This window comes from Aurantimonas marina (assembly GCF_017183135.1).
GTDB lineage: Bacteria > Pseudomonadota > Alphaproteobacteria > Rhizobiales > Rhizobiaceae > Aurantimonas > Aurantimonas marina.
Window position 1 is genome coordinate 55,797 of record NZ_JADDXW010000011.1, and the last position, 56,614, is coordinate 112,410.

Genomic DNA, 56,614 nt, shown 5'->3' on the forward strand with positions numbered 1-56,614 from the left:
CGAAGGAGATACCAGCCTCCGTCAGGGCCGCGCCGATCCGGGTCACATCGGTCCGGTCGAGGCCGGAATACAGCGTCTCCATGTCGGGACGTGACAGATAGTAGCTGCCGAGGCCGACGAGCGCGATGACGAGAAACCCAACGAGACCAAGAGCCGATAGCTTTCTCGGACCGAGCGAAGAGAGATTGCTGAAAAGCTGCTGAGCTTGTCCGTTTATGGCGAGCGCCATGAAGTAACCCTACGATTGTCCGGTGGCACGGTATGCGATGGCCGGACCATGCCGACCGAAGCTTGCGCGAGGCCACGGTTAACGAAAGGTTAACGTCCCGCCCGACAGTTATACCAACCTGCGGTGATAGGGACCGCAGGTTGGTACTAAGTCAGCGCTGCCGCAGGACTCGGCAAACGAAAACGGGCCCGGCCTTGAAGGCCGGACCCGTTCAGATGTCCTGCTATCTATTTCCGGCGGAGGTTTACCGGAAGAGTGAGAGCAGCGACTGGCTGGAGGAGTTGGCGATCGACAGCGCCTGGACACCGAGCTGCTGCTGCGTCTGCAGCGCCTTGAGACGGGTCGACTCTTCGGTCATGTCCGCGTCGACGAGCGTGCCAACACCCTTGTCGATGGTGTCCATGAGCTTGGAAACGAAGTTCGTCTGCATCTCGATGCGGTTCTGGACGGCGCCGAGGCTGGATGCCGCGGTGGTGACCTGCGACAGCGCCTCGTCGACGACCTTGATATAGGCCTGGACCTGTCCAGACGTCACGCCACCCACCGAGATGTCGATGTCGTTGACTGCCGTCGAGAAGGTGCCGGTGGCGCCAGCAACGGTGTCAGCCGCTGCCAGACCGAGATCAGCCACAGCCGGCGGGGTGGTGCCGGAAGCGGTCGCCGCGCTGACCGTGAAACTCTCGAGCGAGTTGAAGCTCACCGCGCCAGCGGTGATTGTCACGTCGATGCCCTGAATGCCGGCGTCCTTCAAAGCCTGCGTGTAGACCGCCGTCAGATCGCCATCAGACTTGATCGTGCTGCTGGCAAGGCCGGCGTCGGTCAGCGTCTGCTGGGTAATTTCCACCGTACGGCCAGCGGCACCATTCTGCGAGATGCTGAAGGAGACCTTGTTGTCGGCACCGAATGCGACCGCGGCGGTCTCGACCGTCGACGTACCGGTCGCAGCGGCGAACTGATCGATATCGATCGTCTTGTCGAGAATGCCGGCATCGGCGGAGAAAAGGCGGATGTTGGCGATGTCGACCTTGATCGAACCGACTGACAGGCTGCCGTTGGCATCACGCGACAGCGAGGAAACGATTTCCTTCTGCGTCGTTGCGGCCGTATCGCTCAGCCAATTCTGACCGGAGAAGGATGCCGAGTCCGAGATCGTCTTCAGCTGTTCCTGCAGCGCGGTGATTTCCGACTGAACCTTGGCCTTGTCGACGCCTTCGCCGGTTGCCGTGGTCAGCTTGGCCTTGATCTCGTTGAGCACGTCCTTGGCGGCGGTGAGGCCGGTATAGGCCGTATCAACGGTCGCCGCGCCGATGCCGAGCGAATCGGACACCGCCGACATGGCTTGGTTGTCGGACCGCATGGTGGTGGCGATCGACCAGTAGGCCGCGTTGTCCTTGGCCTCACCGACGCGATAGCCGGTGGAGATGCGGGCCTGGGTCTGGTCGAGCGAGGAGTTGATCATCTGGAGGCTCTGGAGAGCCGTCATGGCGGAAGCGTTGGTGTTGATGCTGGTCATAATAGGGTGTCTTCCCGTTACGCGAATACAAAATTGGGATGAGACAGTCCGGGTTGGCCGGGATAGCGAGTCGGCATCATGCCTGTGATCTGGGTTTCCGTCCGATCACTTCGCTATGCCTCCGATATAACGGGCGATTTCCTTCCAGCTTCTTAAAGCAACACGATCTCTTCTGCTTCGAGTCTAACACGCTCGCCTTATGGTTAATCAATAGGAATGATGTATAGTTAATGAAACCTAACACCAGCGGACGTGGAATCCGACATAGTACCAACCCGGAGCGACAAAGCGATCGAACCATGCCGCGAACGGAAAAGGCCGCCCCTTGCGGAGCGGCCTTTCGGGCAGTGATAGAGCTGTGAGAGGGGCGGTTCAGCCCTGGAACAGCTGCAGAATCGCCTGGCTGGAGGTGTTGGCGATCGACAGCGCCTGGACACCGAGCTGCTGCTGGGTCTGCAGCGCCTTGAGACGGGTCGACTCCTCGGTCATGTCCGCGTCGACGAGGGCGCCGACGCCCTTGGAGATCGTGTCCATAAGCTTGGAGACGAAGTCCGTCTGCATCTCCACCCGGTTCTGAACGGCGCCGAGGCTGGATGCCGCGGTGGTGACCTGCGACAGCGCCTCGTCGACGACCCGGATATAGGCCTGGACCTGTCCCGACGTGACGCCAGCCACCGAGATGTCGATGGCGTCGACCGCCGTCGAGAAGGTGCCGGTGGCAGCGGCGTTGGTATCGACAGCCGCCAGACCAAGGGAGGCCACGGCCGGCGGGGTCGTGCCGGCAGCGGTCGCGGCGCTGACCGTGAAGCTCTCAAGCGAGTTGAAGCTTAGGGCGCCTGCGGTAATCGTCACATCGATGCCCTGGATGCCGGCATCCTGGAGCGCCTGCTTGTAGACGGCCGACAGGTCGCCGTCGGACTTGATCGTGCTGCCGGCAAGGCCGGCCGCCGTCAAGGTTGCCTGGGTGATTTCGACCGTGCGGCCGGCGGCGCCGTTCTGCGAGATGCTGAACGAGATCCTGTTGTCGGCACCGAAGGTGACCGCGCCGCCCTCGACCGTCGAAGTACCGGTTGCCGCAGCGAACTGATCGATATCGATCGTCTTGTCGAGGATGCCCGCATTGGCGGCGAAGAGACGGATATTGACGATGTCGACCTTGATCGAACCGACGGCGAGCTTGCCACTGGCATCGCGAGACAGCGACGAAACGATTTCCTTCTGCGTGGTCGCAGCCGTATTGCTCAGCCAGTTCTGGCCGGAGAACGACGCCGAATCGGAAATCGTCTTCAGCTGTTCCTGCAGCGCAGTAATTTCTGACTGAACCTTGGACCTGTCGACGCCATCACTCGTCGCGGTTGTCAGCTTGGCCTTGATCTCGTTGAGAACGTCCTTGGCAGCGGCCAAGCCGGTGTAGGCGGTGTCGACGGTGGCCGCGCCGATGCCGAGCGAATCGGACACCGCTGACATGGCCTGGTTGTCGGATCGCATGCCGGTAGCAATCGACCAATATGCTGCGTTGTCCTTGGCCTCCGCGACGCGCAGACCTGTCGAGATCCGATTTTGGACGCTGTCCATCGCCATGTTCGTCTGCTGCAGCGTCTGCAGGGCCGTCATCGCAGCGACGTTGGTGTTGATACTCGTCATTACATTACCCTTAATGGCGCAGTCGCCCTTCATGGGCTTTTTGCTGAATCAAGGTCCGCGTCATCATGTTCGGCACCGTCGAGGGTTAACCTAGGTTCTTAACGTTAACCAATTGTGAAAAAGCGGTCCGACCGGGCGCATCCGGCGGGTTCGGCGCGTTTAGAAAAACGAGCGAACCAACGATCCGACAAGCATGTTCCAACCGTCGATGAGGATGAAGAACAGGATCTTGAAGGGCAGCGAGATGATCGTCGGTGGCAGCATCATCATGCCCATCGACATGGTCAGCGTGGCGACAATCATGTCGATCACCAGGAACGGCAGCACGATGAGAAAGCCGATCTCGAAGCCGCGGCGCAACTCAGAAATCATGAAGGCCGGAATCAGAATCCGTAATGCGACGTCGCGCTCGTCGGCGGCCCCCTGCTCTGCCGGTTCGACCCGCGTGCGGCTGGTCGCGTCGGCAATGTCTCCGAACAGTGCCAAATCCGCCGGCCGCACCTGGGTCAGCATGAAGTCCTTGAACGGATCGGTGATCCGATAGAATGCGTCCTCCTCGCTGATCGAATTGCTCAACAATGGTTGCAGCCCGTCATTCCAGGCCCGGTCGAAGGTCGGCGCCATGACGAAGAAGGTCATGAACAGCGACAGCGAAATCAGGATGAGGTTCGCCGGTGTCGTCTGCAGGCCAATGCCGGCGCGAAGGATCGATAGCGCGATGACGATGCGCGTGAAGGATGTGACCATAACCAGTAGGCCTGGCGCGATCGACAGAATCGTGACGATGCCGAACAGTTGCACGATACGCCCCGATGCGCTCGAATCCCCGGCAGGGATCAGAGCTGCCAGCCCGGACAAATCGGGCGTTTGGGCAAAAGCGGGCGTGACCACGAGAACGGCCAGGAAAACGATGAACAATCTCATTCGGCGACCATGGTCTGGATGAGATAGTCGATGACCGCCGGCGAGCGCAGACGGGCCCGTTCGCGCAGATCTTCGCGCAGATGGAGCAGTCCGCGCGTTCCTTCGATCTGGGCAAGTTGGACCGAGCGCAGAAACGCCAGCGTATCCGACTCGATCTCGGCGGCGAGAACTTCCGGGTTGACGCTGCCATCATCTTTCAGGACCAGCGCAGCCTCGATGCGAAGCCAGGTCCGCGGGGGAGCATAGATGTTGGTGAGGACCGGCTTCAGCGGAATCAGGCGGAGCGGCGTCTCCTCGTGCTCGGCCAGCGCCAGGTCCATGTCGCCCCTGTCGTCGGCCTGGCCGGCCGTCTCGACCGGCGTCTCAGCAGCCTCGGGCTCTTGCGCCGACGATCCCCCGGCTTTGCCGAGCGTGCTGCCGAGGAAGGCTCCGCCGCCGCCGGCGACGAGAGTCAGGATCACCACCGCCACAGCGGTCGGAATCAGGCCGTCGCCCCTCATGGCGTTTTCCTGCCTTCGCCCGAGGTGCCGATCTCGGTCATGCGACGAACCCTCTCCACTCACGCGTCGGCGGCAGCGCCCTCATGGCGTTGCCTTTGCCGACAACCGAGCGATATCGGGTCTGGCTGTCGCGAGACTTGCGGAGGCCACGGCCGCCCGTTGCGGCAACGGAACCGTCCCGTACCGGCTGGGCCGAACGACTCAGTAAGGCGCGACGATATCGTAGATCTGCTGGCCCCAGCCAGGCTGCTGAACTTCGGTGATCCGTCCACGTCCGCCGTAGGAAATTCGCGCCTCGGCGATCTTGTCATATTCGATGGTGTTGTTCGGCAGGATGTCGCGCGGTCGGATGATGCCGGCGATGGACAAGACCCTGACCTCGAAATTGACCCGCATTTCCTGTTGGCCGCTGATGAACAAATTGCCGTTCGGCAATTTCTGGCCGACGACGGCGGCGACCGAAAGATCGATGTCCTCGGACCGCTTGATCTTGCCCTTGCCGGCCATGTCGGACTTGCCGTTAGCGCCCAGTGTCGCTCCTACAGTTGGCAGTGTATACTCGCCGAAACTGCCGGACAGATCGAGGCCGTTGTCGATACCGGACTTGCGTGAACGCTCCGAATTGTTGTCGAGCGACGCCTGGTCTCGGATGCGGATCTTCACCGTGACGATATCGCCGACGCCGAGCGCACGCGGATCCTGGTAGAAGTCGGCGCGCTCGTCACTCCACAACGAATGCGGCGTGCGCGGTCCGGCCGCCGGGAACGCGGCGGGCTGGGCGACGATGGGTGGATTCTCGTAGAGCCCGGCGCCGACCGGCGACAGGGCCGGCTCGCGAAACGCGTCCTCGCGCGTGGTGGAGCAGCCTGCCAGGACGGCGAGCGCAATCATTGCAAGGGCTCTCACGATTTGCTCTCCGCGACCTGCTTCTCTTCCACCGAACCGCCGGCAGAAGTCTTTTCGACAATTCGGTTGGCGATTTCGGCGGCGGTCGCAGGCGGCATTGCACTGAGGATGTCGCTCGCCTGGCGCGCTTTCAGCCGCGCGATCACGGAAGCGGCGGCGTCGAGTTCGAGCTTGGCGAGTTGGGCCGCCGCGGCGTCAGGCTTCATCTTCGCGTAGATGTCGACGATGATCGTGGATGCGCTGTCGAGGAAGCGGTTCCGCTCCTCCAACCATTCCTGATAATCCTTGCGCTTCGCCTCGAGCGCGTCGATCTGCTTGCCGATCTCGGTTTCGAGTTCGGTCAGTTGTTTCTGCTCCAAAGCGTAGCGCGCGTCCTGGGCCTTGTCAGCGATGTTGAGACAATAGGCTTCGACCTCGCTTGCGGGCTTGCGCCGAGCGACCTCACCGCTTTCCCCGATAATCCGGATTTCCTGGGGCGGGATGTCGGGCGCTCCGGCCGCGTGCGCGAAGCCGATCGGCGCCAGCGTGGGGGCGAAAGCGACGAGCCAGGCGGCGCGTCGTCCCGTTCGCATGAAAGTCTGAATCATCATTGCACCACGAGTTCGGCCTGTAGGGCACCGGCCGTCTTGATCCCCTGCAGGATCGCGATGATCCCCGTTGGCTTCAGTCCGATACCGTTGAGACCGCGAACCACGGACTCCAGATCGGCGCCCCCCACCAGGGCGAAGGATCCACCGTCCTGCTGGGCATTGACGATGGTTTCGGAGGTCACCACGGTCTGGCCCTTTGAGAAGGGCTCAGGCTGCGAGACGGCCGGCAGTTCGCTGACCCTGACGGTCAGATTGCCATGGGTCAGCGCAACGGTGGATATCTGCACGTCTCTGCCGATGACAACCGTGCCGGTCCGCTCGTCGATGACGACCCGGGCCGCCTGATCGGGCGCGATCCTGAGATCACCGATTTCGGCAATAAATCGGGTGCTCGACACCTTTGCGGGCCGCTTGAGATGGATCGTGCGGAAGTCCTCTTCCTGCGCGACGGCCGCCCCCCAGCGATTGACGGCATAGTTGTTGACGATGTCGACGACGCGGATCGCGGTCTTGAAATCCGGATTGAACAGCTCGATCGCCAGTCGGCCGTCATCGTTGAAGGCGCCAGGCACCTCTCGCTCGACAAGTGCGCCGTTCGCAATCCGGCCGGTGGTCGGCACGCCCTGGGTCAGGCTCTCGCTCTCGCCCTGAGTGGAAAAGCCGCTCACCGCTAGCGGGCCTTGCGCGACCGCGTAGATCTCACCGTCAGCGCCATACAGCGGCGTCATCACCAGCGTACCGCCCATCAGAGACGAGGCATCGCCGAGCGAGGACACGGTGACATCGATGCGCGAGCCGGTGCCGATGAAAGCCGGCAGTTCAGCGGTCACGGTAACCGCAGCGACATTCTTGCTGCGCGAGGACTGGGACCGGATATTGACGCCCATCCGATCGAGCATGGACTGCATTGACTGCTCGGTGAATGGCGCATTGCGCATGGAATCGCCGGTCCCCTGAAGGCCGATCACGAGGCCGTAACCGACGAGCTGGTTGGCCCGCACGCCGCGAATATTGACGATGTCCTTGATGCGGACGGTGCCGGCCGCGTCGGCCGGATTGCCGCGGACAGGCTGGAGCTTTGCCACAGCTTGGCCGCCGGCGCCGCTATAGTCAGCCGCCGACGCGGCCTGAAGGCTCGCGGCGATGAGGAGGACCCCGAGGAGCAGCCGCACGATCATCCGCGGATCCGGACGCTGCCGTTGGCTTCGACGATGCCCGAGACGATGACGCCACTGTCGGCATTGCGGACACGTACGACCTCGCCTTCAGCGGCCGAACGCAGCGCCGTGCCGAGCCCTGTGATGACCAGTCCTCCTTCGCGGAAGACCAGCGTCACGGCCGCGCCCGCCCGCACCAGGTCGGGCGTCTTGAGATCCGACAGAAGGATCGGCTTGCCCGGCAAAAGGGTGCGACGCGCCACCTGCCCCGCAAGCATTTCGTCCTCGATGACGTAGAGCGGAAGCTTCTCGTCCTTGACGATATAGGCCTTGTAGGCAACGCCCCGGTCGGCAACGCTCTGGCCCGGATAGACGACGGCCGCCGGAACCGGGAGTTCGAGTTCGGCCGCCAGACTTTGGACTGGGACCAGGAGTGCCGCGAGACCGGCGGCCGCCGCGAGGCTGAATGGCAGAGGCCGGGGAATGGTTGCGACGCCGCTCATGGACTAACGGAGTCCCTTGGTGACGACGCTTGCCATCTCGTCGGCCGCTGAAATCACCTTCGAGTTCATTTCGTAAGCCCGCTGGGCGGAAATGAGCTGCGATATCTCCTTGACGGGATCGACGTTGGAATCCTCCAGGTAGCCCTGATGAACCACGGCCATGCCCGGATCCCCCGGAACGCCGGCGGTCGGCCCTCCCGATGCGATGGTCTCCTTGAACAGGTTGCCGCCCTGTGCCGCCAACCCGGCATCGTTTGCGAAAGTTGCGATCGTCAACTGGCCGATCTCCTGCGCATCGGCCTGGCCGTCGACCTGGGCGAAAACCTGGCCGCTCTGATTGACGATCACTTCTGTCGCGTTCTGCGGCACGGTGATGGCCGGCTCGACGCGGTAGCCGTCAAGTGTGACAAGCTGACCCTCGCCATTGGTATTGAAGGCGCCGTCGCGGGTGTAGAGAATTTCCCCACCCGGACCTTCCACCTGAAACCACCCCAGGCCGTTCAAGGCCAGATCGAGCTTGTTGCCGGTCTGGTTAAGCGTACCCTGAAGGTTGATGTTGCGGATCGCCGCCAAGCGCACGCCGAGTCCCAGCTGAGCGCCTTCCGGCACTACGCCCTGGCCGCCCCGCGCGGGGACGCCCTGCATACGCTCCACCTGGTAGAGCAGATCAGTGAACTCAGCGCGGGCGCGCTTGAAACCGGTCGTGTTGATGTTCGCAATGTTATTGGCGATGACTTCAACATTGGTCTGCTGGGCGTTCATGCCGGTGGCGGCGATCGCAAGGGCTCGCATCGGGTGGCTCCTTCAGGAAGATAGATCGGCATTCCAGTTCCTGGATCGCCGGAAAAGCAATATTCGAAGGGCGAATAAGAGGGCCGCGCCGCTTCAGATCGCCATGCGGGACAATTCGAGATAGGCGCTAACCGCCTTGTCGCGGATGGAAACAGCCGTCTGGAGTGTGCGTTCGGCGGCCATGACGGATTCGACCACGGACTGCGTCGTCGCCTCGCCATTAATCCCTTTGATCGACGTCGCTTCGGCGGATTTGACCGTGGCGACGGCATCGCTGGCGATTTGCGACAGAACTGCGCTGAAGTCCGCTCCGGCGGCTGCCTGAGCGGGTCCTGCCGGGGAGAATGCACTGCCGACCGCGCTGGTCCCGATGCTCGGAAAGGTGGCTCCAATCGAAGGGATCATGGTCAACTCCTCAGAAGATCGATGGTCATGTTGATAATTTCCCGCGCCTGCTTCACCACTTGGATGTTGGCTTCGTAGGAACGGTTCGCCTCGCGCATGTCGGCCATTTCGACCAGCATCCGCACGTTCGGCATCTTTACGTAACCCTCGGCGTTGGCCGCCGGATTACCGGGGTCGTGCTCGAGGACAAAGGGAGTTTCATCCGTCCCGATTCCCGCGACGCGGACCATATCGGCACCGGTGATCCGATCCATTTCTCCCTGAAAGGTGACCGTCTTGCGCTGATACGGGTCACTGCCGGGCGTCGACCCGGTGGTTTGGGCATTGGCAATATTTTCGGAGACCACGCGCATGCGCGTGGATTGCGCCTGAAGGCCGCTGGCCGCGATCTTGAGTGGGGAAAGAAGCGGATCGGACATGCGGATTATCCCTTCACGGACATGACGAGCAGGCGATGAAATGCCTTCACGACCGACGTATCGAGAGAATACGCCCGAGAAATCTCGCCGGCCTTGAGCATCTCCTGCTCGAGGCTCACGGAATTGCCGGAATGGGTGACGTCCCAAGGCGTCTCGGTGACGACATCCTGGCTGTCACCGGTGCCGCCGAGCGAGGCCATATGCATGTTGCTAGAGCTCGCGAGATCGAGGCGTGTCGAAGCCAGAACCTCGCTGAAGGACGCCAGATCCTTGGCCTGGTAGCCAGGCGTATTCGCATTGGCGACGTTCTCGGCCACCAGCGTCTGGCGCGTGGCCAGCCACGCGGTGCGCTGCGAAGCGATTCCAAAAAGATAGACCTGTTCCATGACATCTCGCGCCAATGCTCTTGAGAGTCATGGTCTAGGGGGGAGCGCTTGTCCGAAGCTTGCCCTTGCGGTGATAACCGTTTGGGAAGGAACGGACGTGACGGCATTAAAAGGCCTCAGCGGCCAAAGGGGTCGCCGCCACAGAGGGTTTGCATCCGATGATGCGGAGACCATCTTCCGACGCGATCGCGGCAACCGACGAGTCGGTCGTGTCACGAATCCGGTGGGGAGCTAGGCTCTTGCAAATGCGCATCGAGGATCGCCTGGCGCAACTCCTCGGTGCCCCCGTCGGTCATCTCATCGGCGTCGTCGAAGGCGATGTAGGTGATATCCACGGCCGCCGCCGAGGCCCCCAGCTCAAGCTGGAAATGGGCTGTCACGCCGGCATGTTTGAACTCGAGGGCAAGCGAGATGATCGGCACGCCCCCCCAGTTGAGACGCACGTCGCCGGAATTAGCAAAGCGCAGCACACCCGGCTTCAGATACAGCTCCGCCGAGGACGTCACGATATCCGCAATGTTGCCGTAACGTTCGAGGCGCAGAAAGGCGATGTAGTCGACTACGTCCACCAGACGAAGTTCGGCGACGACTTCCTTGATGCCGTCGGCAAGCGCCCGCTCGCGCGACAGCGTGTTGTGTTTGCGGATATCGAGCATGGCTACGCGGTAGCGACTCCCACCTTCGAGCCCGTTCGGGAGTGAAGGAAATAGATAAGTTCCGCGATCGCCTTGAAGAATTGCGGCGGAATCATCTGATCGATCTCGACATGATCGTACATTGACCTTGCCAATAGCTTGTCTTCGATAACCGGCACGTCATTGGCCTCGGCGATTTCCCGGATCTTCAGGGCAATCAGGTCAGTGCCCTTGGCAACCACCATCGGCGCGCCACCCTCCTCACGAACGTATCGCAGCGCGATCGCGTAATGGGTCGGGTTGGCGATCACGAGCGTCGCGAAGGGCACGTCCGTCATCATGCGCCGTCGCACCCGGTCGCGGGCGATCTGACGCTGCCGACCCTTGACCATCGGATCGCCCTCGGCCTGCTTGTTTTCGTCCTTGATCTCCTGCTTCGACATCCTGAGGTCGCGCCGCCAGTGGATGCGGCTCATGGCGAGATCGGCGGCGACGAGCACGATCGTCGCGATCGAGACGCCGGAGAGAAGCGTCATCGCCAGTTCGAGAATGAGTTCTGGCACCAGCACCGGATCTGCGAACATGGTGCGCATCATCGTCGGGAAACCCGACATGAGCAGCGTGCCGACGACTACGCCGATGGTGAGAAACTTGAACACAGACTTGCCGAACTCCGTCAGCCCACGCAGACCAAAAATCCGCTTGAACCCGGCCGACAGCGAAATATGAGACGCCTTCGGCCGGATTCGTTCGAAATTGATCTGCGGTGCGTTTTGGAGAACCGACGAGACAACCCCTCCGATGACGAAGAAGACGGCCGCGGGCAGAACGAACCGGGCACCTTCGAGAGCCAGCATATGGAGGACGTGTAGGGCATCGGCACTCGTATTCAGATCCCATTGCAGGGGGTTTTCGAACGTCGTCTTGAGTACGAGAAGCAGATGGCCCGCACCATCGCGGACCTGAAACGCGATAAAGGCCATTGCGGCCAGAAGGGACGCCAGAATCGGCGCCTCGCGCGAGACCGGAAGATTGCCCTTCTCGATCGTGTCGTTGATCTTCTTCTCGGTCGGTTCTTCCGTTTTTGAGGATTTGTCCTCGCTATCCGACACGGTGGATTAAACCCTCAAACCCATTGACGTTCGATGAACACATCGCTGCGGCACGAATTATCACCGGCATGCTGGACGCCACTCTTCTCCGCACAGGATACCCCACGCCGAGATCACGGGGTTTCTTCGGGCGCACGCAATTGTATTTTACCCTCGCCGGAAAGCCGCAGAGCCTCATTTGCTATACGTCGGCGGGCACCCTCGATCTCGCTCGCCTGGACATCGACCACCTGCGCGAGTTCCGATTCGACCATGCGACGGGCGCGGGCGCCGAGCGCGGCCAGTGCGGTTTCCCGCAGTTCCCCTTCGACACCACGGAGCGCTAGAATCACGACCTCGGTCGGTACAGCGTCGAACAATGTCAGGCGGGACTTCTGCGGCAGGTTCGGCAAATCCTCAAAGACGAACAGAAGTTTCAGCAGTGTTTCCGCTTCGCGCGGCTGGACCGCCCGGATCGTATCGATCAATTCGTCCGACTGGCTCTTGTCGAGGCGGTTGACGATATCTGCGAGAATTGCATGCGTGCCAGCTTTCGACGGGCTGTCCGAGGCCCCGAGATAGGCATGCCGCACATGTCGCTCGAACAGCGCCACGACCGGATCCGACAGTTGTTTCAGCGACAGCATCCGGCGCATGACGTCGTTGCGGAACGCCGGCTGGAATTCGCGCACGATGATCGATGCCGTGTCGGCCGGAACCTTCGAAAGAAGAATGGCGACTACCTGGGGGTGTTCCTTCGCCAACTTCGGAGCGAGGATGTTCCCCTCCATGTTGGCGACCGCATCCCAAATGCTGCGACCGCTCTGCTCGCTCCAGTCGACCGAAGAACCGTCCTCCCCGGACATGAAAATGGATGCGAACTCCTCCTCGGAGAGCGCGCTCTGCAGGAGCTCCGTCATCTGTCGCGCCGGACCATCGAGGCCTGGTGACTTCTTGAACGCCTCCTGGAAGGCGTCGACCAGTTCATCGATCTGCTCGGACTCGATCGCCTCGAGGCTGGCGGCGCTTTCATTCAACCGCTTGATCTCGTCCGGCGACAAATGCTTGAGAACCCGCTCGGCGCCCGGCGCGCCGAGAGCGATCAGCAGAATCGCTGCTCGAGCGCTGCCACATTTCGGCAGTTCCGGGCCATCATCATGATAGGCGGCGACCATCGACATGACAGATCAAGCGGCTCGCTGGTTTTTCGACTGAAGTCGCTCGCCAGGTTTGGCGACCTCCGTCAGCGTGACGCCGAAGCGCTGGTCCTCATTGTCGAGCACGACGATCTCGCCGCGGGCGACGACCCTGTCGTTGACGATGACATCCACCGGATCGCCGACCTTGGTATTGAGCTTGACGATGGTGCCGCGGCCGAGGTTGAGAATATCCGCGACGGTCATGGTCGTGGAGCCGAGGACAACGTGCATCGTTACCGGGACATCCATCACCAGGTCGAGATCGAGCCGGTCGGTGCCTGTTGACGCGCCGACGCCGAGGCCTGCGTCGACGTCTTCATCGGGAGCATCATTAAATTCGTTCATGGAGTCGTCCATCTTCCGGCTTCCTTCGGGCGGGTCATGCCGCGGCACTGCATCGCCGACTGGGGGCTCGTAACCGGATTAGCGAGCCAGACTGGCGCGAAGCCTGTGTCGGCCCGGACCGTCGCCGCACTCGTTCGCGGTCGCCGCCGGCGCACACTCAGATCGCGCCGCCTGACCATGGCCTTTAGCATGCCAATCGGCCTTCGCGACAAGCAATTCAAGACGCTCGGTGGTCTCTTTCGCTTCGATGATCTGCGCCTCGAGCGCACGGAGGGTCTGGACACCCTCGTGCTTGAGAACGACCACCGCCTCCGCAGCTCGATTGATCGAGCGGTCGGCTTCTGCGAGCGCGGCGCCGAGGGCGTTTTCCGACGACCGCAAGATACGAAGCTCGCGATACATGCGCCCACTTCTGAGCGCCGTCACCACGAGCGCCATCATTAATATGATATCAGTCAGGTAGGATGTCATCGATGAACTCCTCGGCGGGATCGATCCGTTCTTCAATCCGCAAGACGTAGGTTTCCCGCGAGCGCCCCATGCGCGCGCGAAACAGCGGCCGGTTTTCACATGCGACGGCGATCAGGCTGTTGGCGCCGATCTCCAGCGGAATTGTGTCGCCCACCTTGAAGCCGGCGATCGTCCTAAGCGGAACCTTCTTCTTGGAGAGCACCGCCTCGAGTCGTAGATCGCTCTGGGCAAAGCTCGCCTTGATCGCCTCGGACCAGTTTTCGTCGCGGTCGCGCTGGGGCGCCTCCGGCAGCGTGCGGAGGAAGCGCCGATGCGGCGCCAGGAAACTGGCTGGAAAGGCGAAGGCGAGAGGCGCGGCAATCCCCGCGGCGCGCAACTCGAACCGAAACAACACGAAGCGGTCGCTCGCCTCACCGAGTTCTTCGACCAGCAGGGGAGGATCGATCAGATCACCGACAGCGAGCTTGAGATCAGCAATGGGCTCGAACACCGGGCCCGCGGCTTCGGCCGCGGCCGCAAGGGCGAGCTTGACGACACCGCGATCGAGGTCGGTTGGTCCACGCGGGACGTCACCTGTACTGGAGGGCTCCGCCGCGAAGAAGGCCGCGATGAGCGCATCCAGGCCGGAGCGCTTGGCGGCGACATAGCCCGGCGTTCGAAAACGCGGCGAAGACAACAATGCGAAGAGACTCGCTGCTGCATCAGTGCTTTCGGCGTCGGGTGCGAAGTCCGTATCGACCTCAATCAATAGGAAGTCGAACGGTGCGCCGGCGATAGCGCCCAGCCTGGCAATAGCCGCTTCCGCCCACGCCTCGCCCATATGAGTGAGGCGCGGGAGATTGCGCGGCTCGACCTCGGCCGCACTGCGAAGTCGTTCGCCGATATTGGCCGAATCCGGCTGGGGAACGGTCTGGCTCATGGATCAGGCCGCCGATCCGCCGCCGATGGTTTCATTTTCGACCTGATCGATCGTGGGACGGTCATAGGCAGAGATCGTCTTGCGTCCATATTCGAGCGCCACCTGCGGCATCGCGCCGTTCATATAGGCGATGAGGGTCGATTTCACGATAGTGAACATCCGGCACTTCTTGTCGCGCACCCCCTTCACCTTGGTGGCGATTGGGCCAACCACGCCGTAGGAAAAGAAGATGCCCGCAAAGGTCCCCACAAGTGCCGCCCCGATCAGGCCACCGAGAATCTCCGGAGACTGGTCCAGGGCGCCCATGGCCTTGATCACCCCGAGGACGGCCGCGACGATGCCGAGGGCGGGAAGACCGTCAGCCATGTCCTGAAGCGCGTGCTTGGGCTTCAATTGATCGTGGGCGATCGTCTGGATCTCTTCCTCCATGAGCGACTCGATCTCGTGTGGCCGCGCATTGCCGATGATGATCAGCCGACAATAGTCGCAAATGAAGCTGGTCATGGGGTCGTCTTTGAGAACGTCCGGATACGCTTGGAAGATCGTCGATTCCTTCGGGTCGTCGATGTGCGCCTCGACCTCGCTGCGCGATTTCGACCGCATCTCACGCATCAGCTGATGCAAGAGTCCGAGGACGTTCAAATAATCGTTCGGCTTCGGAACTTTGTTCTTGAAAGCCTCCATGACCGCCTTGCCGGTATCCTTCACGACCTTGGTCGGATTGGCAACAAGGAAGGTGCCGATCGATGAACCCAGAATGATCACGTATTCGAACGGCTGGACAAGAACCGCCAAATGTCCGCCCATCGCGACGAAGCCACCCAACAGACAGCCCAACGTCACGGCCAGCCCAAGCAGAATACCCATGCGGGCCCCCGATTTCCCAATTTTCGAGTTTCACCGGTAGGAAGGCCCGCTTGTGCGAGCCTTGCCGAAGGGTCGGCGCGGTCGGGAAAACCCGTTCGATCTCGCCGAACAGCCTGACGCAAGCAAGCTGCCCGATTTTCAGGCCGCTTGAAATAACTCTACCGGAAGGCGCTGCCATGCTGGGTGCAACGACCAGTTTCGAACTCATACGTCGCGATCTTCCGGCGGCTCTCGATCGCACGGCGAAGCAGCCGACGGTCGAACGCGCGACCGAACGCTATCTAGAGGCAGTCTCCTCGATCAAGACTGTCGAGGACTTCCTCTCCAACGATCGCGTCTATAACTATGCCATGAAGGCCTTCGGGCTCGAGGACATGACCTACGCCAAGGCGTTCATGCGCAAGGTTCTGGTCGAAGGCATCGACGACAAGGAGAGCTTTGCCAACAAGCTGACCGACAGCCGCTACAAGGACTTCGCCGAAACCTTCAATTTCGCGCGCCACGATAAGACCGCCATGGCTTTCGACCGGGCCCAACAGGGCGTCGTCGACAAGTATATCCGCCAGACGCTCGAGGAGGACACCGGCACCGAGAGCGAAGGCGCACGGCTTGCCCTGTATTTCGAACGCGCCGCACCGACAATCACCACGACGTTTTCCATCCTCGCCGACACCGCCTTGATGAAGGTCGTCCAGGTTGCCTTCGGCATTCCCACCGAGATCGGCGCGCTGGGTATCGACAAACAGGCGGCCTTCTATGAACAGCGGTTGGACATCGAGGACCTGAAGGATCCGGAGAAGCTGCAAAAGCTGCTGACGCGCTTCACGGCGATGTACGACACGACAGAAACTTCGGCACAGGTTACAAGTCCTGCCCTTGCGCTATTCGGCTCATCGAGCGCCGGGATCGACGGGAATCTGCTGCTCACGCTCCAGTCGTACCGCAGCGGAGGCTTCTGACCTTGCAGACCGCACTTCCCGTCGCCTTGTCCGCTCAACTCGCCCTCGAGAAGCGGCTGGACACGATCGCCCACAACGTGGCCAACGCTCGAACCGCCGGCTTTCGAGCCGAAGAGGTCAAGTTCGAGGCACTGATTTCCCGAGTCGGCTCGGAACCTGTGACCTTTGCGTCCGAGGGCACGACCTATCTTTCGACCCGGGCGGGGGAAATGACCCAAACCGGAAACACGCTCGACATGGCGGTATCCGGCGATGCGTTTTTCGCCATGCAGGGTCCCAATGGCCCGGTCTACACACGCGACGGCCGGATGCGGATCAACGCAGAGGGCTCGGTGGAGACGATCAACGGCTATCCGGTTCTCGATGTCGGCGGCGCCACGTTGCAAGTCGATCCGAACGCCGGACCGATCGCGATCGCCCGCGATGGCATGATCACACAGAACGGCGGCCAGATCGGCGCGGTCGGGCTATTCGCCATGCCGCCGGGCGCCAATCTGACCCGCTTCGAGAACTCCGGCGTCATCCCGGACCAGGCGGCGGTTCCCATCCTCGACTTCGGCGACGTCGGCATCATGCAGGGTTTCGTCGAAGGCTCCAATGTCAATCCGGTGCTGGAAATCAGTCGACTCATCGCCCTGCAGCGTGCTTTCGAAAGCGCCTCCAATCTCGTCCAGACATCCGAGCGCACGCTCGACGACGCGGTCAAGAATCTGGGTAACATGTCGTGACGGCACTTGCGGAAAGCAGCTTCAAGATACCGCCCCTCGAGGAGGAGCGCCTGGCGATCTCGGGACACATCGTCGACGTATCGCCCCAGGCCTTCAAGGTCGCGGGTCTGTCGCCCTTCGTGCGGCTCGGTGACTGCGTCGCCTGCCCCGGCCCGAACGGCGAGGAAATCGGCGAAGTGGTCCGCATCGAGGCGGACTGCCTGACGATCAAACCCTTCGGCAACCGCTTCAGCCGCGGGGTCAAGGCGCCGGCACGGCGGATCGGCCCGCTCACGGTCGCACCTTCGGAGCGCTGGAAGGGACGGGTCGTGAACGCGTTCGGCATGCCTTGCGACGGGGCCGGCCCGCTAGCCGTCGGCGACGAGGATCGCCTGGCCGATGCCGCGCCCCCGCCCGCTCTGCGGCGAGGCCGTGTCGGCGGTCCGGTTCCGACGGGCGTGCATGCGCTCGATATCTTTACGCCGCTAGTCAAAGGGCAGCGTATCGGCATCTTCGCTGGCTCCGGCGTCGGCAAGTCGACGCTGATGGGCATGCTGGCGCGCGCACAAGGCTTCGACACCGTGGTCGTCGCTCTCGTCGGCGAGCGCGGCCGCGAAGTCCGCGAGTTTCTCGAAGAGACCATGGGAGGCGACCTGCAAAAGCTCGTCACCGTCGTCGCCACCGGTGACGAGAGTCCGATGATGCGGCGTCTCGCCCCACGTACAGCGACATCGGTCGCCGAGTATTTCCGCGATCGGGGAGAGAATGTCCTGCTCATCGTCGACAGCGTGACCCGCCTCGCCCATGCGGCGCGCGACGTGGCGCTGGCAGCCGGCGAACCGCCCGTCGCACGCGGCTATCCGCCCAGCGTCTTTTCCGAGTTGCCGAGGCTTCTTGAACGCGCGGGACCCGGTCTCGATGGCTCCGGAACGATTACCGGCATCTTCTCCGTTCTGGTCGATGGCGACGATCACAATGATCCCATTGCCGACGCCATCCGCGGCACGCTCGACGGTCACATCGTCCTCGACAGGGCGATCGCCGAGCAGGGCCGGTTTCCGGCGGTGGACGTGCTGAAGTCGATCTCGCGCCTCGCCGACCGGGTCTGGGGCGAGCAGGAGCGCGAACTCGTTATCCGCCTGCGAAGCATGATCTCGCGATACGAGGACACGCGCGACCTGCGTCTGCTCGGAGGCTATCAGCGCGGCAACGACGAGACACTGGATCAGGCCGTAGACCTCGTTCCGCATGTCTACGACTATATGATCCAGCACCCCGGAACGGCCCCGACCGCCGAACCCTTCGCCGAGCTCAGCGCCCGGCTGAAGAAAAGCTTCGCCGCGGCGCGGGGGCCGGCCAAGCCGTGACGTTCAGTCGCAACTGAACAATTTTTTCCGTTCAGTCTTGACTGAACGGCCGACCACTCGTATCTGCGATCGATGAATATCGCTGTCGATCGAGATCTGGTCTGCGCCTGCCCGCAGGACCTTTGCCGCGCCCGCTTCATCGACCGGATGGGTGATCATCTGGAAGCGGAGGGAATGCCGCGCATCGCCGGGCGGCTCTTCGGCCTGATGATCCTGGAGCCAGGCGTCGTCAGCTTCAGTGACCTTGCGGCGCGACTTTGCGTCAGCCGGGCCTCGATCTCGACCAATGCCCGCCTGCTCGAAAGCAAGGGGCTCATCGTCAAGGTTCAGGTCGAGGGGGAGCGGCAGGATTTCTTCCGTCTCGCCGACCGGCCCTACGTCAACATGATCCGCGGCGTGGCCCACCGGATGGAAATGACGCAAGCCAGCATCATCGCGGCGGAAACCGACCTGCCGCCCGACGCAATTGCCGAGCGCCAGCGCCTCGAGCAGGCCCGCGCGTTCTTCGAGACAGCCGTCGCCTCGCTCAACGATCTCGCGGCCAAGCTGTGCCGGCTCAATGAAGAAGGGCGGGGCAAGCAATGAATATGCACGAGAACACAGGTCCCTCCCCGGTCGCGGAATCGCCGCCGGCTCCGGCGCCGAAGGAGCGCAAGTCACGCGCCGGCTGGCTGGCGGCACTCTTCGTCCTCGCCCTCGTCGGCTGGATGGGCTCGGGCTATTATTACCCCGACCAGAATCAAGCTGTCGAAGCGACGAAGTCCAAGACCCGCGAACCCTTCAAGGTCGAGGCATTCGCTTCCCGCGCCAAGCCGGTGGTGGAGTTCGTCGCTGCGGAGGGCCAGGTTCTGCCTGACCGCACGACGCCGGTTCGCGCCAAGGTGGGCGGCACGGTCGAGGCCATCGCGGTCAAGAAAGGCGACTTTCTCGAGGAAGGCGCGCTGATCGCCAAGATCGCCCTCGCCGACCGCGAGGCGCAGCGCGTACAGGCCGAGGCCGAGCTTGCCCGCCGCCAGGGCGAATTCGATCGCGTGTCGGGATTGGCCAATCGCGGCTATACGACGGCGGCCCAGGTCGAGGAAGCGCAGGCCGAGTTGGCGAAGGCGCGAGCGGCGCTGGCGGCGATCGAAAAGACAACCGGCGACACCGAGATCCGTGCGCCGATCACCGGCACTCTCGACCGGTTCGATCTGGATCTCGGCGAGTTCGTTGCCGCGAGCGCCGAGGTCGGCGTCCAGATCGACAACGATCCGCTGACCGTCGATGTCGAGATCGCCCAGCAAAATGTCGCGCGCGTGCAAACCGGACAGTCCGCATCGGTGACCTTCATCACCGGCGAAACCCGTCAGGGCACCGTCCGCTATATCGCCGCGAACGCCAGTTCCGCCACCCGGACCTTCCCGGTCGAGATCACCGTGCCCAATCCCAAACGCGACATCCCCGCCGGCATCTCGGCGCAGGTCCGTATTCCCGTCGGCGAGGTCCCCGCGCATTTCCTGTCCGCGGCCGTGCTGGCACTCGGGTCGGACGGCACGCTCGGCGTCAAGGCCGTCAATGCCGAGAACAAGGTCACCTTCCACCCGATCGAACTCGTCAGGGCGGAGACGACCGGGCTTTGGGTCGCCGGACTTCCCGAGACATTGCAAATCATCACAGTCGGCCAGGGCTTCGTGTCGGAAGGCGAAGACGTCCGCGTGATCGCGGCAAAGCCCGGTGAGGCGAGCGCTGAACCGTCGGAGCCGGCGATCACGCCCCCCGAAACCGAGCCCGTGGCGATGGGCGGCGGCATTCTGGACAATGAGCCGACAGCCGAGGGTTCGGAGACAGCGACTGGAAGCGCGCGCGCGGCCGCTTCTCTTTCGACGCCCAAGGCCGTTGAGACCGCGGCGCTGGCCGAACCGTCCGATCCGGGCGACCCGAAAGCCAGGAGCGCTGGCGACGGCCCGTCGATCCAGCTTCTTCAACAGCGACTTCGCAGCCTGGGCTACGAACCGGGACCGATCGACGGCCTGCTGGGGGACGCGACCCGCGAGGCGATCAAGAAGTTCCAGCGCGACAGCGGTCTCGACGTCACCGGCGAGATCACCGCCAAGCTGGCGAACGCCCTGTTCGCGACGGACACGGCTGGGGGGCGCTGATGAACGCCCTCATCGAAGCGGGATTCGATCGCTCGCGCACCGTTCTGCTCATCCTCGCACTGATCCTCGTCGCCGGCGTTATCGGCTACCAGGCCATCCCGAAGGAATCCTCCCCCGACATCCCGATTCCGGTGATGTACGTGACTGCGACGCTGGAAGGCATCTCGCCGGAGGACAGCGAGCGGCTTCTGGTCAGGCCTCTGGAGACCGAGCTGTCGTCGCTGTCAGGCCTCGACGAAATGGAATCCCACGCCGCGGAAGGCTACGCTTCCGTGCAGCTGAAATTCGAGGCGGGCTTCGACGCGGACGAAGCCCTGACCGACGTCAAGGACGCGGTCGACCGGGCGAAGCCGAACCTTCCCGCCGAGGTCGATGAGCCGAAGGTCAACGAGGTCAACACCTCGCTTTTTCCGATTCTGACCGTGGTTCTGTCCGGACCGATCCCCGAGCGCTCGCTGGTCAATATCGCCAACGACCTTAGCGACGACCTCGAATCCCTATCGGGCGTCCTCGAAGTCGATATCGGCGGCGACCGCGACGAGCTGATGGAAGTGCTGATCGAGCCGACGGTCTTCGAGACCTACAATCTATCCTTCGATGAGCTGGTCAGTCAGATCAGCCGCAACAACCGCCTGATCGCGGCCGGAGCCCTCGACACGGGCGCGGGCCGGATCGTTCTCAAGGTGCCCGGCCTGATCGAGGACATTCGCGACGTCCTGGACATGCCGGTCAAGGTCGATGGCTCGACCGTGCTGACCTTCAAGGACGTCGCCATCGCGCGGCGGACCTTCGAGGATCCCGATGGCTTCGCGCGGATCGACGGCGAACCCTCGCTCGCGCTCGAAATCAAGAAGCGATCCGGGGCCAACATCATCGAGACGGTCGACGCCGTCCGCGCGGTCGTCGACCGGCACAAGGCGACTTGGCCGGACACGGTCGGCGTCGAGTATCTGCAGGACGAGTCCGAGCAGGTGAAGACGATGCTCGGCGATCTCGAGAACAACGTCATCTCGGCGATCATCCTCGTCATGATCGTGATTGTCGCGACGCTCGGCCTTCGCAGCTCCATTCTCGTCGGCCTGTCGATTCCCGGCTCGTTCCTTGCCGGGATCACCATCCTGTGGGCGTTCGGCTTCACGATGAACATCGTCGTCCTGTTTTCGCTGATCCTGGTGGTCGGCATGCTTGTCGACGGCGCGATCGTGACGACGGAACTTGCCGACCGCAGGCTTCTGGAAGGCGCTTCGCCGCGCGATGCCTATCGACATGCGGCGCAACGGATGGCTTGGCCGATCATCGCTTCGACCGCGACAACCCTCGTCGTGTTCACGCCGCTCCTGTTTTGGCCGGGCCTTGTCGGCGAGTTCATGAAGTTCCTTCCGCTCACCGTGCTGATCACGCTGACGGCCTCGCTGTTCATGGCGCTCGTGTTCATCCCGGTTCTCGGCGGTCTGATCGGCAAGGCACAACCGATGCCGGCAAAGCAGCGGCGTCGATTGGAGGCGGCGGAGAACGGCGACCTGTCGCTCATCGGCGGGCTCACGGGCTTCTATCTGCGCGTCCTGCGGAGCGCTGTCAAAGGTCCGTTCGCCACTTTGGTCATCGCCTTGTCGCTGCTTGTCGGCGCGATTTACGGCTTTTCCCAATACGGTAAGGGCGTTGAATTCTTTCCCGCGATCGAGCCGGAATTCGCGCAGGTCCAGATTCGCGCCCGGGACAATTTCTCGATCTTCGAAAAGGACGCGCTCGTGCGCCGGGTCGAGGAGCGCCTGCTTGGCATGGAGGAGGTCGAGACCGTCTATGCACGCACACTTGGCGAAAGCGGCTCGCGTCAGCTCGGGACCGACGTCATCGGCACGATCCAGCTGGAACTGGATGAATGGGACACCCGGCGCAAGGCGGTGCTGATCTTCGACGACATTCGAGCGCGCGTGGCCGATATTCCCGGCATCACCATCCAGGTCCAGCAGGAGCAGAACGGGCCGGCCAGTGGCAAGCCGATCAACGTCAAGCTGCGCGGATCCGATCTGAATTCCCTGGCCAATGGCGTTGTCACGCTCAGGGGCCTGATGGAGGACATCGGCGGATTCGAGAACGTCACCGATACGCGTTCGCCGCCCGGCGTCGAATGGCAGTTGCAGGTGAACCGCGAGGAAGCCGCGCGCTACGGCGCCGATGTGTCGCTTCTCGGCCAGGCCGTGCGGCTTCTGACCGCCGGCATCGAGGTCTCGGACTACAGGCCCGACGATGCGGGCGGCGACGGCGAAGTGCCGATCCGCGTCCGCTTTCCGGCCGGCGACCGGACCCTGGAACGGCTGGAGGGGCTGCGTATTCCGACGGCGCGCGGCCTGGTGCCGATCCGCAATTTCGTCTCCTTCCAGCCGGCGCCGAAGGTCGGCACGATCATCCGGATCGACCAACGCCGCGTCATGGCGGTGGAAGCGGATGTCGCAGAGGGCGTTCTTGCCAACGACCAGATCGTCAAACTGCGCGCCGCGCTCGACAAGGCCGAGCTTCCCGCCGGCGTCGACTACAGTTTCGGCGGCGAGGCCGAGGACCAGGCCGAAGCGGCCAATTTCCTCACGGGAGCGGCCTCAGCGGCGATCTTCCTGATGTTCGTCGTCCTGGTCACCCAGTTCAACTCGATCTACCAGGCGTTCCTGGTGATGAGCGCGATCGTGTTCTCGACGGCGGGCGTCTTCTACGGCCTGCTGATCACCGGCCGACCCTTCGGCATCGTCATGGGGGGCATCGGCGTGATCGCGCTCGCCGGCATCGTCGTCAACAACAACATCGTTCTGATCGACACCTACAACGTCTTGCGCAGATCGGGTCAGCCGCCGCTGGAGGCGATCCTGCGCACCGGCGCGCAACGCCTGCGTCCCGTGTTCCTCACCTCGATCACGACCGTCCTCGGGCTGGTGCCGATGGTTGCCGGCGCCAATATCGACTTCATCCGGCGCGAGATCCAGTTTGGCGCTCCCTCGACCCAATGGTGGACGGAACTGTCGAGCGCCATCGCCGGCGGCCTCACCTTCGCGACCATCCTAACGCTCGTGCTCACGCCCGCCCTTCTGATGCTCGGCGAAAGCCTCAGCGCGTGGGTGAAGCGGCGACGCGGCATCGATGCACCGAGCCCGCTGCGCGGCGATCCGCTGGCCGGCGCCGCGGCGAACGAGCCGCGACCGATCGCCACGGCTCCAGCCGAGTGATCAGTAGAGCCAGCGCACCATCACCGCAGTAGTCACCGGAGACATCGTTTTGACGATGTCGGTGACAACGAAGGGCGCGGCTCCGGCAAGAGGCTCTGACCGTCGAACGGCGACGCCGGCCTGATGATCACGCCGCACGCACGACAAAAAAAGGCCGGAGCAATGCTCCGGCCTTTGTTAAATAAAGGAGGCTGCGGCGCCCTTATTGCATGTCCTTCATCTTGTCGGTCACGACGCTCGACCAAGCGCCTTCCGGCTGCTTGGTGATGACCGGGTCCGAGCCGCCGCCCATCAGCACCTCGACCGTGTTCTCGGCTGAGGCCGTGTCGAGTGTGCCGTCCGAGCCATCGACGAGCTTGTTGATCTCACCGACCATGCGCTTCTGGTGTTCCTCGGTCTGGGCGCCGGTCATGTCGTTGTCGAGAACGATACCAGCTGCCTCTTCCGGGTTCTCGGCGGCGTATTCCCAGCCCTTCATCGACGCTTTGACGAAGCGGGCGAGCTTGTCGACCATCGCCGGATCGTTCAGCGATTCCTCGAGCACGTAGAGCCCGTCCTCCAGTGTCGCGACGCCCTGGTCCTCGTATTTGAACACCGTCAGTTCTTCTTCGGGGATTCCCGCGTCGATCACCTGCCAATACTCATTGTAGGTCATCGTCGAGATGCAATCGGCCTGCTTCTGGATCAGCGGGTCGACGTTGAAGCCCTGCTTGATGACCGTGACGCCGTCGGGGCCGCCCTCGGTGGACAGGCCGAGCTTCGACATCCAGGACAGGAACGGATACTCGTTACCGGAGAACCAGACGCCAAGGGTCTTGCCCTTGAAATCCTCCGGCTTCTCGATGCCGGTCTCTTTGCGGCAGGTCAGCTCCATGCCCGACTTCTTGAACGGCTGGGCGATATTGACGAGCGGCAGCCCCTTCTCGCGGGCCGCCAGCGCCGCAGGCATCCAGTCGACGATGACGTCGGCGCCGCCGCCGGCGATCACCTGCTCGGGCGCGATGTCCGGGCCGCCGGGCTTGATCGTCACATCGAGACCGGCCTCTTCGTAGAAGCCCTTTTCCTTGGCGACGTAATAGCCGGCGAACTGGCCCTGGGTCACCCATTTGAGCTGCAGGGTCAGCGCGTCCTGCGCCATCGTCGGTCCGGTGAAACCCAGACCCGCGAGCGCGATCACCACGCCTGCCAGAAGCTTCCTCATCTGCCTTCTCCCTTTGTTGTTTTATGTTGAAGCCTACCCCTTGCGGTAGGACGGATGCCAGAAAGTCGCGGCCCGCTCGGCGACGGAGAGAAGGCCGTAGGTCAACGAACCGGCGAGCGCGGCGACGGCGATCTCGGCCCAGACCATGTCGGTGTTCATCCGGCCGATCTCGGCCGAGATGCGAAAGCCCATGCCGACGATCGGCGTGCCGAAGAATTCCGCCACGATCGCGCCGATCAGCGCCAGCGTCGAGTTGATCTTCAGGGCATTGAAGATGAAAGGCAACGCCGCCGGCAGCCGCAGCTTGACGAGGCTCTGAATGGAGCTCGCCCCATAAGTGCGCATCAGGTCGCGCTCCATGGCGCCCGCGGCGTTGAGTCCGGCGACAGTGTTCACCAGCATCGGGAAGAAGGTCATGACGACGACCACGGCAGCCTTGGACGGCCAGTCGAAGCCGAACCACATCACCATGATCGGCGCGACGCCGACGATCGGCAGCGCCGAGACGAGATTGCCGATCGGCAGCAAGCCGCGTTTGAGGAAGGGCGAGCGGTCGATCAGCACCGCGACCAAGAAGCCCGAGCCGCAGCCGAGCGCATAGCCGGCGACGACCGCCTTCAGATAGGTCTGGACGAAATCCGCCCACAGGATCGACAGGGAATTCGCGATTCGGACGCCGATATCCGACGGCGCCGGCAGCAGCACGCTCGGCACCGCGAGCCCGCGCACCATGAACTCCCACAGGAGCAGCAGCGTCACGCCGAACACCAGCGGAATCAGGACGCCAAGAACCGTTCGCGCGACACGGCCCTGCGGCTCCAACGCGGCAAGTTTCACCGTCAACCGCCAGGATAACAGCCAGAAAGCGACGATGACGGCCGCCAGCGCCAGCCCGCGCTGCCCGGCTTCCAGCAGCGCCAGCGCCGCAAGTGCCGTGGCGCCGGCAAGCGTCGCCATCAGGGCGGTCGCGGCCGACCAGAAGCTGCCGAGGAGCCGTGCCCCACTCACGACCGCGCGCCCATGCGCCTGAGCGAGGCGCGCTCGCCGACTCCGACGAGCCAGACCAGAACGCCGGCCATGACCGCGGCGGCGACCAGAGCCGACCAGATCTGGATAGTCTGGCCGTAATAGGACCCGGCCAGAAGCCGCGCCCCGAGTCCGGCGACCGCGCCGGTCGGTAATTCGCCGACGATGGCACCGACGAGAGCGGCGGCGACCGCCACCTTCATCGAGGTGAACAGGAACGGCATCGACGCCGGCCAGCGGAGCTTCGCCAAAATCTGCGGCCGGCTCGCCGAATAGGTGTGCATCAGGTCGAGCAGCATGGCGTCGGGCGAGCGCAGCCCCTTCACCATGCCCACAGTGACCGGGAAGAATGACAGATAGGTCGAGATGATCGCCTTCGGCAAAAGCCCCTGCACGCCGACAGCGTTGAGTACGACGATGATCATCGGCGCGATGGCGAGGATCGGGATTGTCTGCGAGGTGATGATCCAAGGCATCAGGCTCTTGTCGAGCGTGCGCGAATGGAGAATGCCGACGGCGAGTGCCACGCCCAGCGCGGTGCCGATGACGAAGCCGAGGAGGGTCGAGGACAGGGTGACCCAGGCATGAAACAGCAGCGATCGCGGGGATGTCGGTTTCACGAGAACCGTCGATTTCCAGATTTCCGCGACGATCTGGTGCGGCGCCGGCAGGATCGGCCGCTCGGCGCTCCACGTCGCCGCGATCGTGTCGGCGATACCGTAGGCCTCGCCGGCGCGATCGAGCTTGTCGGTCTCGGTCTGCCAGTTCATGCCGATGGCGGCGAGATACCAGATCGCTAAAATCGCCGCGACAACGCTGAGGACCGGCACGGCGCGGCCCTCGACCATGCGCCGGCTGAGCCGCCGCAGCGGACCGGCATAGCCGATCGCGGCGCCTGGCTCGGCGATGCGGGTGGGCGCGGTCATGGGACTGTCGGTCCGTATGAACGATCCGGCCTCATCGCGAAGACGGCCAGACCATCAGAGTAAAGGCTGCTATTCCGAGTATCATCCCGATCACCTGCGGCAGGGGCGGGCGCTCGCCGAAGACCGTGACCGCGACGATATTGATCAAGACGAGCTGCGCGATCGCGGAAGCCGAAATCGCGACACCTAGGCCGCTCTCGCGCATCAATCGGATCATCATCAGATTGCCGAGGGTGTAGAGCGAAAGTGCGAAGATCAGCACCGCGAGCGAATTCGTCGACACATAGTAACGCGACGCCGAGGCCGCGGCGAGGAAAACCGACACCACGCCGAATAACCAGACCGTCGCGGTGCCGCTCACTGCCCATACCTGCCCCACCTGCCGATACCGCAACACTGGTCGTCAGTCATAGCCGTGCCCTGCCCTCAGACCCTCGCGCACCCGGTGGGCGATCGCGAGAAATTCTGGCGTGTCGCGGATTTCCAGCGGCCGGTCCGGGCCGAGGTCGCAATCGATCAACTCGTGGATGCGGCCCGGGCGCGGGCTCATCACGACAATGCGGGTCGACAGGAACACCGCCTCCGGGATCGAATGGGTGACGAAGACGACGGTCTTTTGGGTCTTCGCCCAGAGTTTCAACAGCTCCTCGTTGAGATGGTCGCGAACGATCTCGTCGAGCGCGCCGAACGGTTCGTCCATCAACAGAAGATCCGGGTCGAAGGACAGCGCCCGCGCGATCGAGGCGCGCTGCTGCATGCCGCCGGACAATTGCCAGGGAAATTTGCCGCCGAAGCCGGACAGACCGACGAGATCCAGATTGCTCGCGATCCGCCGCTGCCGGTCGGCCTTGTCGAAGCCCATGATCTCCAGCGGCAGCGCGATGTTCTTCTCGATGGTGCGCCAGGGATAAAGCGCCGCCGCCTGGAAGACATAGCCATAGGCGCGCGCCTGCCGGGCCGCGTCCGACGTCATGCCGTTGACCGAGATCGTGCCGCCGGTCGGCTGTTCCAGATCGGCGATGACACGCAAGAGCGTGGTCTTGCCGCAGCCGGACGGGCCGATGAAGGAGACGAATTCGCCCTTGAAGATGTCGAGATCGATCGACGACAGGGCATGAACGGGCATGTCGGCGGTCTCGAAGACGAGATCAAGGTCGCGGGCCTGAATGGCCGGCGCTCCGTGCAGTCCCCCTCCCCCTTGAGGGGAGGGGACAGGGGTGGGGGTCCCGATAAAAGTCGTCAATGTCTCAAGCCCAAAGCGATCAGAACCTCCTCTATGCAACCGTCGAGATCAGTGTCGATCTCGCCGGTATTGAAGCGCAAGACACGATATCCTTGTCGTTTCAACCAAGCGTCGCGGATCGCATCTCGCGCGAAACGTTCGGGTTCGAAGTGAAATTCTCCATCGACTTCCACTATCAGACGAGCCGAATGTATCGCGAAATCCGGGACGTAGGGACCGATAGGCACCTGTTTTCGCGCGTGAATCCCATAAAGCTTTCGGAATGACTTCAACTCGTTCCAGAGGCGTTTCTCGCCTTCGGTCATCGTCTTGCGAAGTCGCCTGGCCCTTCGGATCAAAGGCGGGTCGACACGGGTTGGCGACATTCTTACCCCCACCCCTAGCCCCTCCCCTCAAGGGGGAGGGGAACTGGCTTGCGGCCGGCACGCAAACCTGGCGCATCTGCTTTCAAATCAAACCCCCGCCGGAATGCCCGTGCGCTCTACCTTGCGCGGCGCGGTGAGTTCCTTCCAGGTCGACAGCGCCCTGGCGACCGGCGCGTTGGCGGGCCGCTCGATGAAGCGGCCGTCGCCGGTCGCGGCGCGCACGTCGCCCTCCTTGTAGGCAAGCCGGCCGCGCGAAAAGCTCATCACCGGCAGGCCGGTCACCTCGATGCCCTCGAAGACGTTGTATTCGATCGCCGATTTCTGGGTCTTGGCCGAAATCGTCTTGGTCGCGGCCGGATCCCAGACGATGATGTCGGCATCGGCGCCGGGCAGGATCGCGCCTTTCTTCGGATAGATGTTGAGGATCTTGGCGATGTTGGTCGAGGTGACGGCGACGAACTCGTTCATGGTCAAGCGACCGGTTCTGACCCCCTTGGTCCACAGCACCGGCAGCCGGTCCTCCAGCCCGCCCGTGCCGTTCGGGATCTTGGTGAAGTCGCCGACGCCCATGCGCTTTTGCTCATCGCTGAAGGCGCAATGGTCGGTCGCGACCACCTGCAGCGAGCCAGCCGCCAGCCCCGCCCAGAGCGAATCCTGATGCATCCTGTTGCGGAAGGGCGGTGACATCACCCGGCGCGCCGCATGCTGCCAGTCCGGGTTGAAATATTCGCTCTCGTCGAGGGTGAGATGCTGGATCAACGGCTCGCCGAAGACCCGCATCCCCTTTTGCCGCGCCCGGCGGATCGCCTCATGGGCCTGCTCGCAGGACGTGTGGACGACATAGAGCGGCACACCGGCCTGGTCGGCGATCATGATGGCGCGATTGACCGCCTCGCCCTCGACCTCGGGCGGGCGCGAATAGGCATGGCCTTCCGGCCCGTTATTGCCCTCGGCCATGAGTTTTTGCTGCAGGAAGGCGACGACGTCGCCATTCTCGGCATGGACCAGCGGCATCGCGCCGAGTTCGGCGCAGCGCGAGAAGGAGGCGAACATCTCATCGTCGTTCACCATCAGCGCGCCCTTGTAGGCCATGAAGTGCTTGAAGGTGTTGATGCCTTGGCTGACGACCTTCGGCATCTCGTCGAAGACCTGTTCGCCCCACCAGGTGATCGCCATGTGGAAGGAATAGTCGGTGCGCGCCTTGCCGGCTTTCTGGTACCAGGTCTGCAGCGCGTCGATGAGCCCCTGCCCCGGTCCCGGCAGGCAGAAGTCGACCGTCATCGTGGTGCCGCCGGCCAGCGCCGCCGCCGTGCCGCTATCGAAATCGTCGGCCGAGAACGTGCCCATGAAGGGCATTTCCATATGAGTGTGCGGGTCGATGCCGCCCGGCATGACATAGGCGCCGGAGGCGTCGATCACCTCGTCGCCATCCAGATCCGGCCCCACATCGACGATCTTGTCGCCGTCGATCAGGACGTCGGCCTTCCAGGTGCGGTCGGCGGTGACGACGGTACCGTTCTTGATGACGATGGTCATTTTTTATTCTTTCTGCTTTGCTTTCGATGCTCCCGTTCGAAGTGCCAGATCACCAAATCCAGATTTCCGGGTGAAACGTGGTGGTCTTCCGCAACAATCTTGAGCAATCGCACGGCATTAGCCGCGCTAACCTGCCTACCGAGCGCTCGGGACACGTATGAAATGACCATCGTATCCCCTTTGATAAAGTCATCTCGCCCGCACAATAACAGGAAAAACTGAATGAGAGCCGGCCCAACTCCATGAACTTTCTCAAGCTCGCAGGCCATTTTTTCGATTTCGGACAGAGACATCCGCCCGATCACAGCGAGGTCCGCATTTCCCAATGCCTGCGAGATATCAAGGCATATGTCGGACTTAAGTCGCCCGCCAATCTTTTGCTTATTAAATACTACCTCTTCTTTCATTTCACCAAAAAATCTGGTAAAATCATTTAAGGTGAAATCCGCAACTTTTCCCTTCTTCGCCTTGGCATACGCCTCAAAGCGGTCGGTAACATTCATCCATGCAGTGTTATTTGCTTGTATAGAAAACACAGCACCGATTATTGCTCTCGCCACAGAAACGGCTGGACGCCGCTTAGCGTTTGCCGCGCCAGCCAAAAGCTGATCGGTCTGTAGCGCACTACTTAATTCCTGCTGCTCGGCAGTGATCGCGAAATCGCGCTTGCGGTGTCCATGCTCGATAATTTGTCGCGCAAGGACAATCGCCTTTTTCTTCGCTTCGACGTAGTAACTCTCGGACACCCAGATTTCTTTAGGTCGATATCCCAAGGACAGAAGTTTCCGACGCTCCACCTCGCTCAGTTCCTCTTGACTCTCCATCTAAGGGTAACTCCCGGCTTCCAAACCTGCCCGATCCTACTCCACCACCACCGCCGTCTCCACAACGGCATGCATCAGCACGTTCGCCCCCGCCGTCGCCCATTCCTTGGAGATCTCCTCGGCCTCGTTGTGGGACAGGCCGTCGACGCAGGGGCACATCACCATCGCCGTCGGCGCGACGCGGTTGATCCAGCAGGCGTCGTGGCCAGCGCCGGAGACGATGTTCCTGTGCGAATAGCCGAGGCGTTCGGCGGCATCGCGGACGGCCTTGACGCAGTCTTCGTCGAACGTCACGGGGTCGAAATGCCCGACCTCGTCGACCGCGGCGCCGATGTCGAGCGCCTCGGCGATGGTGTCGATGCCGTCCTCGATGCGCTCGCGCATGGTATCCAGCGTCTCCTTGGAGGGCGAGCGGATGTCGATGGTGAAGACGGCCCGGCCGGGAATGATGTTGCGCGAGTTGGGGTAGATCTCGGCATGGCCAATCGCGCCGACGGCGTTCGGCTGGTAGTCCATCGCCACCTCGTGAACGAGTTCGGTGATCCGCGCCATGCCCAGCCCGGCGTTGCGGCGCTTGGGCATCGGTGTCGAGCCGGTGTGGCTCTCGCGGCCGGTCAGCGTCACCTGCAACCAGTAGAGCCCCTGCCCGTGGGTGACGACGCCGATATCGAGTCCTTCGTCCTCAAGGATCGGCCCCTGCTCGATATGCAGTTCGAAGAACGCCTTCATTCGGCGCGAGCCGACCGGCTCATCCCCCTCCCAGCCGATCCGCTTCAACTCGTCGCCGAAGCGCTTGCCGCTCGCATCGGTGCGATCCTTGGCCCAAGCCTCGTCATGGACACCGGCGAAGACGCCCGACGCCAGCATCGCCGGGGCGAAGCGGGTGCCCTCCTCGTTCGTCCAGTTGGTGACGACGATCGGATGCTTCGTCTTGATGTTGAGGTCGTTCAGCGTGCGGATCAGTTCCAGCCCGCCGAGAACGCCGAGGACGCCATCATATTTGCCACCGGTCGGCTGGGTATCGAGATGGCTGCCGACATAGACGGGCAGGGCATCCGGGTCGGTGCCCTCGCGCCGCGCGAACATCGTGCCCATGGAATCGACGCCCATTGTGAGCCCGGCGGCCTCACACCAGGACTGGAACAGGTGCCGTCCCTCACCGTCGGCGTCGGTCAGCGTCTGGCGGTTATTGCCGCCGGCGACACCGGGGCCGATCTTCGCCATTTCCATGATCGAGTCCCAGAGCCGGTCAGCGTTGATCTGGAGGTTGGAAGCAAGGCTCATGGAATCCCTCATGTCTGGTCGTCAGCAATGGGCGGTGGTCAGTCGAGGCTCTGGAGAATCCCCCGCAAGGTATCGACGATCTCGCCAATCTGGTCTTCGGAAACCATCAGCGGCGGCGACAGCGCAATGATATCGCCGGTGGTGCGGATCAACAGCCCCGCTTCATAGGCCTTGAGGAAGGCCGAGAAGGCCCGCTTGGTCGGCCCGCCGGCGATCGGATCGAGCTCGATCGCCGCGATCAGGCCGATCGTGCGGATGTCGATGACGTGCGGCTCGCCCTTGAGCGAATGGATCGCGTCGGCCCAGACCGGCTCCAGCGCCCTCGCCCGCTCGAACAGGCCGTCTTCCTTGTAGGTCTCGATCGTCGCGAGACCCGCTGCGGCCGCGATCGGATTACCCGAATAGGTATAGCCGTGGGCGAACTCGATCAGATGCTCGGCGCCGCCCATGAAGGCGTCGTGAATAGCGTCCTTCACATAAACGGCGCCCATCGGGATGACCCCGTTGGTCAGGCCCTTGGCGGTCACCATAATGTCCGGCGTCACGCCGAAATAATCGGCGGCGAAAGCCGTCCCCATGCGGCCGTATCCGGTGATTACCTCGTCGAAGATCAACAGGATGCCGTGCTGGTCGCAAATCTCGCGCAGCCGCTTCAGATAGCCCTTTGGCGGCGGCAAAACGCCGGTCGAACCGGCCACCGGTTCGACGATGACGGCGGCGATGGTCGAGGGATCGTGCAGGGTGGCGATCCGCACCAGATCCTCGGCGAGTTCGGCGCCATGTTCGGTCTCACCGCGCGAATAGCCGTTGCGCTCCGGGTCGTGGGTATGGCGCATATGGTCGACGCCGGTAAGCAGCGTGCCGAACATCTTGCGGTTGCCGACGATGCCGCCGACCGAAATGCCTCCGAAATTGACACCGTGATAGCCGCGCTCGCGCCCGATCAGGCGGAACCGCGCGCCATCGCCCTTGGCGCGGTGATAGGCGAGCGCGATCTTCAGCGCCGTTTCGACCGACTCTGAGCCGGAATTGGTGAAGAACACATGGTCGAGGCCGGTGGGGGCGATGGCCGCCAGCTTCGAGGCCAGCTCGAAGGCCTTGGGATGGCCCATCTGGAAGGCCGGCGCATAATCGAGCTCGGCCGCCTGACGCTGGATCGCCTCGGTAATCTTCGGCCGGCAATGCCCGGCATTGACGCACCACAGGCCCGCTGTACCGTCCAGCACCTGACGCCCGTCCGATGTGGTGTAATGCATGTCCTTGGCCGCGACGAACAGACGCGGCGCCTGCTTGAACTGCCGGTTTGCCGTAAATGGCATCCAGAACGCTTCGAGATTGTTGGGGACGATCGTCGCGTGTTCGTTCATCGGCTTGCCCCTCCCGTGGCGCCGATCCATCTATGGAAAGGAGCCGGAAATCTTGACTAAATGGTCAAAATGGAGGCTAGAAGCTCGCCCGGAACGGGTCAAGCGACTTCGCCGCGAAACCGAAATGCAGGATGCGGCGGCGATCGAGAGACGGAAGGACGGCAGGTCTTGGACGTGAAGGTCGCCCAGCAGGCTTCCGGCGCAGGCGTCGAGGATGACGATCGGCAGCCGACCCGCATTCAGGCGATCAACCGCGAAGTCATTCTGGAAGCGGCCCTGGAGGTTTTCTCAGTTCATGGGTTTCGTGGCTCGACGGTCGACCAGATCGCGTCCCGCGCGGCGATGTCGAAACCCAATCTTCTTTATTATTTTCGGCGCAAACAGGACATCTACCGCGCCGTGCTCGAGCGAACGCTCCGTGACTGGCTGGCGCCGCTGGCGGCGATCGATCCCGCCGGCGATCCGGTCGAGGAACTGCGCCGCTACATTACCGAGAAGCTGCGGATGGCGGCCGAACAATCAGCCGCGTCCCGCCTCTTCGCCAACGAAATCCTGGCCGGTGCGCCGGTGATGGGTGGCTTTCTGGAAACCACGCTGAAAGACCTGGTCGACGAAAAGGCCGGCATCATCCGCGAATGGGTGGGCCGGGGGCAACTGGCGCCGGTCGACCCCTACCATCTCATCTTCATGATCTGGGCGACGACGCAGCATTACGCCGACTTCGATGTGCAGATCCGTGCCGTGATGGGCGATCAGGTCGACCGGCCCGGCTTCCGCGAGCAGGCCGCGCAGGCCGTCCTGACCCTGGTGCTCAACGGCCTGAAGCCGAGGCCGTAACGGCAGTTGCCTGACGCGAGTCTTCGGCCCATGATTGCCGGCGCCGGTGGGCACTGGCACCCAAGGAGATCCACTCGTGGCCAAGCTGATCGCGCTTTACAAGCATCCGAAGGACCCTGCGGCTTTCGACGCCCATTATGCATCGACCCATGCACCGCTCGCCAAAACCATCCCGGGGCTCAGGCACTACGACGTCAACGACGGCAAGATCGCCGGCCCCGACGGCGACGCGGGATATCATCTCGTGGCGACGCTGACCTTCGACTCGATGGTCGATATCGAAGCGGCTCTTGCCTCGCCGCAGGGGCAGGCCACGGCGGCCGATCTCGGAAACTTCGCCGACGGCGGCGTCGAATTGCTCATGTTCGACACCAGGGAACTCTGACGGCTCAAAGACCGGCGAATCGTGCGCGGTCCGGCAGCGCCTTCAGGCCGCGACGACGGATTTCTCGGCGCCGAGCGAAGGATGATCCTTTCCCCATTGGTTGGCGACCTCCATCAGTATCTTGGCCAGTTCCGACGACGGTCTTGGCTTGGAGAAGAAATATCCCTGCATTTCCCGACAGCCTTCGCCGTACAGGATCTGCATCTGCTCCGGCGTTTCGATGCCCTCGGCGATGACGCTCATGTTGAGCGCCCGCGACAGGCCGATGATCGAGCGCACGATGGCGATGTTCTCGGCACGCGCCATGTCGCGGACGAAGGACTGGTCGATCTTGATCTTGTCGAATGGAAAGCGGCTTAGATAGCCAAGCGAGGAATAGCCGGTCCCGAAGTCATCCATGGAGATCGTCAGCCCCAACCTGCGGAACTCCTTGAGGATCGACAACACCCGGTCGCCTTCGTCCAGGAACAGCGATTCGGTCACCTCGATCTGCAGTCGTGGCGGTGCAAGGCCTGATGCTGCCAGAGCGCCGCGAACGTCGTCGACCAGCGTGGGGCTCTTGAACTGTACCGCCGACAGATTGACCGAGATGGTCAGATTCTCGGGCCATTTGGCCGCTTCGTTGCAAGCGGCATCGAGCGCCCATTTGCCAAGTCGCTCGATCAGGCCGGTCTCCTCCGCGAGCGGGATGAAAACGGAGGGCGAAACCATGCCGCGTTTGGGATGCTGCCAACGCAGCAGTGCCTCAAAACCGCTGACACGCTTCCGATCGGTGTCGACGAAAGGCTGATAGAAAAGTTCGAACTGGCCTTCGTCCAAAGCTGTCTGGAGATCGAGTTCCATTTCGCGGCGGCGCTGAAGCTTTTCGCGCATGGCAGGTCGGAACCGGCGATAGGCACTCCCCGCCTCCTGCTTTGCCTGGTAAAGGGCAAGGTCGCAATTCTGCAGGACGATGTCTGCGCTGGGACCCGCCAGTCGTTGACCGGTCCTAATATAGACTGTGCCGACGCTGCCTCTCGCCTCGATCCGTCGACTTTCCACGTCAAACGGTGATTGGAAACTGGCCACCAGAGCCGCGGCAAACATATCCGCGTCGCCTGTCCCTCGCACTCCTGGCAAAGCGATCGCGAACTCGTTCCCCCCGAGACGGGAGACCGTCGCCCTGGCTCCTGAAATTCGCACGAGCCTGTTGCTGCATTCCTTCAAGATCGCGTCGCCGACCGGATGACCGTGGGTATCATTGATCGACTTGAAACCACGGATATCGACCACGGCGACCACGAGCCCCCGGCCTTTCGACAACAGCCCGTCGAGCACCTCGGCGAAGTTCTTGCGATTGGGCAGATCGGTCAACCCGTCGTGCCCCGCCACGTGTTCCAGCCGCCGCGAAATTCGCTGTTTCTCGGTGATATCCTCGAAGGTGATCAAAAGCCCCTTGGCGGTCATTCCGCGGCGCTTCACTTCCATGATGGCTCCGCCGACCTCCAGAAGGTCCGTTGCCATCTCGTTTTCACGCAATGGCAGGATCAAGCTGGGATCAGTGAGAAAGGCCCGCGCCGGCGTTCCCGGCGCCACCTCGCCGAAATGACGGGAAAATACCTGGTTGGAGAGCACCAGACGCTTTTGCCCGTCGAGCATGCAGAGCGCCTGGGTCATATTGTCCAACGCCGCGCCCAACTGGCTCTCCTGCCGATTGAGCCGCACGGCCATCATGTCCGCCTCGCTCAACATCGTCGTCTCGAGCTCGCGGCAGCGCGCGCCCATTTCCTCGAGCGCGAGGTGCACGTCGCGCACTTCTCGGGGACCTTTCGGAGAGATCGGGTCGGTCGGCGCACCGCTCGCGAGTTCCCGGGCACGTCGCCCCATCTCGCGCAGCACTCCCCCGACGGAGCGGGAGAGGAACATCGCAAAACCAAACAAGGCGCCGAAGATGGCAACCAAAGCGACACCGTTGCGCACTCTGGCGCGTTCGATCTCCCTGGAGGTCTGCGCCCGCAACTCCTTCAAATCAGCGCGCGCGACTGTCACGGCGCCCTCCAGTCCGAGCCACAGGGCGGCGAATTCACGCCGCACCGCGCCACGCGAGAGGTTCCCGTCGGAGACCTCAATCCGGCTGAGCGGATAGCGCAAGGCACCCACTGCCCTGCGCAAATCCGCTGTCACGTCGGCGGATAGAACCTCGCGGATATCCGAGAGGATCGAAGAAGCGGCAAGCATGACTTCGCCAGCGCGTTCGCCTTGAAGCCGGTCCTCGTCATTTTCGATGCCTTTGCCTGCTGCAGACGAAAACCGCGATTGGATCACCGCGGTCTTGTCCTTGGCGATCTCCAGCCGACTCAGCGGGGCAGAGCCCCCCTCGTAGAGTTTGCGGGCAAGGTCCAGCGAAACCAATTGCGAGTCGTAGGAAAAAGCCGCGAACACAAGCGTCAGAAGGGCGAAGATAAAGCTGCCGAAAAGGAGTCGTAGATTGATCGACATCACCACGATAATTCCGTCCACTCCAACGAACCCGAACGGTCTCCCAACAGGAAGCTTCCGAATAGCGGTGACTATGGAGCTGCCAAGTTACCGTGGAGTTACGCAATAATCAGCGACATGGGCATATCCCACTGTTTTTTTTATTATCTTCACCCGCACATAGCTCCCGCGTCGGCATTCGCGGCCACATTTTAGAATTTCGAATATTTTGATCGCAGCCTGGTAGCGTGCTGCGACCTGATTTCATGAAGGTGATCAAATCCAGTCACTTAGCGCAGAACGCCGGCGCAGAACCGGTTCCCGTTCGGCTCTTTTGCGCGAGGCACGCAGGTCGCATGTGATCTGATGTCGCAGGTCTGGTGACGCTCGGAGGAGTTCGGCTATTCGGCAGCGTCGGGAAGACTGGCCGGTTCCGGTGCGAACTGCATCTGTTCTTTCGCCATCGGATTGTTCGGATGGTTCGTCCAGTTGCCGTATTCGTCGGGGATCGGCTTCTTCGTGCGCGGGTCTGTACCGGCGACCTTCTCCATGGTGATGCAGTTCTCGACCGGGCAGACATTGACGCACAGATTGCAGCCGACACACTCGGCGTCGATCACCTCGAAATGCCGCATGCCGTCGACCATCGCCGTGATCGCCTGATGCGACGTATCCTCGCAGGCGATGTGGCAGCGACCGCACTGGATGCACAGATCCTGGTCGATCCGCGCCTTGGTGACGTAGTTGAGATTGAGATATTGCCAGTCGGTGACATTGGGAACGGCCCGGCCGCGAAAATCCTCGATCGTGGCGTAGCCGTTCTCATCCATCCAGTCGGACAGGCCCGACGCCATTTCCTTGACCACCTTGAAACCATAGGTCATCGCCGCCGTGCAGACTTGTACCGTGCCGCAGCCGAGCGCGATGAATTCGGCCGCGTCGCGCCAATTGGTGATGCCGCCGATGCCGGAAATCGGCAGGCCGCGCGTCTCGGCGTCACGGGCGATCTCCGCGACCATGTTGAGCGCGATCGGCTTGACCGCCGGACCGCAATAGCCGCCATGCGAGCCCTTGCCGTCGATCGTCGGCGTCGGCGCGAAGTTGTCGAGATCGATCGAGGTGATCGACGAAATCGTGTTGATCAACGAAACCGCGTCGGCGCCGCCCTTGTTGGCTGCCCGCGCCGGGTAGCGCACGTCAGTGATATTCGGCGTCAGCTTGACGATCACCGGCAGCTTCGAGTGCAGCTTGCACCAGCGCGCCACCATCTCGATATATTCAGGCACCTGGCCGACGGCTGAGCCCATGCCGCGTTCGCTCATACCGTGCGGACAGCCGAAATTCAGCTCCACCCCGTCGGCGCCGGTGTCCTCGACCCGCTTCAGGATCTTCCGCCACGGGGCCTCCTCGCAGGGCACCATTAGCGAGACGATCATCGCCCGGTCCGGCCAGTTGCGTTTGACCCGGGCAATCTCCTCCAGATTGATGTCGAGCGCCCGATCGGTGATCAGCTCGATATTATTGAGGCCAAGCAGCCGGCGGTCCGGCCCCCAGATGGCGCCATAGCGCGGGCCATTGACGTTGACGATCGGCGGATCCTCGCCGAGCGTCTTCCAGACGACGCCGCCCCAGCCCTGCTCGAAGGCGCGCTGGACGTTGTATTCCTTGTCGGTCGGCGGCGCCGAGGCGAGCCAGAACGGGTTAGGCGACAATATGCCGAGGAAGGAGGTGCGAAGATCAGCCATGCTATTGTTCCTCTATGCCTTCGCGCCTTCGAGCGTCCGGTGGATCGCTTCCGCCGCCACCTTTCCGTCCTCGACCGCAACGACCGTCAGGTCGTCGCCCTCGGAAATACAGTCGCCGCCGGCCCAGACGCCGGGCAACGAGGTGCGCCGCTCGCCGTCGACCTTGATGCGGCCGCGCTCAAGCTGAATACCTCCCCCCTCACCATCGACGCCGTCCGGCAGGAAGGCTTGACCGATCGCCTTGAATATCTGGTCGGCCTCGAGCGTCACCGTCTCCCCCGTCCCCACCAGCCGGCCGTCCTCGGTGCGGGTTCGCTCCAGCTCGATCCCGGTAACATGGCCGCCCTGGGCCAGTATCCGCTTTGGCTGCAAGTTGCAGCGGATCGCAACGCCGCGGGTCTGCGCGATTTCCTGCTCGTAGCGGGAGGCGTTCATGGCGGTCTGGTCGCGCCTATAGGCGATGGTCACTTCCTGCGCGCCGAGACCCTTGGCCTGCACGGCCGCGTCGATCGCCGTCATGCCGCCACCGATGACGACGACGCGCCGACCGATCGGCAGCGAGGCGAGATCGGTGGTCTGACGAAGATCGGCGATCCAGGCAACGGCGTCGGCCGAACCCGCTTGGCTCTCGCCCTCGGTGCCGAGTGCGTTGACGCCAGCAAGGCCGAGGCCGAGAAATACCGCGTCGAAGTCACGGCGCAGATCCGCGAGATGGATGTCGCGGCCCAACGCCCTGCCGGTTTCGATCGTGATGCCGCCGATATCGAGGACGAAATCCACTTCGCGCTGGGCAAAGCCCTCTGTCGTCTTGTAGGCGGCGATGCCGTATTCGTTCAGACCGCCAAGTTTTTGCCGGGCGTCGTACAATGTGACGTCATGACCATGCATGGCGAGGCGATGGGCGCAGGACAGGCCCGCCGGCCCCGCCCCAACGACCGCGATCCGCTTGCCGGTGAGCGCGGCACGGGTGAAGGGGTGCTCGCCCTTGTCCATCAGGACGTCGGTGGCGAAGCGCTGCAGGAGCCCGATCTTGACCGGTTTGCCTTCCGCGATCTCGCGCACGCACACTTCTTCGCACAGGGTTTCCGTCGGACAGACGCGGGCGCACATGCCGCCGAGAATGTTCGACGAAAGGATCGTCTTGGCCGCACCGATCGGGTTGCCGGCCTGGATCTCGCGAATGAACAGCGGAATGTCGATCGAGGTCGGGCAGGCTGTCATGCAGGGCGCGTCGTAGCAGAAATAGCAGCGATCGGCCTCGACCACCGCCTCGTGCCTGGCGAGCGGCGGATGGAGTTCGGAAAAATTCGCTTTCAGCGTTTCCGCGTCAAGACGCCTCGCGCCGATATCGGGCCGGATCGGTCGGGCTTGGTTCATCACGGACATTCCCTCCAGCCAGTCACCGTCGCCGACCGCGCGAGAGGCGCCTCCCCGGTCAGCCTGATCGAGGAGCAGAATGATCCGAGTTTTTCAGAAGGTCAATTTTTTTATCGTTTGGTCAAAAACAGGTGTGCAATCGGTTGGCTTCCAAGGTGGTGGTTGGTTGGCCCCGCGGTTAACCCCATCTCACCCCATCGTCAGAGGCTTACGGAATGCGTCGTCCGACCACTGGAAAGCGATCCGGATACTAATCCTGTTCGCACCTGGGCGCCGTGTGATAGAGCCGCCGAGTTCGCCGGTGACGTTCATATCGATGAGACGGGTCCCGAAACCGCTTCGAGGCGCGAGCTTCGGAGATTCGGCCAGGCCGAACTCGCACCAGTCAATCGTGACCTCGCCTCCGACCAGCGCCCATCGCACCGAAAGGCTTCCATTCATCGTTGCGAGACCACCATGTTTCAGTGCGTTTGTCGCGAGCTCATGGAATGTCAGCCCCAAGGCCTGAGCCTTCGTCTCGTCAACCTCGATGTCCGGTCCGGCGATATCGCATGCTTCCAACCGATCCCCGAACACCTGGCGTAGCTCCGCTGCCAACAGATCGCCGATCCGGGCTCGTTTCCACTGCGAGCGGGTCAACATCTCCTGGGCCGCCGCCATCGCGCCGAGCCGAGCCGAATAGGATTCCAGGAAGTCGTCCAGCCCCTCGGCGCCGCGAGCGGTCTGGCGCGCAATCGCCAAAACCCGAGCAATCGAATTCTTGATGCGGTGGTTCATCTCCGACAGGATCAGATCCTTCTGCGCGAGGTTGCGCTGGCTTTCGACGTTAAGGGCCGCGACCGCTTCGGACCGACGCGCCTGCACAGAGGTGAGCAGCGCCAGAAGGACGGCGAGCAACAATCCCGCGAGCGCCAGGACGATTGCGGGAAGGATCGAGCCGACCTTTCGAAACTCTGCCGTCGGGGTCATCCGGAAAATCCAGTTGCGACCTGCAACTTCCAATGTCCGCACCACGACGAACTCATCGTTTCGAGCCGCAGCGGCGTCGCCACTCGATGTGAATATCCGGGATGCGGGCGCGATCTCGCCATCGAACGCCTCGACGCGCACCGGCAGGCGCGGGCTCTGCATGAGCGCGGCGGCAAACAGATCGCCCAACCGGAAGGGCGCGTAGACGAAGCCTTCAGTCTCGCTTACGGCCCCCGCCACCCGCGACGGGTCCGAGAAAAATGGCAGATAGATCAGAAAGCCGACCTGAGGGTTTTCGTCGATCTCCTGCACCAGGCTGACTGGAGCGGAAGCGCTCGCCTCGCCGGTGCGCGCTGCGCGCTGCATGGCCTCGCGGCGAACCGCGTCGGAAAACATGTCATAGCCAAGCGCGGCGCGATTGCGTTCGTCCTGCGGCTCCAGCAGCACGATCGGCGTGCGCAGTGTTTGCTCGGTCGCAGGCCAGCTGTCGACGGCTTCACCGTAATTCGTTCGCAGGCTGGCGCGGGCGGCCGCGTCGTCCTGCGCCGGGACGGTCCGGGCGAAGCCGACGCCTTGGATTCCATCGAACCGCTCCGTCAGGTCAACCTTGTCGAGGAATCGGGAGAATTTTTCCTGTTCGACCTGCGGACCTTCAACAACGAGGAAGGCGTTCGTGGCATGCAGCAGCGACAGATGCATCTGCAGTGGGGCGGTAGTCCGCGCCATCGCATCGTCCGCGACGCTCGCAAAGCGCAATCGATCGGCGTCGTCACTAGCAATCCAGACATGGCCAGCCAGCGCGAGACCCAGGGTAGTCACGATCCCAAACGCCACAACCGAAAGGATACGCTTCCTCAAGCAAAGCCGCCGTTTGATCGTTTTACGCCCCGCTTCGGCCCATAGCAGCACGCTTGCCAATTGTCTTCCTTCCATCATCGCGCCCTGGAACAATGATGGTATGCCGTCCACATTTGGCGGCCACGGCGGTCGATGTGGCAACACCGACGCCCGCTGTCGCCGGTCCTGCCGACCAGAAAATCCATGGATAGGGCGGCTGCGGATCCAGCGTGCGTTGGCATCGGACGCGCGAAGGGTTATATCCGCGTCATGTCGGCTTTTCGTCGGATCCTCGTCTTCGCGCTTTTCCTGACCTTCGCGTTGGGAACGCACGGCTATGGAATGCAGGTCGCGGACACGACCGGATACGGCATGACAGCCGCGAGCGACCATACGATGCCGAACGGATGCGACAGCTGCGCGGATGGTCTGGCAAAAGCGCCCTGCGCTTCCGCGTGCCTCGCCGCCGCGATTCTGCCTTGCACCAGCGATTCCGTGACGTTACGCGCTGAAAAATCCCATGGCGGATTACGCTATCAGGCGTCTGGCGGCGCCATCGCCGCGCCGGATCCATTCCCACCCAAATCTCTCGCTTGAGGCCTAGAGCGCCGTGCGTCCATCCAGACGTACAACGAACGCTCTAACACTTTGATCAAGCATCGGAACTCTCTGAAGAACCGGATTCCACTTTTTGGTCCGATGCTCTAGCGGCAATGCCGCTGGTCGTAATGCTTTCGTTCTCGTGTCCAGGTCGGGTGTGGCGACGGACATCGCCGCAGACCCGGCGGATCATCGCGGTTCGGTCCGGGCGACAGCCCGAACCACGCCGCCAAACCAATTTCATAACAGGACAATCGCAATGAAAAACCGCACCACATCCTTCGTCACGATCGGCGCCATCGGCGCCATCGCCACCGTCGCCGTGGCGAGTTCCGGCTGGTGGGGCAGTCAGGCCCAGAGCAGCATTCCGGTCGCCGAGGTCTCCCATATCCATGGCATTGCCGTGAATCTGTCCGATCCCTCCAAGCTTTACCTTGCGACCCACGATGGCGTGTTCCTGACCTCTCCGAACGGCACGGCCACACCGGTGTCGAGCAACACAGACGACTATATGAGCTTTACCTCGCATCCCTCCGATGCGAGTACCTTCTTCGCAAGCGGTCACCCAAAGACCGGAGGCAATTCCGGCTTTCTGGTTTCCCGTGACGGCACGAAGTCCTGGGAACGGGTCTCCCCAGGCGTCAACGGGCCCGTCGACTTCCACGCCATGACCGTCAGCCCCGCCGATCCGAACGTGCTCTACGGCCTTTACGGCGAGATCCAGACAAGCACGGACGGCGGCAAGACCTGGGAGGTGGTCGGCCCACCGCCAGCCGACATCTATGGGTTGGCTGCGTCGGTCACAGATCCGCAAATGATCTACGCGGCTACCGGTCAGGGCGTGATGGTCAGCCGCGATGGCGCTAAGACGTGGGAGCCAAGCGGGCCTGCCGGTCAACCGGCGAGCTTCGTCAACGCTGCTCCCGACGGCACCGTCTACGCCTTCGTGGTCGGCTCCGGTCTCGTCAAGCTGGCGAAATCCGCAAGCGAATGGGAGCCGATCACCAAACGCTTTGGCAACCGGATCCTCATACATTTTGCCGCCGATCCGACCAATTCCGACAATCTATTCGCCGTCACCCAGCAAAGCGAAGTGATCGTCAGTTCGGACGGTGGCCAGAGTTGGAAGCCACTCGGCTGAACCAGCCGGCCAGCCGCCGGACGGGGCACGGTGGCAAGGCTGCGTCCGCAAGGTCGCGCCGAGGACAGTGGTGGAGCGCCCCCGCAGGCGCTCCACGTCAGCCCATGAACTGACCGCCGTTCACCTCGATGACCTGGCCGGTGATGTAGCCCGACAGCTCCGGGCTGGCGAGGAACAGATAGGCCGGCGCGCAGTCCTCGGCGGTGCCGAGGCGCTGCATCGGAATCGTCGCGGCTGTCGCCTCGAGCTTTTCCGGCGTCGAATAGCGGCGATGGAAGTCGGTCATGATCGTGCCAGGCGAGACGACGTTGACGCGGATATTGTCCGGGGCGAGCTCTTTTGCGAGCGCGCGGCTCCAGGTCGAGATGAAGGCCTTGGAGGCAGAATAGAGCGATGAGCCCGGGCTGCCGCCGATCGTCGCCGAGATCGACGACGTGTTGACGATCGCGCCCTTGCCGGATGCCTTGAGAGCGGGCAACAGCTTGGTCGTCAGCGAGACGACAGCGCGGATGTTGAGGTCGAGAACCTGCTCATATTGCGCCCGATCGACATCGCCGGCCGCCACTCGGCCGCCCATCGTACCGGCATTGTTGACCAGAACGTCGATCCGGCCGCCGACTTTGGCGAGAATCGCCTCGGCCAAACGCTCGCCTCCGTCCGGATCGGCGAGGTCGGCGGTCAGCAGCGTCAGGCGCGCACGATCCTCGGAAGGCAGGCCAGCCAGCAAATCCTTCTCAGCATGTTCGAGGCCGCGCCCGGCATGGGCGACCACATTGGCTCCCGCGGCGAGAAACGCCTGCGCGGTGGCGGCGCCGATGCCGCGTCCTGCGCCGGTGATGACGACGGTCTTTCGGGCGAAGAGCGCTCGATCAAAGCCATTCATGCTGATCCCTCCCCTTTCGATTTCATCGCGCCGGCGGCGTCGAGCGATGCCGTGCCATTTCCACGACGAGACCGGCGATTGTGGTCATCAGCCACGCCCCGATCAAGATCACACCCCCGAGCGGCGCGGCATTAGCAAACAACCGCTCGCCCCACACCACGCGCGCCGCCAGATCGCCGGAAAACAGCAGCGTTCCGACGATGATCAGAATCCCGACTGTTGCCGCCAGGCGCGGCATCATCACCGACCGCAACGCGGCCAGCGCCAGCAGTGCCGGCGCGTGCACCAGAGCGATCGCGGCCGCGATGGCGACAAACCGTGTGTCGCCACCATGGGCGGCCATGGCGGCGCCAACCACTCCGGCTGCGCCGAAGAGGCCCGCAAAGACGATCAGCAGCGCCGTCACGCGGCGGCATCCGTCGAGCGACCGAGCGGCATCATTGGCTCTCGCCGACGCTGGTGACCGGGCCTTGCGGCGGTGGCGCTTTCGCGACTCCCAGGGTCGGATCGACAGGAGGCATCTCGTCGAGGACGGAGCCCTCCCACATCCGATAGCCCACCGAATAGGAGGCCTTGGCCAGGAGATGCGCCGAAATTGGCGCAGTCAACAGGAAAAACCCGACGGCGGCGAGAGCCCGAAGCACCACTGGCGTTTCGTCCGCGGTGAGCGCGAGCGCGATCAGCAGCATGGCCGAGCCGACCGCTCCCGCCTTCGAGGCAGCGTGCATTCGCGTGTAGAGATCCGGTAAGCGCAGAATTCCGAGCGCGGCCACGGCGACGAAGCCCGAGCCGGCAAGGAGCAGCAGACTGGCGATGATGATGACAACGTCCGCGATCATATCGGCTCGCCCCCGCTGGCTGCATTCGCGACGGCCCGCAACTGCTCCACTCTCTCCTCCTCGGTCTTGCCCCGCGCCATGATGAATCGCGCCAGGGCAACAGTCGCGAGAAAGCCGACAAGGCCGAGTGCGATCGCGATGTCGATATAGAGTGTGAACCCCGTGTCGATGCCGATAACCGCGATAAAGCCGATCGCGACGCTGGTGAGCATGTCGAGACCGAGCACCCGGTCCGGCAGCGTCGGCCCCATTACGATCCGCGCGACGGTAATCAGGAAGGCCAGACTCAGCATTACCAGTGCGATTGTAAGCGAAATATCGAAAAGCCACAGGGCCCATTCGTGAAGGTTCATCGAAACGCCTCCAGGATCTTGCGCTCGAAACCGCTGGCGATATCCGCCTTCGTGGCTTCGGGATCGGAGCAATCGATCGCGTGGACGTAGAGAGTCGAACGATCCTCCGAGACGTCGACGGAGAGGGTGCCGGGCGTCAGGGTGATCATGTTGGCCAAGAGCGTGATCTCAAAGTCGCGGTCGACCTTCAGCGGGTAGGCGAAGATGCCGGGCTTGAGGTCGGGCTTGGGCGTCAGCACCAGCACGGCCACCCGCCAGGCGGACATCAGCAACTCATAGACGAACAGCAGGAACAGCGTGAGGATGCGGCCGGCCCGGCCGACATAGCCAACGGTGCCGACCTGCTCGCGGATCAGATACAGCGCCGCCGCGCCCAGCACGAAGCCGAAGACGAGGTTGAGCAGAGTAAACGAGCCCGAGATGATCACCCAGATAAGCGCTAGGATAAGGTTGAAGAGCGAGAGCCTCACGATCCGCCTCCGAAGACAGAGGAAAGATAGGCCGCCGGATCGATGACGCCGGTCGCCGCGCCGTCAGTCAGCCGTGCCAGCCACTCCGGCCAAACGCCGGCGGCGATGACGAAGCTGATGAGCCCAAGCATCGGGACCAGCGATAGCGCTCTGCCCGGCCCGGGCGCCTGGAACCTCTCGGCTTCGATGCGCGCGGCCTCGCTCTCGCTGGCCGCCGCCTGGATTGCGGGCAGCGGACGCCAGAAGGCCAGCGCGAAGACACGCGCGCTGGCGATGGTCAGCAGGAAACCGGACACAAGGATTGTGGCCGCCAACCAAGGCATGTCGGCGGTGATCGTCGCGCGGACCAGCGCGACCTTCGGCCAGAAACCTGAAAACGGCGGCAGGCCGGATACCGCAAACAGCAGCACCAGGACCAATGCCGCGAATAGCGGGTGACGGCGCCACAGTCCGCCCATCTCCGCCAGCGAGGATGAACCCGATAGAAACGCAGCGGTTCCGGCCGCCAGATAAAGCCCGGTCATGACGATGATCGAGTGCAGGGCGTAATAGATCGAGCCGGACAGCCCGGTCTGAAGCACGCCGGCCGCCGGCGCCACCGGATCGACCAACGAAAGTGCGCCGGAAACAGCGGTCATCGAGGGAACCGCCAGCCCCGCGAGAATCGTGCCGATACCGGCGATCACGACGTAATTCAGCAGCCGCCGGAGATCGGTCTGCGCGAGCGCGCCTAGTGCGCCGACCAGCATGGTCAATGCCGCGATCCACGCGATCACCGAGGCGAGGCCGGCCCGCTCCGGCGGAAACAGCATCAACAGCACCCGGATCATCGCATAGACGCCGACCTTGGTCAAAAGACCGGCGAACAGCGCCGACACCACGAAGCGCGGCGTATGATAGGAGGCGGGCAGCCAGGAGTTGAGCGGAAACGCCGCGGCCTTCAGCGAAAACGCCACCAGATAGAGCACCGCGAGGGTGTAGACCGCGCCGTCGTCGGGCATCTCGGCGGCCTTTGTGGCGATATCGGCCATGTTGAGCGTGCCGAAGATGCCATAGAGATAGCCGGTGGTGATCAGGAACAGCGTCGTGCCGACGAGATTGAGCATGCAGTATTTCGTCGCGCCGTCGAGCTGTTCGTGCTCGGAGCCGAGGATCAAGAGCCCGAACGAGCCGATCAGAAGCACCTCGAACCAGACATAGAGGTTGAAGATGTCCCCGGTCAGAAAGGCGCCCGAGACACCGCCCATCATCAGGAACAAAAACGGATAGAAGCCGTAGCGCCGCTCCGTCGCGCTGATCGAAGCGACGGCGTAGATCGCACAGGCGAGCGCCACGAAACCGGCGACCGTGACAAACAGCGCGCCCATCAGATCGACCGTGAAGGCAATGCCGAAGGGCGGTTTCCAGCCGCTCATCATCATCGTCTGCGGCCCCTGCGCGGCGACCTTGACGAGGAGCGCGACGTCGATGCCGAAGAGAAGCACGAAGCCGGGGATCGCCAGCCACGGATGCCAGTCGATGCGTTTTCTAAGCATCAGCAAACCCGCTCCGAAAATGAAGCAGGTTACGACCGGCAGCACGACAAGATAGTCGGACGCCGCGACCGCACCCTTGACCATGGCTTCGGCCTTGAGAACCTCGATGCTTCCGATAGCCATGGTCAGTAGCCGAGGGGCGGCAGCCCCTGGTCCTTGGGTTCGGCGAGGCGCATCTCGTCGGTGTTGTCGGTGTTGAGATCCTGATAGGCGCGATAGGCTAGCACCAGCAGGAAGGAGAAGAAGGAGAAGGAGATCACGATCGCGGTCAGGATCAGCGCCTGTGGCAGCGGATTGGCGATCGCGCTTTCCGGTATCTTGAGATCGTCCGGAATGATCGGCGGTGCGATCGGTCCGATGCGCCCGGCGGTGAAGATCAACAGATTGACCCCGTTGCCGAGCAGAACAACGCCGAGCAGCATGCGGATGACGTGCTTCGACAAGAGCAGATACAGCGATGTGCCGAACAGGCAGGCGACGACGAAGCTGAGCGCGGTTTCCATCAGTCGCTCTCCCTCTCTTCAAGCGCGAGGGCGATGGAACTGATCGCCCCGACGACGACGAGATAGACGCCGATGTCGAAGAACAGCGGCGTCGACAGGCCGACATCGCCGCCGAGGATCGCCGGAAACGCCCACAGGCCGGTCAGGAACTTGGCACCGACGAAAAGCGACGCCACGCCGGACAAGACCGCCATCATCAAACCGCTGGCCGCGATCGCCATCGGGTGGAAATACAAGGCGCGGCGGACCGGCGCGACGCCGCAGGCGATGCCGTAGATGGCGAAGGCGGATGCGGCGATCAGGCCGCCGATGAAACCGCCGCCGGGCTCGTTGTGCCCACGCAGCAGCACGAAGATCGAAAACAGCACCATCAAGGTCGTCAGATAGGGGATAGTGAAACGGAAGATGACCGTCCTCATGGCGTCTGCTCCGTCGGATCGGGATAGCGCTCGCCCTTGCGCCCGACCCTGACGCGGATCAGCGCCAGAATGGCGAGGCCCGCCGTCATGACGACGGCGATCTCGCCCATCGTGTCGATGCCGCGGAAGTCGACCAGAATGACGTTCACGATGTTGCGCCCGTGCGCGATGGTGTAGCTGTAGCGCTCGAAGAAATCCGACAGCGAGGCGTCGAAGGGGCGCTGGGTCACCGCTAGCAGGAACAGGCCGAAGCCGGCCCCGCCAGCGATGGCCAGAACGGCGTCTGGCAGGGACTCGCGCAGCGGCCGGTGATCCGCCGCAGACAGCCGCAGCCGGGTCATCACCAACGCCAGGATGACCACCGACAGCGTTTCCACCATGAATTGCGTGAAGGACAGGTCCGGCGCGCCGAGCAGCATGAAGATCAGCGCCACAGCGAAGCCCTGAATGCCCAGCGACACGATGGCGGTCAGGCGGTTCTTGGCGATGACGACGGCAAAGATGCCGAGGACCACGAGCCCGAGGACAGTCCACTCGTAGAAGGCCAGAGTGGGGAAGTCCGGCAGGGCCGGAAAGGCGTCCATATAGATCATCGGCCCGAACAGCGCCGCGACGATCAGGATGACCGTCACCGTCATATAAATGTCGAGACGACCGGATTGCAGGAAATTGGTGATCGCGAAGGCCCCGCGCAACAGGCCCCGCATCGCCTGGTCGAAACCCTTGTCGGGACCCCAGCCGATCGCGGCGAGAAGATCCGCGAGGCCGGAGCGGAGCCGGGTGGCGAAAACATACAGCACGATCCCGAGCGCGATGGTCAGCAACGACAGCATGAAGGCAAGGTTTAGATGCGGCACCCAGCCGATCTCGATCGCGACCGGCTCACCCATCGCGGCCGAAGCCATCGGGCCAGAGAAATAGGCATGATAGGCGCCGTAGAACAACGCGCCAAGAAGGCCGAGGACACCGAGGGTCAGGGGACCGAGCCAGATTGTCGGTGCCCCCTCATGAGGATGATGGATCGTCTCCGGCATCTGGCCGACGAACGGCTTCAGCGCCACGACGAAGGCGGCCGCGAACATCAGCGCGTTGCCGGCGATCGCGGCGACCATCAGCGCGATGTGATAGGCGTCGCCATGTTCGAGCGCATAATAGATCTCCTCCTTGGCGAGGAAGCCCACGAAGGGCGTGATCCCGCCCATCGACAGGGCGCAGAGCATCGCTGCGGTGAAGGTGATCGGCATCGACCGGCCGAGCCCGCCGAGATGGTCGATCTCGCGCGTATGCGCGCCATGGTCGATCGATCCGGCGACCATGAACAGGCCGCCTTTGAACAGCGAATGGGCGATCAGATAGAGCACCGCCCCGGTGATCGCGGCCTCGGTGCCGACGCCGATCAGCATGACCAGAAGCCCAAGCGAAGCGACGGTCGTATAGGCGAGTGTGATCTTGATGTCGCTGGCGCGGATCGCCAGCAGCGCCCCGACGACCAGTGTCACCGAACCGAACAGCGGCAGGATCGTCGTCCACAGGGTGGTGTCGCCGAGCGCCGGCTGTAAGCGCAACAGCAGATAGACGCCGGCCTTCACCATCGTTGCCGAATGCAGATAGGCCGAAACCGGTGTGGGCGCTTCCATGGCGTTTGGCAGCCAGACGTGAAAAGGCATCTGTGCCGATTTGGTGAAGGCGCCGCAGAGCACGAGAATCAGGATCGGCACGTAAAAAGCACTATCGCGCAGCGTGTCGCCGGCGGCCAATACGTCACTTATCGAGGACAGGCCGAGCAACTCGCGGATCACGATCAGGCCGGCGAGCAGCGCCAGGCCGCCGCCGCCGGTGATGACCAACGCCTGAATCGCGCCGCGCCGCGCCGCCTCGCGGTGGTGGTCGAAGCCGATCAAAAGGAACGAGGTGATCGACGTCAGCTCCCAGTAGACGAACAGGGTGATGAGATCGTCGGACACGACCAGCCCTAGCATCGCCCCCATGAACATCAGGATGAACGAGAAGAAGCGGCCCTGGTCCTTATGGCCGGCCAGGTAGCCGCCGGAATAGAGCACGATCAGCGTGCCGATGCCGGTGATCAGGAGCGCGAAAGTCGAGGACAGGCCGTCGATCCGGAAGGAAAACCGCACGTTGAAGGACGGGATCCAGTCGAACCCGAACAGCAGCACGTTGCCGTCGGCGACGGCCGGCAGCGCCTGCAGGAAGAACAGGAAGGCAAGTGCCGGGGCCAGCGCCAGCGGCCAACAGGCATGCTGCTTGAGAAGACGGGTGAGGATCGGAGCCAAAGCCGCGGCGATGAACGGCAGGGCAAGCGCCAAAAATCCTGTCGTTGCCTCGATACCCGTCATCCGCGGCGCGTACTCCATCCCTCGCCCGTCGCCACACCGCATTCGCGACGCGCCGTCCCGACTCCCTCATACGGAGAGCAGCCTTTGTGGGCAAGACTGGTTCACCCGAAGCCTGATCCGCACTCCATTTCTATTACAGTGGTATGCCATACGCCACCAAAAATATTCCCGGCACGGAGGAAAAAAGGCCTTCACCGAGATTGCATGAAATGACAGCGATTCGGCCCACCCGCATGGCTCCCCTCGCGCCGCCACAAACCCGAAAGCTGATCGACGGCCGGAACGGGAAATTGAAGCTTCGGGGCTTCGGGTGGCCGACGCCGCGTGCGGTTTGGCCTGCATGCCATTCTTCGCTACTATTGCGCGAGGTGCCATCCGCCGCTTCCAGCGGCGATTCTCCCCGCCATTCCCGCAAGTCAGGCCTCATGAATAACTACTCCACGACCGAATTGAAGCCCACGCCCCCCCTCGCCGAGCGGCGCCCCCGGACCGACATCCGGCATGGCCGCGAGCGCTCGGACGACTACGCGTGGCTGCGGGCCGACAATTGGCAGGATGTGTTCAAGGACACGAGTGTTCTGGACAGCGAAATTCGCGATCATCTTATTGCCGAAAATGCCTATCAGCAGGAGGTGATGGCCGGCACCGAGGCGCTTCGTGAAGCGCTGGTCAAGGAGATGCGCGGGCGAATCAAGGAAGATGATTCGTCGGTGCCCGCCCCGGACGGCGAATGGGCCTATGGCGTTTCCTTCGAAGCCGGAGCGGAGTATCCGCGCTTCATCCGGCGTCCCCGCTTCGGCAACGCGGCCCAGGAGACGGTCCTTCTCGACGGGCAGGCGGAGGCAGCCGATCGCGCCTATTTCTCGCTCGGCGGCGTCAGCCACTCGACCAATCATCGCTGGCTCGCCTGGACCCATGACGACAAGGGTTCGGAATTCTATACCGTCTCGATCCGCGACATGGAGACCGGCCAGGATCTGCCGCTGCGCATCGAGGACACCAGCGGCGGCACGGTCTGGTCGGCCCGCTCGAAAGGCTTCTTCTACACGCGTCTCGACTCTAACCATCGACCGAGCCGGGTCTATTTTCATCGCCTGGGAACCGACCCGCTCGACGATGCGCTGATCTACGAAGAAACCGACACCGGATTCTTCATGGGCGTCGACAAGACCCAGTCGGGCGAGTTCGTCGTCATCGACATCCACGACCACGAAACCTCCGAGTGCTGGCTGATCCCCGCCAACAATGCGGCAGCCGAACCCCGCCTGCTGGCGCCGCGCGAAACCGGCATCGAATACAGCGTCGACGAGGGCAACGGCACTCTCTACATCTTGACCAACGCCGACGGCGCCCGGGATTTCAAGATCGTCACCGCTCCGACCGACGCCGCACGGCGCTCGGACTGGACCGATTACGTGGCGCATGAGGATGGACGTCTCATCCTCGGACATTCGATTCTCAAGCGGCATCTGATCTGGCTCGAACGCCGGGACGGCCTGCCGCGGATCGTCGTCAAACGGCTGTCGGACGGCGAGGAACACGCGGTTGCCTTCGAAGAGGAAGCCTATTCGCTCGGGCTGGCCGGCACTTACGAGTTCGACACCGACACGATCCGCTTCACCTATTCGTCGCTGACCACGCCGACCCAGACCTTCGACTACGATGTGGAGACGCGCGAACGCACCTTGTTGAAGACGCAGGAGATCCCCTCCGGCCACGACCCGGCAGCTTACGTGACCCGGCGCATCTTCGCGCCCGCCAAGGACGGCGAAACGGTGCCGATCTCGTTACTCTACCACAAGGACACGCCGCTCGACGGCACCGCGCCCTGCCTGCTCTATGGCTATGGCTCCTATGGCATCGCCATCCCCGCCAGCTTCAGCACCAACGCCCTGTCGCTGGTCGATCGCGGTTTCGTCTACGCCATCGCCCATATCCGCGGCGGCAAGGACAAGGGTTTTGCCTGGTACGACGCCGGGCGGCGGCGCAACAAGGCGAACACCTTCACCGACTTCATCGCCTGCGCCGACCACCTCGTCGCGGAGAATTTCACCCGGCATGAGCGGATCGTCGCCAATGGCGGCTCGGCCGGCGGGATGCTGATGGGCGCGGTCGCCAACATGGCGCCGGACAAATTCGGCGGCATCATCGCCGTGGTGCCCTTCGTCGACGTGCTCAACACCATGCTCGACGACACGCTGCCGCTGACGCCGCCGGAATGGCCTGAATGGGGCAATCCGATCCTGTCGGGCGAGGATTACGAGATCATCGCGTCCTACAGCCCCTACGACAACGTCAAGCGGCAGGCCTATCCGCCGATCTTGGTGCTGGCTGGGCTCACCGATCCGCGCGTGACTTATTGGGAGCCGGCCAAGTGGGTGGCCCGACTGCGCGAGGTCAAGACCGACGACAATCCGGTGATCCTGCGCACCAACATGGATTCGGGCCATGGCGGCGCCTCCGGCCGCTTCTCCAAGCTGGAAGAAGTCGCCTATATCTATGCCTTCGCGCTCAAGCTGATGGGTCGGGGCGGTTAGCCCGACGGCTGCCCCACGATCAGGCGCGCGCCGGAACTGTCCGGGCTATTTGCCGGCGCTCTCTCCCGCCGGCAATGCCTTGAGATAGGCTGCGATCGCCTCGCGATCCGTCGCGGGCAAGCGGGCGATATTCTCCTGCACTGCCACCATCGCGCCGCCGACGGAATCGAAATCCGGCGTGAAGCCGCTTTCCAGATAATAGACGATGTCGGAGGCCGACCAGGCACCGATCCCGTCCTTCGACGGGGTTATATCGGGAATACGTCCCTTGCCCTCCGGGTTCGGCGCGCCGGCGAGCCACGCATCCGTTTCCAGTCCGCCCGCACCGCCAAACGTGCGCGGTGTATGACACTGCCCGCAATGGCCGGGGCCCTCCACCAGATACTGCCCGGCGCGGGCCGCGTCCGAGGCACTCTCGCCAAGGTCGACGATCGGCGTCGCATCATCGAGGAAGAAGAGCTTCCACAGGCCTACCCCGCGGCGGATGTTGAACGGAAAGGCGAGTTCGCTCGGCGGCGCCTGTCCCGCGACCGGCGGCAGCGTCTTCAGGAAGGCCCAAAGGTCGGCGACGTCGCCGGGCTTCATCTTCACGTAGGAGGAATAGGGAAAGGCCGGGTAGAGATGTTCGCCTTCCGGATCGACGCCGCGCTGCATGGCATTTGCAAAGTCGGCGAAGCTCCAGGAACCGATCCCGTCGGTCGGATCCGGCGAAATGTTGGGAGCGCGAAAACTGCCGAAATCCGTCTTCAGCGGATCGCCGCCGCCGAGCTTCAGCTTGGCCGCTCCCTCGGCCTTCGAGGGCGCATGGCAGGCGGCGCAGCCACCGGCCCAGAAGATCCTTTCGCCCCGCACGGCATCGCCGGACTGCTCGGGCGGCAAGGTCGCCGCATCGAGCGAATCCGGCATCGTTAGCAGATAGAAGCCGCCAGCGCCGAGGACCACGCAGAAGAAGACGGTGGTGAGGATGCGGTTGAGCATGTCGCCGATGTCCGCCCTGGGTCGCGACCTTGCGGCTACGCGCCGTTATTTTTCCTTCTTGATGCGGAAGTCCTCATGGCATCCTTTGCAGTTTTCCGCCACCATGGCGAAGCTCTGCTTGAAGGCGTCGATATCCTGCGGATCGGCGGCAATTGCGGTCGCCGAATCCTTCTCGAATTTCGCAACGGCCGCCTGGAATTCCTCAGGCTTTTCCCAAATCGCGGGCGCAGCCTCGGTATCCTCGCCGGTCTTGCTGTCCTCAGGGAAAAGCGTGCCCATTTTCTCGGCTGTCGTGTGAAAAGCCTGGAAGGCCTCGGCAACCTTGGCCGGATCGAATTCCGCCTCGCCCTTGATCATCTGGCCGGACAGCTTGGCGGCCTTGCCGTTGCCTTCCATCAGTTCCTGCCGCTGCTTGATCGGCTCGACGTTCTGGGCATAAGCCGGCAGCGCGAGAGCAGCGGTCGCGGTCGCTACCACGAGAGCGAGAAGTCTGGACTGTTGCATTGAAGGCGTCTCCCGAAAGCGTCCGCCCCTGCGGACAAGCACCAAAATAATTGAGAGGAATTTGCGGTCTGGCGCAATCAGACTTTGGTCCGGCCCATTTCACGAAAGCGTCAACGCCGCGATCATGGAAAAGGCCCCGCAAGCATCGCCTACGGGGCCTCGTTCTGTCTTGCGGCGAAGAGGGGAAAACCCCTCGGCTCAGCCGGCAACCGCCTCGAAGCGCTCCAGGACGTAGTCCCAGTTGATCAGATTGTCGACGAATGCGCCGAGATATTTCGGCCGGGCGTTGCGGTAGTCGATGTAGTAGGAATGCTCCCAGACATCGACGCCCAGGATCGGCTCTGCGCCATGCACCAGCGGGTTCTCGCCGTTCGGCGTTTTCATGATCTCGAGCTTGCCGTTCTTGACGGCGACCCAGGCCCAGCCCGAACCAAACTGGCCGGCGCCCGCGGCCTCGAAATCGGCCTTGAACTTGTCATAGCCGCCGAGATCGGAATCGAACGCGGTCTGAAGCTTGCCCGGCAGGCTCTTGCCGCCGCCGCCTGGCTTCATCCACTTCCAGAAATGGATGTGGTTGTAATGCTGGCCGGCATTATTGAAGAGCGCCTGGTCGCTGCCGTGCGACTTCTTGACGATCTCCTCAACCGACAGATCGGACATTCCAGCCTTTTCGGCCAACTCGTTGCCCTTGGTCACATAGGCGTTGTGGTGCTTGTCGTGGTGAAATTCGAGCGTTTCCTTCGACATGTACGGGCCAAGCGCGTCGTAGGCATAGGGAAGCTCGGGAAGGGTGAATGCCATTTGGTGCGTCTCCTTCTGGTTGGTTAGGTCCTGAGCGCAACGGGCAGACCCGGCGAGGGTTGCCCGAAACGTCAAAATTCGGCGAGGGGGAAGTTAGGGCCGACGGTTGCGTTTGCCACCGGTCGGCATTCAACCGCCTGTCAAGCCGCCGCGCGGGCGAAGGACAGATACAGCTCACGCGCAGCCTCGTAGACGGGACCGGGCTGGAGCTCGCGCCCCTCGATGCCGATCACCGGCACGACTTTGGAGTGGTTGCCGGTCGAGAAGATCTCGTCGGCATCGAGGAATTGGGCGACCGTCAGCGATGCCTCGACCACGTCCCTGCCCTCCTCGCGCAACAGCCCGATCACCCGCTGCCTTGTGATGCCGTCGAGGAAACAGCCGTTGGGAACCGGCGTGAACACGGTTCCGTCCTTGACCATGAAAAGATTGGATGTTCC

At 63.0% G+C, this 56,614-nt stretch carries 57 protein-coding genes (2 of these 57 only partly in view); 10 read left to right on the top strand and 47 right to left on the bottom strand.

Annotated elements, in window-relative coordinates:
* The 20 genes from fliF to motA all read right to left on the bottom strand — a co-directional run.
* Positions 1-229, bottom strand: partial view of a flagellar basal-body MS-ring/collar protein FliF gene (fliF, locus tag ING15_RS13280; RefSeq protein WP_206455305.1) — the start only. Its footprint begins 1,445 nt before the window's first position; only the first 229 of its 1,674 coding nucleotides appear in the window; its start codon is at positions 227-229; its stop codon lies beyond the left edge, outside the window.
* Between the two features lie 244 nt (positions 230-473).
* A complete protein-coding gene (locus tag ING15_RS13285; protein WP_206455306.1) occupies positions 474-1,742 on the bottom strand; it encodes a flagellin N-terminal helical domain-containing protein in 1,269 nt (422 codons plus the stop codon).
* Positions 1,743-2,114: 372 nt separating this feature from the next.
* Positions 2,115-3,386 carry a flagellin N-terminal helical domain-containing protein gene (locus tag ING15_RS13290; protein ID WP_206455307.1) on the bottom strand — a complete coding sequence of 424 codons (1,272 nt, stop codon included), beginning with the start codon at positions 3,384-3,386 and terminating at the stop codon, positions 2,115-2,117.
* A 159-nt stretch (positions 3,387-3,545) separates the two neighbouring features.
* Positions 3,546-4,310, bottom strand: a complete 765-nt coding sequence (gene fliP / locus ING15_RS13295; RefSeq protein ID WP_206455308.1) for a flagellar type III secretion system pore protein FliP — start codon at positions 4,308-4,310, stop codon at positions 3,546-3,548.
* Positions 4,307-4,810: a flagellar basal body-associated FliL family protein gene (locus tag ING15_RS13300; RefSeq protein ID WP_206455309.1), complete on the bottom strand. Its 504-nt coding sequence runs from the start codon at positions 4,808-4,810 to the stop codon at positions 4,307-4,309. Before ING15_RS13300 ends, fliP begins: the two co-directional genes overlap by 4 nt.
* 201 nt (positions 4,811-5,011) lie before the next feature.
* Positions 5,012-5,701, bottom strand: a complete 690-nt coding sequence (gene flgH, locus ING15_RS13305) for a flagellar basal body L-ring protein FlgH (protein WP_210348894.1) — start codon at positions 5,699-5,701, stop codon at positions 5,012-5,014.
* 11 nt (positions 5,702-5,712) lie between these two features.
* Positions 5,713-6,288, bottom strand: coding sequence for a MotE family protein (locus ING15_RS13310; RefSeq protein ID WP_206455311.1), 576 nt, complete (start codon positions 6,286-6,288; stop codon positions 5,713-5,715).
* 14 nt (positions 6,289-6,302) lie between these two features.
* Positions 6,303-7,484, bottom strand: coding sequence for a flagellar basal body P-ring protein FlgI (gene flgI / locus ING15_RS13315; protein WP_206455312.1), 1,182 nt, complete (start codon positions 7,482-7,484; stop codon positions 6,303-6,305).
* A complete protein-coding gene (gene flgA, locus ING15_RS13320) occupies positions 7,481-7,966 on the bottom strand; it encodes a flagellar basal body P-ring formation chaperone FlgA (RefSeq protein ID WP_206455313.1) in 486 nt (161 codons plus the stop codon). The genes flgI and flgA overlap by 4 nt, the downstream gene beginning before the upstream one ends.
* Before the next feature lie 3 nt (positions 7,967-7,969).
* On the bottom strand, positions 7,970-8,758 hold the full coding sequence (flgG, locus tag ING15_RS13325; RefSeq protein WP_206455314.1) for a flagellar basal-body rod protein FlgG: 789 nt from the start codon (positions 8,756-8,758) through the stop codon (positions 7,970-7,972).
* A gap of 93 nt (positions 8,759-8,851) precedes the next feature.
* On the bottom strand, positions 8,852-9,163 hold the full coding sequence (locus tag ING15_RS13330; protein WP_206455315.1) for a flagellar hook-basal body complex protein FliE: 312 nt from the start codon (positions 9,161-9,163) through the stop codon (positions 8,852-8,854).
* Positions 9,164-9,165: 2 nt separating this feature from the next.
* Positions 9,166-9,582 (bottom strand): flagellar basal body rod protein FlgC, encoded by a 417-nt coding sequence (gene flgC / locus ING15_RS13335; RefSeq protein ID WP_206455316.1) that lies wholly within the window; start codon positions 9,580-9,582, stop codon positions 9,166-9,168.
* Positions 9,583-9,587: 5 nt separating this feature from the next.
* A complete protein-coding gene (gene flgB / locus ING15_RS13340) occupies positions 9,588-9,968 on the bottom strand; it encodes a flagellar basal body rod protein FlgB (protein WP_206455317.1) in 381 nt (126 codons plus the stop codon).
* 212 nt (positions 9,969-10,180) lie between these two features.
* Positions 10,181-10,624 carry a hypothetical protein gene (locus ING15_RS13345; protein WP_206455318.1) on the bottom strand — a complete coding sequence of 148 codons (444 nt, stop codon included), beginning with the start codon at positions 10,622-10,624 and terminating at the stop codon, positions 10,181-10,183.
* Positions 10,625-10,626: 2 nt separating this feature from the next.
* Entirely contained in the window at positions 10,627-11,715 is a 1,089-nt protein-coding gene (gene flhB, locus ING15_RS13350; protein ID WP_206455319.1) for a flagellar biosynthesis protein FlhB, read from the bottom strand.
* Positions 11,716-11,828: 113 nt separating this feature from the next.
* A complete protein-coding gene (locus tag ING15_RS13355) occupies positions 11,829-12,875 on the bottom strand; it encodes a FliG C-terminal domain-containing protein (RefSeq protein ID WP_206455320.1) in 1,047 nt (348 codons plus the stop codon).
* 6 nt (positions 12,876-12,881) lie between these two features.
* A complete protein-coding gene (fliN, locus tag ING15_RS13360; RefSeq protein WP_206455321.1) occupies positions 12,882-13,238 on the bottom strand; it encodes a flagellar motor switch protein FliN in 357 nt (118 codons plus the stop codon).
* Between the two features lie 78 nt (positions 13,239-13,316).
* Positions 13,317-13,709: a hypothetical protein gene (locus tag ING15_RS13365; RefSeq protein ID WP_206455322.1), complete on the bottom strand. Its 393-nt coding sequence runs from the start codon at positions 13,707-13,709 to the stop codon at positions 13,317-13,319.
* A complete protein-coding gene (locus ING15_RS13370; RefSeq protein WP_206455323.1) occupies positions 13,690-14,628 on the bottom strand; it encodes a FliM/FliN family flagellar motor switch protein in 939 nt (312 codons plus the stop codon). Before ING15_RS13370 ends, ING15_RS13365 begins: the two co-directional genes overlap by 20 nt.
* 3 nt (positions 14,629-14,631) lie before the next feature.
* Positions 14,632-15,495 (bottom strand): flagellar motor stator protein MotA, encoded by an 864-nt coding sequence (gene motA / locus ING15_RS13375; protein WP_206455324.1) that lies wholly within the window; start codon positions 15,493-15,495, stop codon positions 14,632-14,634.
* A gap of 176 nt (positions 15,496-15,671) precedes the next feature.
* Here motA and ING15_RS13380 point away from each other — a divergent pair, with 176 nt between their 5' ends.
* The 6 genes from ING15_RS13380 to ING15_RS13405 all read left to right on the top strand — a co-directional run bounded on the left by ING15_RS13380 (position 15,672) and on the right by ING15_RS13405 (position 23,878).
* Positions 15,672-16,454 (top strand): DUF1217 domain-containing protein, encoded by a 783-nt coding sequence (locus tag ING15_RS13380; RefSeq protein WP_206455325.1) that lies wholly within the window; start codon positions 15,672-15,674, stop codon positions 16,452-16,454.
* 2 nt (positions 16,455-16,456) lie between these two features.
* A complete protein-coding gene (gene flgF / locus ING15_RS13385) occupies positions 16,457-17,182 on the top strand; it encodes a flagellar basal-body rod protein FlgF (RefSeq protein WP_206455326.1) in 726 nt (241 codons plus the stop codon).
* Entirely contained in the window at positions 17,179-18,528 is a 1,350-nt protein-coding gene (fliI, locus tag ING15_RS13390) for a flagellar protein export ATPase FliI (RefSeq protein WP_206455327.1), read from the top strand. Before flgF ends, fliI begins: the two co-directional genes overlap by 4 nt.
* A gap of 72 nt (positions 18,529-18,600) precedes the next feature.
* Complete coding sequence (locus ING15_RS13395; protein WP_206455328.1) at positions 18,601-19,113, top strand: GbsR/MarR family transcriptional regulator; 513 nt, start codon at positions 18,601-18,603, stop codon at positions 19,111-19,113.
* A gap of 2 nt (positions 19,114-19,115) precedes the next feature.
* Positions 19,116-20,666 (top strand): efflux RND transporter periplasmic adaptor subunit, encoded by a 1,551-nt coding sequence (locus ING15_RS13400; protein ID WP_232845759.1) that lies wholly within the window; start codon positions 19,116-19,118, stop codon positions 20,664-20,666.
* Complete coding sequence (locus tag ING15_RS13405; RefSeq protein WP_206455330.1) at positions 20,666-23,878, top strand: efflux RND transporter permease subunit; 3,213 nt, start codon at positions 20,666-20,668, stop codon at positions 23,876-23,878. The genes ING15_RS13400 and ING15_RS13405 overlap by 1 nt, the downstream gene beginning before the upstream one ends.
* A gap of 202 nt (positions 23,879-24,080) precedes the next feature.
* On the opposite strand, the gene ING15_RS13410 is transcribed toward ING15_RS13405, so the two are convergent.
* From ING15_RS13410 to ING15_RS13455, 10 genes are all read right to left on the bottom strand, one after another.
* Positions 24,081-25,079 carry an ABC transporter substrate-binding protein gene (locus tag ING15_RS13410; protein WP_206455331.1) on the bottom strand — a complete coding sequence of 333 codons (999 nt, stop codon included), beginning with the start codon at positions 25,077-25,079 and terminating at the stop codon, positions 24,081-24,083.
* Positions 25,080-25,112: 33 nt separating this feature from the next.
* Entirely contained in the window at positions 25,113-26,036 is a 924-nt protein-coding gene (locus ING15_RS13415; protein WP_206455392.1) for an ABC transporter permease, read from the bottom strand.
* Positions 26,037-26,083: 47 nt separating this feature from the next.
* The gene (locus tag ING15_RS13420) at positions 26,084-27,031 is read right to left on the bottom strand and encodes an ABC transporter permease (RefSeq protein ID WP_206455332.1); all 948 of its coding nucleotides are present in this window, start codon (positions 27,029-27,031) and stop codon (positions 26,084-26,086) included.
* A 31-nt stretch (positions 27,032-27,062) separates the two neighbouring features.
* Positions 27,063-27,392, bottom strand: coding sequence for a hypothetical protein (locus ING15_RS13425; protein WP_206455333.1), 330 nt, complete (start codon positions 27,390-27,392; stop codon positions 27,063-27,065).
* Positions 27,393-27,434: 42 nt separating this feature from the next.
* Complete coding sequence (locus ING15_RS13430; protein ID WP_232845760.1) at positions 27,435-28,157, bottom strand: ABC transporter ATP-binding protein; 723 nt, start codon at positions 28,155-28,157, stop codon at positions 27,435-27,437.
* A 113-nt stretch (positions 28,158-28,270) separates the two neighbouring features.
* Positions 28,271-28,639, bottom strand: a complete 369-nt coding sequence (locus tag ING15_RS13435) for an endonuclease domain-containing protein (RefSeq protein WP_206455334.1) — start codon at positions 28,637-28,639, stop codon at positions 28,271-28,273.
* 87 nt (positions 28,640-28,726) lie between these two features.
* Positions 28,727-30,175 carry a dihydropyrimidinase gene (gene hydA / locus ING15_RS13440; RefSeq protein ID WP_206455335.1) on the bottom strand — a complete coding sequence of 483 codons (1,449 nt, stop codon included), beginning with the start codon at positions 30,173-30,175 and terminating at the stop codon, positions 28,727-28,729.
* Positions 30,172-30,999: a hypothetical protein gene (locus tag ING15_RS13445; protein ID WP_206455336.1), complete on the bottom strand. Its 828-nt coding sequence runs from the start codon at positions 30,997-30,999 to the stop codon at positions 30,172-30,174. The genes hydA and ING15_RS13445 overlap by 4 nt, the downstream gene beginning before the upstream one ends.
* A 36-nt stretch (positions 31,000-31,035) precedes the next feature.
* On the bottom strand, positions 31,036-32,283 hold the full coding sequence (locus ING15_RS13450) for a Zn-dependent hydrolase (protein WP_206455337.1): 1,248 nt from the start codon (positions 32,281-32,283) through the stop codon (positions 31,036-31,038).
* A gap of 38 nt (positions 32,284-32,321) precedes the next feature.
* Positions 32,322-33,650 carry an aspartate aminotransferase family protein gene (locus ING15_RS13455; RefSeq protein WP_206455338.1) on the bottom strand — a complete coding sequence of 443 codons (1,329 nt, stop codon included), beginning with the start codon at positions 33,648-33,650 and terminating at the stop codon, positions 32,322-32,324.
* A gap of 168 nt (positions 33,651-33,818) precedes the next feature.
* Here ING15_RS13455 and ING15_RS13460 point away from each other — a divergent pair, with 168 nt between their 5' ends.
* Positions 33,819-34,487 (top strand): TetR family transcriptional regulator C-terminal domain-containing protein, encoded by a 669-nt coding sequence (locus ING15_RS13460; protein WP_408628697.1) that lies wholly within the window; start codon positions 33,819-33,821, stop codon positions 34,485-34,487.
* 76 nt (positions 34,488-34,563) lie between these two features.
* The gene (locus tag ING15_RS13465) at positions 34,564-34,872 is read left to right on the top strand and encodes an EthD family reductase (RefSeq protein ID WP_206455339.1); all 309 of its coding nucleotides are present in this window, start codon (positions 34,564-34,566) and stop codon (positions 34,870-34,872) included.
* A 42-nt stretch (positions 34,873-34,914) separates the two neighbouring features.
* Here the strand turns inward: ING15_RS13465 and ING15_RS13470 are convergent, their stop codons facing one another.
* The 4 genes from ING15_RS13470 to ING15_RS13485 form a co-directional block, all read right to left on the bottom strand.
* The gene (locus tag ING15_RS13470; protein ID WP_206455340.1) at positions 34,915-37,350 is read right to left on the bottom strand and encodes a putative bifunctional diguanylate cyclase/phosphodiesterase; all 2,436 of its coding nucleotides are present in this window, start codon (positions 37,348-37,350) and stop codon (positions 34,915-34,917) included.
* Positions 37,351-37,730: 380 nt separating this feature from the next.
* Positions 37,731-39,074 (bottom strand): NAD-dependent dihydropyrimidine dehydrogenase subunit PreA, encoded by a 1,344-nt coding sequence (preA, locus tag ING15_RS13475; protein ID WP_206455341.1) that lies wholly within the window; start codon positions 39,072-39,074, stop codon positions 37,731-37,733.
* 12 nt (positions 39,075-39,086) lie between these two features.
* Positions 39,087-40,460, bottom strand: a complete 1,374-nt coding sequence (locus ING15_RS13480; protein ID WP_206455342.1) for an NAD(P)-dependent oxidoreductase — start codon at positions 40,458-40,460, stop codon at positions 39,087-39,089.
* A gap of 180 nt (positions 40,461-40,640) precedes the next feature.
* Positions 40,641-42,239, bottom strand: a complete 1,599-nt coding sequence (locus tag ING15_RS13485) for a CHASE domain-containing protein (protein ID WP_206455343.1) — start codon at positions 42,237-42,239, stop codon at positions 40,641-40,643.
* 877 nt (positions 42,240-43,116) lie between these two features.
* Between ING15_RS13485 and ING15_RS13490 the strand changes: the two genes are divergently transcribed.
* Positions 43,117-43,998, top strand: a complete 882-nt coding sequence (locus ING15_RS13490; protein WP_206455344.1) for a F510_1955 family glycosylhydrolase — start codon at positions 43,117-43,119, stop codon at positions 43,996-43,998.
* A 97-nt stretch (positions 43,999-44,095) separates the two neighbouring features.
* Here the strand turns inward: ING15_RS13490 and ING15_RS13495 are convergent, their stop codons facing one another.
* The 9 genes from ING15_RS13495 to ING15_RS13535 are packed head-to-tail and all read right to left on the bottom strand — an operon-like array spanning position 44,096 to position 51,354.
* Complete coding sequence (locus tag ING15_RS13495; RefSeq protein WP_206455345.1) at positions 44,096-44,881, bottom strand: SDR family NAD(P)-dependent oxidoreductase; 786 nt, start codon at positions 44,879-44,881, stop codon at positions 44,096-44,098.
* Positions 44,882-44,903: 22 nt separating this feature from the next.
* Positions 44,904-45,287 carry a DUF423 domain-containing protein gene (locus tag ING15_RS13500; RefSeq protein ID WP_332873825.1) on the bottom strand — a complete coding sequence of 128 codons (384 nt, stop codon included), beginning with the start codon at positions 45,285-45,287 and terminating at the stop codon, positions 44,904-44,906.
* Positions 45,288-45,318: 31 nt separating this feature from the next.
* A complete protein-coding gene (mnhG, locus tag ING15_RS13505; RefSeq protein ID WP_206455346.1) occupies positions 45,319-45,720 on the bottom strand; it encodes a monovalent cation/H(+) antiporter subunit G in 402 nt (133 codons plus the stop codon).
* Complete coding sequence (locus tag ING15_RS13510) at positions 45,717-46,073, bottom strand: cation:proton antiporter (protein WP_206455347.1); 357 nt, start codon at positions 46,071-46,073, stop codon at positions 45,717-45,719. Before ING15_RS13510 ends, mnhG begins: the two co-directional genes overlap by 4 nt.
* The gene (locus ING15_RS13515; RefSeq protein WP_206455348.1) at positions 46,070-46,543 is read right to left on the bottom strand and encodes a Na+/H+ antiporter subunit E; all 474 of its coding nucleotides are present in this window, start codon (positions 46,541-46,543) and stop codon (positions 46,070-46,072) included. Before ING15_RS13515 ends, ING15_RS13510 begins: the two co-directional genes overlap by 4 nt.
* On the bottom strand, positions 46,540-48,201 hold the full coding sequence (locus ING15_RS13520) for a proton-conducting transporter transmembrane domain-containing protein (RefSeq protein ID WP_206455349.1): 1,662 nt from the start codon (positions 48,199-48,201) through the stop codon (positions 46,540-46,542). The genes ING15_RS13515 and ING15_RS13520 overlap by 4 nt, the downstream gene beginning before the upstream one ends.
* 2 nt (positions 48,202-48,203) lie before the next feature.
* Positions 48,204-48,581 carry a Na+/H+ antiporter subunit C gene (locus ING15_RS13525; protein WP_206455350.1) on the bottom strand — a complete coding sequence of 126 codons (378 nt, stop codon included), beginning with the start codon at positions 48,579-48,581 and terminating at the stop codon, positions 48,204-48,206.
* Positions 48,581-49,000, bottom strand: coding sequence for a Na+/H+ antiporter subunit B (locus ING15_RS13530; protein WP_206455351.1), 420 nt, complete (start codon positions 48,998-49,000; stop codon positions 48,581-48,583). The genes ING15_RS13525 and ING15_RS13530 overlap by 1 nt, the downstream gene beginning before the upstream one ends.
* The gene (locus ING15_RS13535; protein WP_206455352.1) at positions 48,997-51,354 is read right to left on the bottom strand and encodes a putative monovalent cation/H+ antiporter subunit A; all 2,358 of its coding nucleotides are present in this window, start codon (positions 51,352-51,354) and stop codon (positions 48,997-48,999) included. Before ING15_RS13535 ends, ING15_RS13530 begins: the two co-directional genes overlap by 4 nt.
* 425 nt (positions 51,355-51,779) lie before the next feature.
* Here ING15_RS13535 and ING15_RS13540 point away from each other — a divergent pair, with 425 nt between their 5' ends.
* On the top strand, positions 51,780-53,891 hold the full coding sequence (locus ING15_RS13540; protein ID WP_206455353.1) for a S9 family peptidase: 2,112 nt from the start codon (positions 51,780-51,782) through the stop codon (positions 53,889-53,891).
* A gap of 45 nt (positions 53,892-53,936) precedes the next feature.
* Here ING15_RS13540 and ING15_RS13545 read toward each other — a convergent pair whose 3' ends face one another.
* From ING15_RS13545 to ING15_RS13560, 4 genes are all read right to left on the bottom strand, one after another.
* Positions 53,937-54,869 (bottom strand): cytochrome c, encoded by a 933-nt coding sequence (locus ING15_RS13545; RefSeq protein WP_206455354.1) that lies wholly within the window; start codon positions 54,867-54,869, stop codon positions 53,937-53,939.
* A 45-nt stretch (positions 54,870-54,914) separates the two neighbouring features.
* On the bottom strand, positions 54,915-55,373 hold the full coding sequence (locus ING15_RS13550; protein WP_206455355.1) for a c-type cytochrome: 459 nt from the start codon (positions 55,371-55,373) through the stop codon (positions 54,915-54,917).
* A gap of 198 nt (positions 55,374-55,571) precedes the next feature.
* Positions 55,572-56,174 (bottom strand): superoxide dismutase, encoded by a 603-nt coding sequence (locus tag ING15_RS13555; protein WP_206455356.1) that lies wholly within the window; start codon positions 56,172-56,174, stop codon positions 55,572-55,574.
* Positions 56,175-56,314: 140 nt separating this feature from the next.
* A protein-coding gene (locus ING15_RS13560) for a branched-chain amino acid aminotransferase (protein WP_206455357.1) crosses the window boundary here: on the bottom strand, positions 56,315-56,614 show its 3' end. 564 nt of this gene lie beyond the right edge of the window; only the last 300 of its 864 coding nucleotides appear in the window; the start codon falls outside the window, past its right edge; the stop codon is at positions 56,315-56,317.

What these genes read in the sequence shown, in the direction of transcription:
- ING15_RS13285 (WP_206455306.1), bottom strand. Translation starts at nt 1,742, where the DNA reads ATGACCAGCATCAACACCAACGCTTCCGCCATGACGGCTCTCCAGAGC.
- ING15_RS13290 (WP_206455307.1), bottom strand. Translation starts at nt 3,386, where the DNA reads ATGACGAGTATCAACACCAACGTCGCTGCGATGACGGCCCTGCAGACG.
- fliP (WP_206455308.1), bottom strand. Translation starts at nt 4,310, where the DNA reads ATGAGATTGTTCATCGTTTTCCTGGCCGTTCTCGTGGTCACGCCCGCT.
- ING15_RS13300 (WP_206455309.1), bottom strand. Translation starts at nt 4,810, where the DNA reads ATGAGGGGCGACGGCCTGATTCCGACCGCTGTGGCGGTGGTGATCCTG.
- flgH (WP_210348894.1), bottom strand. Translation starts at nt 5,701, where the DNA reads ATGATTGCGCTCGCCGTCCTGGCAGGCTGCTCCACCACGCGCGAGGAC.
- ING15_RS13310 (WP_206455311.1), bottom strand. Translation starts at nt 6,288, where the DNA reads ATGCGAACGGGACGACGCGCCGCCTGGCTCGTCGCTTTCGCCCCCACG.
- flgI (WP_206455312.1), bottom strand. Translation starts at nt 7,484, where the DNA reads ATGATCGTGCGGCTGCTCCTCGGGGTCCTCCTCATCGCCGCGAGCCTT.
- flgA (WP_206455313.1), bottom strand. Translation starts at nt 7,966, where the DNA reads ATGAGCGGCGTCGCAACCATTCCCCGGCCTCTGCCATTCAGCCTCGCG.
- flgG (WP_206455314.1), bottom strand. Translation starts at nt 8,758, where the DNA reads ATGCGAGCCCTTGCGATCGCCGCCACCGGCATGAACGCCCAGCAGACC.
- ING15_RS13330 (WP_206455315.1), bottom strand. Translation starts at nt 9,163, where the DNA reads ATGATCCCTTCGATTGGAGCCACCTTTCCGAGCATCGGGACCAGCGCG.
- flgC (WP_206455316.1), bottom strand. Translation starts at nt 9,582, where the DNA reads ATGTCCGATCCGCTTCTTTCCCCACTCAAGATCGCGGCCAGCGGCCTT.
- flgB (WP_206455317.1), bottom strand. Translation starts at nt 9,968, where the DNA reads ATGGAACAGGTCTATCTTTTTGGAATCGCTTCGCAGCGCACCGCGTGG.
- ING15_RS13345 (WP_206455318.1), bottom strand. Translation starts at nt 10,624, where the DNA reads ATGCTCGATATCCGCAAACACAACACGCTGTCGCGCGAGCGGGCGCTT.
- ING15_RS13355 (WP_206455320.1), bottom strand. Translation starts at nt 12,875, where the DNA reads ATGTCGATGGTCGCCGCCTATCATGATGATGGCCCGGAACTGCCGAAA.
- fliN (WP_206455321.1), bottom strand. Translation starts at nt 13,238, where the DNA reads ATGAACGAATTTAATGATGCTCCCGATGAAGACGTCGACGCAGGCCTC.
- ING15_RS13365 (WP_206455322.1), bottom strand. Translation starts at nt 13,709, where the DNA reads ATGACATCCTACCTGACTGATATCATATTAATGATGGCGCTCGTGGTG.
- ING15_RS13370 (WP_206455323.1), bottom strand. Translation starts at nt 14,628, where the DNA reads ATGAGCCAGACCGTTCCCCAGCCGGATTCGGCCAATATCGGCGAACGA.
- motA (WP_206455324.1), bottom strand. Translation starts at nt 15,495, where the DNA reads ATGGGTATTCTGCTTGGGCTGGCCGTGACGTTGGGCTGTCTGTTGGGT.
- ING15_RS13380 (WP_206455325.1), top strand. Translation starts at nt 15,672, where the DNA reads ATGCTGGGTGCAACGACCAGTTTCGAACTCATACGTCGCGATCTTCCG.
- ING15_RS13395 (WP_206455328.1), top strand. Translation starts at nt 18,601, where the DNA reads ATGAATATCGCTGTCGATCGAGATCTGGTCTGCGCCTGCCCGCAGGAC.
- ING15_RS13400 (WP_232845759.1), top strand. Translation starts at nt 19,116, where the DNA reads ATGCACGAGAACACAGGTCCCTCCCCGGTCGCGGAATCGCCGCCGGCT.
- ING15_RS13405 (WP_206455330.1), top strand. Translation starts at nt 20,666, where the DNA reads ATGAACGCCCTCATCGAAGCGGGATTCGATCGCTCGCGCACCGTTCTG.
- ING15_RS13410 (WP_206455331.1), bottom strand. Translation starts at nt 25,079, where the DNA reads ATGAGGAAGCTTCTGGCAGGCGTGGTGATCGCGCTCGCGGGTCTGGGT.
- ING15_RS13415 (WP_206455392.1), bottom strand. Translation starts at nt 26,036, where the DNA reads ATGGCGACGCTTGCCGGCGCCACGGCACTTGCGGCGCTGGCGCTGCTG.
- ING15_RS13420 (WP_206455332.1), bottom strand. Translation starts at nt 27,031, where the DNA reads ATGACCGCGCCCACCCGCATCGCCGAGCCAGGCGCCGCGATCGGCTAT.
- ING15_RS13430 (WP_232845760.1), bottom strand. Translation starts at nt 28,157, where the DNA reads ATGCCCGTTCATGCCCTGTCGTCGATCGATCTCGACATCTTCAAGGGC.
- ING15_RS13435 (WP_206455334.1), bottom strand. Translation starts at nt 28,639, where the DNA reads ATGTCGCCAACCCGTGTCGACCCGCCTTTGATCCGAAGGGCCAGGCGA.
- hydA (WP_206455335.1), bottom strand. Translation starts at nt 30,175, where the DNA reads ATGACCATCGTCATCAAGAACGGTACCGTCGTCACCGCCGACCGCACC.
- ING15_RS13445 (WP_206455336.1), bottom strand. Translation starts at nt 30,999, where the DNA reads ATGGAGAGTCAAGAGGAACTGAGCGAGGTGGAGCGTCGGAAACTTCTG.
- ING15_RS13450 (WP_206455337.1), bottom strand. Translation starts at nt 32,283, where the DNA reads ATGAGCCTTGCTTCCAACCTCCAGATCAACGCTGACCGGCTCTGGGAC.
- ING15_RS13455 (WP_206455338.1), bottom strand. Translation starts at nt 33,650, where the DNA reads ATGAACGAACACGCGACGATCGTCCCCAACAATCTCGAAGCGTTCTGG.
- ING15_RS13470 (WP_206455340.1), bottom strand. Translation starts at nt 37,350, where the DNA reads ATGTCGATCAATCTACGACTCCTTTTCGGCAGCTTTATCTTCGCCCTT.
- preA (WP_206455341.1), bottom strand. Translation starts at nt 39,074, where the DNA reads ATGGCTGATCTTCGCACCTCCTTCCTCGGCATATTGTCGCCTAACCCG.
- ING15_RS13480 (WP_206455342.1), bottom strand. Translation starts at nt 40,460, where the DNA reads ATGTCCGTGATGAACCAAGCCCGACCGATCCGGCCCGATATCGGCGCG.
- ING15_RS13490 (WP_206455344.1), top strand. Translation starts at nt 43,117, where the DNA reads ATGAAAAACCGCACCACATCCTTCGTCACGATCGGCGCCATCGGCGCC.
- ING15_RS13495 (WP_206455345.1), bottom strand. Translation starts at nt 44,881, where the DNA reads ATGAATGGCTTTGATCGAGCGCTCTTCGCCCGAAAGACCGTCGTCATC.
- mnhG (WP_206455346.1), bottom strand. Translation starts at nt 45,720, where the DNA reads ATGATCGCGGACGTTGTCATCATCATCGCCAGTCTGCTGCTCCTTGCC.
- ING15_RS13510 (WP_206455347.1), bottom strand. Translation starts at nt 46,073, where the DNA reads ATGAACCTTCACGAATGGGCCCTGTGGCTTTTCGATATTTCGCTTACA.
- ING15_RS13520 (WP_206455349.1), bottom strand. Translation starts at nt 48,201, where the DNA reads ATGGCTATCGGAAGCATCGAGGTTCTCAAGGCCGAAGCCATGGTCAAG.
- ING15_RS13525 (WP_206455350.1), bottom strand. Translation starts at nt 48,581, where the DNA reads ATGGAAACCGCGCTCAGCTTCGTCGTCGCCTGCCTGTTCGGCACATCG.
- ING15_RS13530 (WP_206455351.1), bottom strand. Translation starts at nt 49,000, where the DNA reads ATGAGGACGGTCATCTTCCGTTTCACTATCCCCTATCTGACGACCTTG.
- ING15_RS13535 (WP_206455352.1), bottom strand. Translation starts at nt 51,354, where the DNA reads ATGACGGGTATCGAGGCAACGACAGGATTTTTGGCGCTTGCCCTGCCG.
- ING15_RS13540 (WP_206455353.1), top strand. Translation starts at nt 51,780, where the DNA reads ATGAATAACTACTCCACGACCGAATTGAAGCCCACGCCCCCCCTCGCC.
- ING15_RS13545 (WP_206455354.1), bottom strand. Translation starts at nt 54,869, where the DNA reads ATGCTCAACCGCATCCTCACCACCGTCTTCTTCTGCGTGGTCCTCGGC.
- ING15_RS13550 (WP_206455355.1), bottom strand. Translation starts at nt 55,373, where the DNA reads ATGCAACAGTCCAGACTTCTCGCTCTCGTGGTAGCGACCGCGACCGCT.
- ING15_RS13555 (WP_206455356.1), bottom strand. Translation starts at nt 56,174, where the DNA reads ATGGCATTCACCCTTCCCGAGCTTCCCTATGCCTACGACGCGCTTGGC.